This window comes from Nocardia sp. NPDC006044 (assembly GCF_042871115.1).
Taxonomy (GTDB): domain Bacteria; phylum Actinomycetota; class Actinomycetes; order Mycobacteriales; family Mycobacteriaceae; genus Nocardia.
Genome location: NZ_JBIAID010000004.1, coordinates 1 through 57671 on the forward strand (window position 1 = coordinate 1; position 57671 = coordinate 57671).

General features: G+C 68.5%; 48 protein-coding genes, 1 rRNA gene and 2 pseudogenes (1 of these 51 running past the window's edge). 42 read left to right on the forward strand and 9 right to left on the reverse strand.

All coding sequences use genetic code 11. From position 1 onward, the window contains the following. The 8 genes and pseudogenes from rrf to recN all read left to right on the forward strand — a co-directional run. A 5S ribosomal RNA gene (rrf, locus tag ACFYO1_RS31225) occupies positions 1–91 on the forward strand; the annotation flags it as partial. 1124 nt (positions 92–1215) lie between these two features. Further along, a pseudogene (locus tag ACFYO1_RS31230) lies at positions 1216–2289 on the forward strand (tetratricopeptide repeat protein); the annotation flags it as partial. 2043 nt (positions 2290–4332) lie between these two features. Beyond that, positions 4333–4647: a hypothetical protein gene (locus tag ACFYO1_RS31235; RefSeq protein WP_387238756.1), complete on the forward strand. Its 315-nt coding sequence runs from the start codon at positions 4333–4335 to the stop codon at positions 4645–4647. 261 nt (positions 4648–4908) lie between these two features. Next, positions 4909–5817 carry an HAD-IIA family hydrolase gene (locus tag ACFYO1_RS31240; protein ID WP_387238759.1) on the forward strand — a complete coding sequence of 303 codons (909 nt, stop codon included), beginning with the start codon at positions 4909–4911 and terminating at the stop codon, positions 5815–5817. A gap of 13 nt (positions 5818–5830) precedes the next feature. Further along, the gene (locus tag ACFYO1_RS31245; RefSeq protein ID WP_387238762.1) at positions 5831–6133 is read left to right on the forward strand and encodes a hypothetical protein; all 303 of its coding nucleotides are present in this window, start codon (positions 5831–5833) and stop codon (positions 6131–6133) included. A gap of 1 nt (position 6134) precedes the next feature. Beyond that, positions 6135–6956 (forward strand): TlyA family RNA methyltransferase, encoded by an 822-nt coding sequence (locus ACFYO1_RS31250; RefSeq protein ID WP_387238765.1) that lies wholly within the window; start codon positions 6135–6137, stop codon positions 6954–6956. Further along, the gene (locus ACFYO1_RS31255; protein ID WP_387238768.1) at positions 6953–7972 is read left to right on the forward strand and encodes an NAD kinase; all 1020 of its coding nucleotides are present in this window, start codon (positions 6953–6955) and stop codon (positions 7970–7972) included. Before ACFYO1_RS31250 ends, ACFYO1_RS31255 begins: the two co-directional genes overlap by 4 nt. After that, the gene (gene recN / locus ACFYO1_RS31260) at positions 7950–9725 is read left to right on the forward strand and encodes a DNA repair protein RecN (protein WP_387238770.1); all 1776 of its coding nucleotides are present in this window, start codon (positions 7950–7952) and stop codon (positions 9723–9725) included. Before ACFYO1_RS31255 ends, recN begins: the two co-directional genes overlap by 23 nt. A gap of 90 nt (positions 9726–9815) precedes the next feature. On the opposite strand, the gene ACFYO1_RS31265 is transcribed toward recN, so the two are convergent. Beyond that, entirely contained in the window at positions 9816–10235 is a 420-nt protein-coding gene (locus ACFYO1_RS31265; RefSeq protein ID WP_387238773.1) for an SRPBCC family protein, read from the reverse strand. Between the two features lie 118 nt (positions 10236–10353). Beyond that, positions 10354–11079, reverse strand: a pseudogene (locus ACFYO1_RS31270) (M23 family metallopeptidase); the annotation flags it as partial. A 745-nt stretch (positions 11080–11824) separates the two neighbouring features. Between ACFYO1_RS31270 and steA the strand changes: the two are divergent. The 13 genes from steA to ACFYO1_RS31335 all read left to right on the forward strand — a co-directional run bounded on the left by steA (position 11825) and on the right by ACFYO1_RS31335 (position 26885). Beyond that, positions 11825–13039: a putative cytokinetic ring protein SteA gene (gene steA / locus ACFYO1_RS31275; protein WP_387238777.1), complete on the forward strand. Its 1215-nt coding sequence runs from the start codon at positions 11825–11827 to the stop codon at positions 13037–13039. A 13-nt stretch (positions 13040–13052) separates the two neighbouring features. Further along, a complete protein-coding gene (locus ACFYO1_RS31280; RefSeq protein WP_387238780.1) occupies positions 13053–13997 on the forward strand; it encodes a copper transporter in 945 nt (314 codons plus the stop codon). A 77-nt stretch (positions 13998–14074) separates the two neighbouring features. After that, positions 14075–15796 carry a CTP synthase gene (locus ACFYO1_RS31285; protein ID WP_387238783.1) on the forward strand — a complete coding sequence of 574 codons (1722 nt, stop codon included), beginning with the start codon at positions 14075–14077 and terminating at the stop codon, positions 15794–15796. A 4-nt stretch (positions 15797–15800) separates the two neighbouring features. Beyond that, positions 15801–16463, forward strand: coding sequence for an NUDIX domain-containing protein (locus tag ACFYO1_RS31290; protein ID WP_387238785.1), 663 nt, complete (start codon positions 15801–15803; stop codon positions 16461–16463). Between the two features lie 12 nt (positions 16464–16475). Next, a complete protein-coding gene (gene xerD / locus ACFYO1_RS31295) occupies positions 16476–17429 on the forward strand; it encodes a site-specific tyrosine recombinase XerD (RefSeq protein WP_387238788.1) in 954 nt (317 codons plus the stop codon). 191 nt (positions 17430–17620) lie between these two features. Continuing rightward, the gene (locus ACFYO1_RS31300) at positions 17621–18085 is read left to right on the forward strand and encodes a cupin domain-containing protein (RefSeq protein ID WP_387238791.1); all 465 of its coding nucleotides are present in this window, start codon (positions 17621–17623) and stop codon (positions 18083–18085) included. Between the two features lie 225 nt (positions 18086–18310). Further along, positions 18311–19255, forward strand: a complete 945-nt coding sequence (locus ACFYO1_RS31305) for a ParA family protein (RefSeq protein WP_150408303.1) — start codon at positions 18311–18313, stop codon at positions 19253–19255. 338 nt (positions 19256–19593) lie between these two features. Then, positions 19594–20643, forward strand: coding sequence for a segregation and condensation protein A (locus ACFYO1_RS31310; RefSeq protein WP_387241619.1), 1050 nt, complete (start codon positions 19594–19596; stop codon positions 20641–20643). A 905-nt stretch (positions 20644–21548) separates the two neighbouring features. Further along, on the forward strand, positions 21549–22193 hold the full coding sequence (gene scpB / locus ACFYO1_RS31315; protein ID WP_387241622.1) for an SMC-Scp complex subunit ScpB: 645 nt from the start codon (positions 21549–21551) through the stop codon (positions 22191–22193). A 75-nt stretch (positions 22194–22268) separates the two neighbouring features. Further along, positions 22269–23801: a pseudouridine synthase gene (locus ACFYO1_RS31320; RefSeq protein WP_387238794.1), complete on the forward strand. Its 1533-nt coding sequence runs from the start codon at positions 22269–22271 to the stop codon at positions 23799–23801. After that, a complete protein-coding gene (gene cmk / locus ACFYO1_RS31325) occupies positions 23801–24544 on the forward strand; it encodes a (d)CMP kinase (RefSeq protein ID WP_387238797.1) in 744 nt (247 codons plus the stop codon). The genes ACFYO1_RS31320 and cmk overlap by 1 nt, the downstream gene beginning before the upstream one ends. 11 nt (positions 24545–24555) lie before the next feature. Next, complete coding sequence (gene der, locus ACFYO1_RS31330) at positions 24556–25965, forward strand: ribosome biogenesis GTPase Der (RefSeq protein WP_387241625.1); 1410 nt, start codon at positions 24556–24558, stop codon at positions 25963–25965. A gap of 161 nt (positions 25966–26126) precedes the next feature. Further along, entirely contained in the window at positions 26127–26885 is a 759-nt protein-coding gene (locus ACFYO1_RS31335; RefSeq protein WP_387238801.1) for an acyl-[acyl-carrier-protein] thioesterase, read from the forward strand. 99 nt (positions 26886–26984) lie between these two features. On the opposite strand, the gene ACFYO1_RS31340 is transcribed toward ACFYO1_RS31335, so the two are convergent. Continuing rightward, complete coding sequence (locus ACFYO1_RS31340; RefSeq protein WP_387238804.1) at positions 26985–28481, reverse strand: mannitol dehydrogenase family protein; 1497 nt, start codon at positions 28479–28481, stop codon at positions 26985–26987. 101 nt (positions 28482–28582) lie between these two features. Here ACFYO1_RS31340 and ACFYO1_RS31345 point away from each other — a divergent pair, with 101 nt between their 5' ends. From ACFYO1_RS31345 to ACFYO1_RS31370, 6 genes are all read left to right on the forward strand, one after another. Beyond that, entirely contained in the window at positions 28583–29584 is a 1002-nt protein-coding gene (locus tag ACFYO1_RS31345) for a sugar-binding transcriptional regulator (RefSeq protein WP_387238807.1), read from the forward strand. Further along, positions 29571–30932 carry an ABC transporter substrate-binding protein gene (locus ACFYO1_RS31350; protein WP_387238810.1) on the forward strand — a complete coding sequence of 454 codons (1362 nt, stop codon included), beginning with the start codon at positions 29571–29573 and terminating at the stop codon, positions 30930–30932. The genes ACFYO1_RS31345 and ACFYO1_RS31350 overlap by 14 nt, the downstream gene beginning before the upstream one ends. 2 nt (positions 30933–30934) lie before the next feature. Then, the gene (locus ACFYO1_RS31355) at positions 30935–31900 is read left to right on the forward strand and encodes a carbohydrate ABC transporter permease (protein WP_387238813.1); all 966 of its coding nucleotides are present in this window, start codon (positions 30935–30937) and stop codon (positions 31898–31900) included. After that, complete coding sequence (locus ACFYO1_RS31360; RefSeq protein WP_387238817.1) at positions 31897–32778, forward strand: carbohydrate ABC transporter permease; 882 nt, start codon at positions 31897–31899, stop codon at positions 32776–32778. The genes ACFYO1_RS31355 and ACFYO1_RS31360 overlap by 4 nt, the downstream gene beginning before the upstream one ends. Positions 32779–32787: 9 nt before the next feature. Continuing rightward, positions 32788–33897 carry an ABC transporter ATP-binding protein gene (locus ACFYO1_RS31365; protein WP_387238820.1) on the forward strand — a complete coding sequence of 370 codons (1110 nt, stop codon included), beginning with the start codon at positions 32788–32790 and terminating at the stop codon, positions 33895–33897. Positions 33898–34023: 126 nt separating this feature from the next. Then, complete coding sequence (locus ACFYO1_RS31370) at positions 34024–35103, forward strand: amidohydrolase family protein (protein ID WP_387238823.1); 1080 nt, start codon at positions 34024–34026, stop codon at positions 35101–35103. A 72-nt stretch (positions 35104–35175) separates the two neighbouring features. Here the strand turns inward: ACFYO1_RS31370 and ACFYO1_RS31375 are convergent, their stop codons facing one another. Continuing rightward, positions 35176–35925: an IclR family transcriptional regulator gene (locus ACFYO1_RS31375; protein ID WP_387238826.1), complete on the reverse strand. Its 750-nt coding sequence runs from the start codon at positions 35923–35925 to the stop codon at positions 35176–35178. Positions 35926–36225: 300 nt separating this feature from the next. On the opposite strand from ACFYO1_RS31375, the gene ACFYO1_RS31380 reads away from it, so the two are divergent. The 5 genes from ACFYO1_RS31380 to ACFYO1_RS31400 all read left to right on the forward strand — a co-directional run bounded on the left by ACFYO1_RS31380 (position 36226) and on the right by ACFYO1_RS31400 (position 49935). Then, on the forward strand, positions 36226–37047 hold the full coding sequence (locus ACFYO1_RS31380) for a hypothetical protein (RefSeq protein ID WP_387238828.1): 822 nt from the start codon (positions 36226–36228) through the stop codon (positions 37045–37047). 103 nt (positions 37048–37150) lie between these two features. Next, the gene (locus tag ACFYO1_RS31385) at positions 37151–46366 is read left to right on the forward strand and encodes a neuraminidase-like domain-containing protein (protein WP_387238830.1); all 9216 of its coding nucleotides are present in this window, start codon (positions 37151–37153) and stop codon (positions 46364–46366) included. 1 nt (position 46367) lies between these two features. Continuing rightward, positions 46368–47627: a Kelch repeat-containing protein gene (locus ACFYO1_RS31390; protein WP_387238833.1), complete on the forward strand. Its 1260-nt coding sequence runs from the start codon at positions 46368–46370 to the stop codon at positions 47625–47627. Then, a complete protein-coding gene (locus ACFYO1_RS31395; RefSeq protein WP_387238836.1) occupies positions 47624–48799 on the forward strand; it encodes a Kelch repeat-containing protein in 1176 nt (391 codons plus the stop codon). Before ACFYO1_RS31390 ends, ACFYO1_RS31395 begins: the two co-directional genes overlap by 4 nt. After that, positions 48796–49935: a Kelch repeat-containing protein gene (locus tag ACFYO1_RS31400; RefSeq protein WP_387238839.1), complete on the forward strand. Its 1140-nt coding sequence runs from the start codon at positions 48796–48798 to the stop codon at positions 49933–49935. The genes ACFYO1_RS31395 and ACFYO1_RS31400 overlap by 4 nt, the downstream gene beginning before the upstream one ends. Before the next feature lie 4 nt (positions 49936–49939). Here ACFYO1_RS31400 and ACFYO1_RS31405 read toward each other — a convergent pair whose 3' ends face one another. Both ACFYO1_RS31405 and ACFYO1_RS31410 read right to left on the reverse strand, forming a co-directional pair. Then, positions 49940–50137, reverse strand: coding sequence for a hypothetical protein (locus tag ACFYO1_RS31405; RefSeq protein WP_387238841.1), 198 nt, complete (start codon positions 50135–50137; stop codon positions 49940–49942). Between the two features lie 63 nt (positions 50138–50200). Beyond that, complete coding sequence (locus ACFYO1_RS31410) at positions 50201–50407, reverse strand: CsbD family protein (RefSeq protein ID WP_387238844.1); 207 nt, start codon at positions 50405–50407, stop codon at positions 50201–50203. A gap of 167 nt (positions 50408–50574) precedes the next feature. Between ACFYO1_RS31410 and ACFYO1_RS31415 the strand changes: the two genes are divergently transcribed. From ACFYO1_RS31415 to ACFYO1_RS31460, 10 genes are all read left to right on the forward strand, one after another. After that, the gene (locus ACFYO1_RS31415) at positions 50575–51141 is read left to right on the forward strand and encodes an RNA polymerase sigma factor (protein ID WP_387238847.1); all 567 of its coding nucleotides are present in this window, start codon (positions 50575–50577) and stop codon (positions 51139–51141) included. Beyond that, complete coding sequence (locus ACFYO1_RS31420; RefSeq protein WP_387238850.1) at positions 51132–51734, forward strand: Asp23/Gls24 family envelope stress response protein; 603 nt, start codon at positions 51132–51134, stop codon at positions 51732–51734. Before ACFYO1_RS31415 ends, ACFYO1_RS31420 begins: the two co-directional genes overlap by 10 nt. Beyond that, positions 51731–52108, forward strand: a complete 378-nt coding sequence (locus ACFYO1_RS31425; protein WP_387238853.1) for an Asp23/Gls24 family envelope stress response protein — start codon at positions 51731–51733, stop codon at positions 52106–52108. The genes ACFYO1_RS31420 and ACFYO1_RS31425 overlap by 4 nt, the downstream gene beginning before the upstream one ends. Then, positions 52105–52422, forward strand: coding sequence for a hypothetical protein (locus ACFYO1_RS31430; protein WP_387238856.1), 318 nt, complete (start codon positions 52105–52107; stop codon positions 52420–52422). Before ACFYO1_RS31425 ends, ACFYO1_RS31430 begins: the two co-directional genes overlap by 4 nt. A gap of 97 nt (positions 52423–52519) precedes the next feature. Beyond that, positions 52520–53038, forward strand: coding sequence for an Asp23/Gls24 family envelope stress response protein (locus ACFYO1_RS31435; RefSeq protein WP_387238859.1), 519 nt, complete (start codon positions 52520–52522; stop codon positions 53036–53038). Continuing rightward, positions 53038–53226, forward strand: a complete 189-nt coding sequence (locus tag ACFYO1_RS31440; RefSeq protein ID WP_387238862.1) for a hypothetical protein — start codon at positions 53038–53040, stop codon at positions 53224–53226. Before ACFYO1_RS31435 ends, ACFYO1_RS31440 begins: the two co-directional genes overlap by 1 nt. Then, positions 53223–53549: an Asp23/Gls24 family envelope stress response protein gene (locus ACFYO1_RS31445; protein WP_387238865.1), complete on the forward strand. Its 327-nt coding sequence runs from the start codon at positions 53223–53225 to the stop codon at positions 53547–53549. The genes ACFYO1_RS31440 and ACFYO1_RS31445 overlap by 4 nt, the downstream gene beginning before the upstream one ends. Further along, positions 53546–54082, forward strand: a complete 537-nt coding sequence (locus ACFYO1_RS31450; RefSeq protein ID WP_387238868.1) for a DUF6286 domain-containing protein — start codon at positions 53546–53548, stop codon at positions 54080–54082. Before ACFYO1_RS31445 ends, ACFYO1_RS31450 begins: the two co-directional genes overlap by 4 nt. Then, a complete protein-coding gene (locus ACFYO1_RS31455; protein ID WP_387238871.1) occupies positions 54082–54657 on the forward strand; it encodes an alkaline shock response membrane anchor protein AmaP in 576 nt (191 codons plus the stop codon). Before ACFYO1_RS31450 ends, ACFYO1_RS31455 begins: the two co-directional genes overlap by 1 nt. A gap of 177 nt (positions 54658–54834) precedes the next feature. Then, on the forward strand, positions 54835–55203 hold the full coding sequence (locus ACFYO1_RS31460; protein WP_387238874.1) for an STAS domain-containing protein: 369 nt from the start codon (positions 54835–54837) through the stop codon (positions 55201–55203). 22 nt (positions 55204–55225) lie between these two features. Here ACFYO1_RS31460 and ACFYO1_RS31465 read toward each other — a convergent pair whose 3' ends face one another. The 3 genes in view from ACFYO1_RS31465 to ACFYO1_RS31475 are tightly spaced (at most 56 nt apart) and all read right to left on the reverse strand, a layout consistent with a single transcriptional unit that may run on beyond the window. After that, complete coding sequence (locus tag ACFYO1_RS31465; RefSeq protein ID WP_387238877.1) at positions 55226–55669, reverse strand: response regulator; 444 nt, start codon at positions 55667–55669, stop codon at positions 55226–55228. A 56-nt stretch (positions 55670–55725) separates the two neighbouring features. Beyond that, a complete protein-coding gene (locus ACFYO1_RS31470; RefSeq protein WP_387238880.1) occupies positions 55726–57339 on the reverse strand; it encodes a CHASE3 domain-containing protein in 1614 nt (537 codons plus the stop codon). Then, a protein-coding gene (locus tag ACFYO1_RS31475; protein ID WP_387238883.1) for a PP2C family protein-serine/threonine phosphatase crosses the window boundary here: on the reverse strand, positions 57336–57671 show its 3' portion. The gene runs 957 nt beyond the window's last position; only the last 336 of its 1293 coding nucleotides appear in the window; the start codon falls outside the window, past its right edge — the gene reads right to left on this strand; it ends in the stop codon at positions 57336–57338. The genes ACFYO1_RS31470 and ACFYO1_RS31475 overlap by 4 nt, the downstream gene beginning before the upstream one ends.

Here is a 57671-nt window from a genome sequence, read left to right on the forward strand (position 1 = left end):
GCCCGGTCCCATTCCGAACCCGGAAGCTAAGCCTGCCAGCGCCGATGGTACTGCACTCGACAGGGTGTGGGAGAGTAGGACACCGCCGGAACATCCTTCACGATAGGGGACCCAGATTCTGGGTCCCCTATCGTCGTTTCAGCACCTTGCGTGCCGAAACGACGTCGCTCGCGACTGCTTGCCGGTCGCTCGAAACGATCAGCCGTGTCAGGCCCCCACCAGGACACGTGATTGAATTTGTGGGGCCCCGACCATTCTTGCGGACCTCAGAAAGGGATCACCGTGTCGGAACAGAACGACGACCGGAAGTCCTCCCCGCGCGGCGAGGGATCCGACCGCCCGGCCCAGGGCAGCGGTGGCACCGCAGGCGACTCCGCCAAGAACCGCCCCGACCGCGAAGGCGGCCAGCGCGGCGGCTTCAAACGAAGCAACAATTCCGGTGATCGCGGCGACTCCGCCGGCCGCAGCGGATTCAACCAGCGCGGCGATTCCGCCCAGCGCGGTAATTCGAGCGACCGACCCGGCTCCAGCGACCGCGGCGGATACCAGCGCCGTGAGGGCTCCGGTGATCGCGGAGGCTTCAACCGCGGTGGCGATTCGAGCTCGCGCGGCAACACCGGCGAGCGCTCCGGCCTCAACCGCCGTGGCGACGCCAGCGCGTCAGGCAACTCCAGCCGTGGCGGCGACTCGGACAGCCGCGGCGGTTTCAATCGCAGCGGTGGTTCCGGCGACCGCGGCGGTTTCAATCGTGGCAGCGACTCGGGCAACCGTGGCGGTTTCAATCGCAGCGGTAGTTCGGGTGAACGCGGTGGTTTCAACCGCAGTGGCGATCCGGGCAATCGCAGTGGGTTCAGCCGCAGCGGTGACTCCAGTGGCCGAGGCAGCTTTGACCGCGACAGCGGACCCGGTGATCGTGGCGGTTTCAGTCGCGGTGGTTCCGGCGACCGCAGTGGTTCCAATCGTGGCAGCGACTCCGGTGATCGTGGCGGCTTCAACCGCAGCGGCGGTTCGGGTGAACGCGGTGGTTTCAACCGCGGCGGCGATTCCGGTGATCGTGGTGGTTTCAACCGCGGCGGCGATTCCAACGATCGCGGCAGCTCTAATCAGGACGGCGATCGCGGTGGCTATAGCCGGGGTGGTTCCGGTGATCGTGGCGGCTTCAATCGCGGCAATGACGCTGGCGATCGCGGCGGTTTCAAGCGCGGTGGCGACTTCGGCGGGCGCAGCGATTCCGGCCAGCGTGGCGGTTCCAGTGACCGTGGTGGATACAACCGCAGCAATGACTTTGGTGACCGCGGTGGTTTCAACCGTGGCGGTACCTCTGGCGATCGTGGTGGTTTCAACCGTGGTGGCGACTCCGGTGGGCGCGGCGATTCCAGTGATCGTGGGGGCTTCAACCGTGGCGGTGGCTCCGGTGGCCGGAGCGATGCGGGTGATCGCGGCGGTTTCAAGCGTGGCGGCGATTCCGGCGGCCGTGGTGGGTTCGACCGCAACGATTCGCGGAGTAACGGCCCGGATGATCGGCGTCGCGGTGGCGAAGGTGCGCGCACCGGTGCCGGCGGCGATCGCTCGCAGGATCGGCGTCCGCCGCGTCCCGAAGAGCCCGATCTTCCCGATGACGTGCAGCCGGCCGACTTGGATCCCGCTGTCCGCCGCGACCTGCTGAGCCTGGACAAGTCGAACGCGGAGGCCGTGGCCCGTCACCTCGTGATGGCCGTCAAGCTGATCGAGGACGACCCACGCCTGGCCCTCGCGCACGCTCGCGCGGCCCGGCAACGCGCGGGCCGCATTGCCGTGGTCCGCGAAACCGCGGGTGTTACCGCCTATCACGCGGGTGAATGGGCCGAGGCCCTCTCCGAGCTGCGCACCGCCCGCCGCATGTCCGGCGGCTCCGGCCTGCTCGCTGTCATGGCCGACTGCGAACGCGGCCTCGGCCGCCCCGAACGCGCCATCGAACTGGGCCGCAGTGACGAGGCCCGCGCCCTCACCGGCGACGAAGCCACCGAACTGCGCATCGTCGTCGCCGGCGCCCGCATGGACCTCGGCGAATACGACCAGGCCGTGGTCACCTTGCAAACCTCCGAACTCGACCCCTCTCGCACCGGCTCGGCCGCCGCCCGCCTCTTCTACGCCTACGCCGACGCCCTCGTCGCCGCCGGCCGCACCGAAGAGGGCCTCACCTGGTTCCTCAACGCGGCCTCCGCCGACCTGGACGGCGAAACCGACGCAGAAGAACGCGCCGAAGAACTAACCGGCGGCCCCCACCCCGCCGACGACCTAGAGCTGTAGCCCAGCAGACAACACCGGTCAGCAAGCCCGCCACCGAGCCATGCCCTGCCGAACTGCAAGGATGAGCCCTGACCGGGTCGACCCATCCGGTCGCCCCGCCTCGGACGGACCGCGCTAGCGAATCCGAGCAGCCGAGCGGGACGTGGTGGCGACGGAATCGGCGTGCGAATGTCGCTATGTCCCACTGGATGAATTACATCGCGTTGAATGGACGCAGATGGGTCCTTGGTGAGTCGTCTCGTGCGGTCGTCCCGCTGCTCGCTGGACTGCGCTGGCGCATCCGATCGTTCGGACGGGACATGACGGCGGACGAGGAGGCGTTTCGAACGGGGCGTGGTGGCGGCGGAATTGGCAGGTGAATGTCGCTATGTCCTGCTGGATGACTTGCATCGCGTTGACCGGACGCAGGTGGGTCCTTGGTGAGTCGTCTCGTGCGGTCGTCGCGCTGTTCGCTGGACTGCGCCGGCGCATCCGATCGTTCGGACGGGACATGACGGCGGCCGAGGAGGCGTTTCGAACGGGACGCGGTGGCAGCGGAATTGCAGGTGAATGTCGCTACGTCCTGCTGGATTAACTGCGCAGCATGCAGTCCGGGACGTGGGCGGGTCCTTGGTGGGTCGCGCCGATACTTCCAGTCGACGACGCGGCTTCGAAGGATTCGCCGAAAAGTTCGCTGTCCCCGGCGATCTCACCGAGATGCCCTACCGCAGTCCGGCTGACGGCATCGCCAACCCGGTCGGCGAACGGGTCATCGCGATGTGCACCGGTGAACTACCTGGTCCTGATCCCGGTCATCGCCCCCGCCACTATGAATCCGAGCCACCGCCATGCCCCACTCGCCAACCTGTATCGCGTTGAACGGGACATGACGGCGCTCGAATCGGTGTGTCGTCGTCACCATGTCCCGTTCGATGAACTGTGTTGCGTTGAACGGGACATGATGGCGGCGGAATTGGCGTGTTGCTGTCGCTATGTCCCGGTGGAGGAACTGGATCGCGTCGAGCGGGACATGGATGGGCCAAGTAAGGGCTTATGTGATCGTCCGACTGTTCGATGCACTTCGCTGGGAAATTTAGTAGTCGAGCGGGTGAGGTTGCCCCGTATTCCCGGACGGGTTGGGTGTGTTGGCGGATCCACGCTGCCCGGTGCATATAGACGCACACCTTCCGACGTCCGAGCGTGGATGACGGCGGACTACGTCACCGAGTGCATACAGGCCGACATCATCGTCCACATCATCTGGGATCCGTGCGCGTGTCGTGACGGCAAGGCCCTCTGAGATCGATTCGGCGAGGGCGATAACGCGGTGTCTGGATACCAGACGATGTGCGCGCGTTGGCAACTCGTCGTGACCGGGTGGGGTTTCCTGCGGTCGTCCCGCTGGCCAGTTTCCGGTTGCGACTCACGCGCCTCAGTCCACGGTATGCAACCGCAGACGCATGCCTGCTGACGAACGCATGCGTGTTGCGGCGGCGAGTCTGTGTGCGGGAGGTCAGAAGGTTTGCGGCTGTTGGCTATTGGGGTGCGACGACAACAGCATGTCGAGTTGGGTGTCGTCCGCATGCTCGGGTGATGGCTAATCCAGGTCCGCAGATATCGGCGGCGGGGCGGTCGTTGCGGGTCAGTTGCATGGCGCGGATCTCGAGGGCTCGAATAAGCTGCCAACCAGCCTTGACGTGCCAAATTTCGGCGGTCATCCTGGTCGGCTCAGGTGTCGCATACCGATTGGGGTGTTTTGCGTGTCGGCGCCGTTCTCGCACGCCGCCCAGCGAGGCCGCCACCACGTACGCCCTCGACTACCAGTGGAAATCCGTCAAGACCCAAAAAACGTGCTGTCCAGTTCGTCGAATTGCGGGTTCACTCAGCGGGATTCGTTGTGCCCGTTGAACTCTTCGGCGGAACGCGCAACTAGCCTTGCAGGGACCACGTAGGGTTCTTGTGGCGCGAAATCGCCAGGGGTGTGCCGGCTTCGGCCGGTTGCCCGGGGTCGCGATGCGGGTCAGCGATACGTCACGGGACTGTCTGATTTCAAGGAGATGCAGGATGAGTAGTGTTCGGGCCACTGTATTCGTCGGCTTGGCCGCCGCGGCGCTGACCGCGATGGGCGCCGCTTCGGCGAGCGCGGAGCCGACCAACTACGGCCAGGAGGCCAAGAAGGCCTGCGAGCAGGCCGGCCTCGAGTACACCGAAAGCATCAATCTGCCGGGTGGTGTGAGCGCGAAGGCGACCTGCCACAGGGCCGGCGAGGACGTCGTGCAGTTCGTCCCGATGCCGAAGGACACGGACTGCTCGGTCCCCGGCATCATGTCGCCGAAGTACGGAAAGGCCGACGGCGAAGGCAACTGCGTCACCAACTGAGGCAAATCGAGCGGGGCATGACCGCGGTAGATCGTGAGATACCGCACCGTCATGTCCCGCTCGTCGTTTCGGGACCAGCGAAACGCCAGATGCCGTTCGCTGCGGGGCAAGTGAGCGATCGACGCCCTGCGTTTCTTGTCGCCCTCCTGGCGTAGGGTTCGGATGTCTCGGACCGGCCGAGGGCAACCTTCTCGGGTGCGGTTCCGGACGTCCGGCGGATACGTAATTCGGCTCCGGCCGATCGGTGACACGGAGAGTGGTGTGGAGCGGCTACGAGATCGCTACGAGGCCTTGCTGCTGGATCTGGACGGCACCCTGTACCGCGGGCACGCGGTGATCGAGGGTGCGCCGGCGGCGCTGGCCGACGACGGATCCGCGCAGCGGCTGATGTACGTCACGAACAACGCGAGCCGGGGACCGGAGACGGTCGCCGCACACCTCACCGAACTCGGCTTCCGCGCGAGCACCGATGAGGTGGTGACAAGCGCCCAGGCGGCTGCCCGCCTGCTCGCCGAACGACTCGCGCCGGGCGCCGACGTACTCATCATCGGCACCGACGACCTGGCCGCCGAGGTGACCGCGGTGGGCCTGCACCCGATCCGCCGCTTCGCCGACACCCCGCCCGCCGCAGTCGTCCAAGGACATTCACCACAAACCTGCTGGGCCGACCTCGCCGAGGCGGCCTACGCTTTGCGGGCCGACGCACTGTGGGTCGCCGCCAACACCGACAAGACCCTGCCGAACGAACGCGGCCTCGCCCCCGGCAACGGCTCGATGGTCGCCGCCTTGCGCGCCGCGTCCGAACGCGAACCGCTCGTCGCGGGCAAGCCCTACGCGCCCCTGCTCGAGGACGCCCTAGTGCGCGCCGGGACCCGCAGTGCCCTGGTGGTCGGCGACCGCCTGGACACCGATATCGAGGGCGCCAACACCGTCGGCCTCGAATCCCTGCTGGTCCTGACCGGCGTCAGCACCCTCGACGAGCTGAAGGACGCGTCGGCCGAGTCCATCCCCACCTACGTCGCCGACTCCCTCGACGCGCTCAACTACCCCCCGATTCCCGCCGAATCGGACACCGACCCGGGCGACCTCGCCGCGGACCTGGCCGACCGGTTGCGGCGCAACCCGGGACGAGCCGTGACGGTACGCGCGTCTGGTTCGGAAATCCGATAGCGTTGACGTCACGATGACTACTCCCATGCCCCGCCCCACCGGCCCCGGTCTGCCCGGCGCGAACGGACCCCGCCCGGGTCCCCCGCTGCCCGGTCAGCATCTGCCTGGCGGTCCAGGGCGTCCGGAGCCGGCCGACCCGGAGCGCATCCGCAGCGAGATCGACGGCCTGCTCACCGAACTCGCCACGCGCACCAGCTGGCCGGGCTCGCCGACCGAGGGCGCCGAGTCGGGCACCGACATCACCCGCCGCGCGCGCATCCTGGAACAGGCGCACGACGTGCTCGTGCAGGCACTGGCCACGGTGGACAAGATCTGAGGTGGCCAGACGCGCGCGCGTGGACGCCGAACTGGTTCGCCGCGGATTGGCGAGGTCGCGGGAACACGCGGTCGAGCTGATCGGCGCCGGTCGGGTCCTGATAGCTGGGACGGTGGCGGTGAAACCCGCGACCGCCGTCGAAGCCGGCACCCCGCTGCTGGTCCGTGAGCAGCCCGACGAGGTCTCCTGGGCCTCGCGCGGTGCGCACAAACTCCTCGGCGCGCTGGCGACCTTCGAGCCCGCCGGGCTCAGCGTCGCGGGCAAACGCTGCCTCGACGCGGGCGCCTCGACCGGTGGCTTCACCGACGTGCTGCTTTCCCGCGGGGCCGACGAGGTGGTCGCGGTGGACGTCGGCTACGGCCAGCTCATCTGGCGATTGCAGAACGACGACCGGGTGCGCGTCGTCGACCGCACCAACGTGCGCGGCATCACCACCGAAACCATCGGCGGCACCGTCGAATTGGTTGTCGGCGACCTGTCGTTCATCTCCCTCGGCCTGGTGCTGCCCGCGCTGGCCGCCTGCACTGCGCCGGGCGGCGACCTGCTGCCGATGGTGAAACCGCAGTTCGAGGTCGGCAAGGACCGTGTCGGTGCCGGTGGCGTGGTGCGTGATCCGGCGCTGCGCGCCGAGGCTGTCCGCGACGTCACCACCGCTGCCGCCGCGCTCGGCCTGCGCACCGAGGCGGTGGTGGCGAGCCCGTTGCCGGGCCCGTCGGGCAATGTCGAATACTTCGTGTGGCTGCGCAAGGACGGGCAGCTGGAAGACGACGGTGAGCGAGTCGCCGCTCTCGTCGAGCGTGCGGTCGAGGAGGGTCCACAGTGAACGCGCCGATCAGGTCGGATGGCCGGGAGATCCTGCTGGTGGCGCATCCGGGCCGGGCGGAGATCATCGAGACCGCCCATCGGGTGGCGAAGATCTTCGCGGACGCGGGCATCTGCCTGCGGGTGCTGGCCGACGAGGCCGTCGATACCCGGTTCGAGGCCGCGGCGGGCGGTTACCCGGTGCGGGTGGTCGAGCACGGTCCCGACGCCGCGATCGGCTGCGAGATGGTGCTGGTGCTGGGTGGTGACGGAACGTTCCTGCGCGCCGCCGAACTCGCCCGCCCGGCCGAGGTGCCGGTGCTGGGAATCAACCTGGGCCGCATCGGTTTTCTGACCGAGGCCGAGGCCGAGAACCTGGATGACGCGCTGGCCCACGTGGTCCGCGGCGACTACCGCATCGAACAGCGGATGACCATCGACTTCACCGTGCGCGTCGACGACGAGATCGTGCAGACCGGCTGGGCGCTGAACGAGGGCAGCATCGAAAACGCCTCGCGCACCGGCGTGCTGGAGCTGGTGCTGGAGGTGGATGGGCGGCCGGTGTCGTCGTTCGGCTGCGACGGCATCCTGATCTCCACTCCGACCGGTTCGACCGCGTACGCGTTTTCCGCGGGCGGGCCGGTGGTGTGGCCGGAACTCGAAGCGCTGCTGGTGGTTCCGAGCAACGCGCACGCGCTGTTCGCGCGGCCGCTGGTGACCAGCCCGGCGTCGCGGATCGCGGTGGAATGCGTGGCCACCGGACACGATGCGATAGTTTTCCTGGATGGCAGGCGCAGCATCGACCTACCGCGTGGCGGCCGCTTGGAGGCGGTCCGCGGAGCACAACCGGTGCGCTGGGTGCGGCTGGATTCCGCGCCGTTCGCGGACCGGATGGTGCGCAAGTTCCAATTGCCCGTGACAGGCTGGCGTGGCCGACGGCGGTCGGCGGAGCCGGCGGGGAGGGTGAACTCCGGGGGGACGGCAGCCGGCGGAGCCGGCGGGGAGGGTGGACTCAGTGCTGACAGAGATCAGGATTGATGGTCTCGGCGTTATTTCGACGGCCACGGCGCAATTCCACGAGGGTCTCACAGTTCTCACCGGTGAGACCGGCGCGGGCAAGACCATGGTGGTCACCAGCCTGCACCTGCTGAGTGGTGCGCGGGCCGACCCGGGCCGGGTCCGGCTCGGCGCCGCGCGCGCGGTGGTGGAGGGCCGGTTCACCGTCGACGACGTGAACGACGCGGCCCGCGCCGAAGTGGCGCAGGTGCTGGAATCGGCTGCGGCCGAACAGGATGACGACGGCAGCATCATCGCCATCCGTACCGTCGGTAGCGACGGCCGCTCCCGCGCGCATCTCGGCGGCCGCGGCGTACCCGCCTCGGTGCTGGCCGATTTCACCGCGTCGCTGCTCACTGTGCACGGCCAGAATGACCAGCTGCGGTTGCAGCGTCCCGAACAGCAACTGTCCGCGCTCGACCAGTTCGCCGCCGATACCGTCGGTCCGCTGTTGCGCAAATACACTGTGCAGCGCCGTTCTTGGCTGGACGCGCGTACCGAACTGCTCGAACGGACCGCGCGCAGCAGGGAATTGGCGCAGGAGGCGGACCGGCTCCAGCATTCGCTGGCCGAAATCGACGCCATCGCACCGGAGCCCGGCGAGGACGTGCGCATCGTCGACGAGGTGCGCAGGCTCAGCGATCTCGATTCGCTGCGCGAGGGCGCGACGACCGCCCACGACGCGCTCGCCGGTCCCGTCGACTCGCCCGAAGAGGGTTCCGGCGCACTGGAATTGCTCGGTGCCGCGCTCGCTCGCATCGATGCGGCCGACGATCCCGCGCTCACCGCGCTCGGTCCGCGGCTCGGTGAGGCGATCGCGGTGGTGGTCGACCTGACCACCGAGCTCAGCGGTTATCTTTCGGATCTGCCGTCGGATCCCGGTGCGCTCGACTCGCTGCTCACCCGCCAAGCCGAACTCAAGTCGCTGACCCGTAAGTACGCGCCCGATATCGACGGGGTGATCGCGTGGGCCGACGAGGCCCGCGCCAAGCTCGGTTCGCTCGATGTGTCCGAGGAGACCCTGGCGGCGCTGGCGGCCGAGGTCGATATCGCGGCCGAGCGGGTCCGGGAGGCGGCACGCAAGCTGAGTGCCGCGCGCAAGAAGGCGGCGGGCAAGCTCGGGTCCGCGGTGAGCGCCGAATTGGGCGGACTGGCCATGGGAAAAGCGAAGCTCGAGGTCGAGGTCCGGCCGATGCCCGCGGGCCCGCAGGACTCCGCGCCGCTGACCGTCGACGGCAAAGAAGTGCACGCCGGATCGTCCGGCATCGACGAGGTGGAGTTCCGGTTGTCCGCGCATTCCGGTGCGCAGTCGCTGCCGTTGAGCAAGAGCGCGTCCGGCGGTGAGCTGTCCCGGGTGATGCTCGCCCTCGAGGTCGTGCTGGCCAGTTCCGATCACGGCGCGACCATGGTGTTCGACGAGGTCGACGCCGGCGTCGGCGGCCGCGCGGCGGTCGAGATCGGCCGCAGGCTCGCCCGCCTCGCCCGCACCCACCAGGTCATCGTGGTCACCCACCTGCCCCAGGTCGCCGCCTTTGCCGACACCCACCTGGTGGTGGACAAGTCCGACGACGGCAAGGGCAAGGTCAACAGCGGCGTCCACGCCCTGACCAAAGACGAACGCGTCATCGAATTGGCCCGCATGCTGGCCGGTTTGGACGACACCGAAACCGGCCGAGCCCACGCGGAGGAACTCCTGGACCTCGCCCGCGCCGAAAAGTCCGGGGCAACCGTCTAACCCACACCCGCACGCCTTTTGACATCCGCACGCGGGTCAGTGCGGCGTGTTCGGGTGCGGGAGGTCAGAAGGGGTGCGGCTGTGGGTGAGTTAGCGGACGGCTTTTTGGGCTGCCTTGATGAACTGGGTGATCAGGTTTTTGAGGCCGAACTCCAGGACCTTGGCGGGGACGGGGAGGCTGGGGTCGGATTCCATGGTGTAGGAGACCAGGGTGCCGTTGGGGGCGTCGGTGAAGGTCACCACGCCGATGTGGCGTTTCACCGGGGCGCCCTTGACGACCTTGTATTCCATTCGCTCGCCGGGCACCAGCTTGGTGATCTCCTCGGTGATGCCGACCGGGCCGACGCCGAGGAGGTGCTGGGCGCCGACTCCTTCGCGCTCGGTCAGCCCGGGCTTGGTCAGCTTGACGTTGATCGGGAGGTACGGGCTGATGCTCTCGCGGTCGGCGAAGAGCCGGTACACCACCTCACGCGGTGCGGCGATGACGGCGTCGACGGTCGTGCTGGCCATGGGGTCTCCTCTTCGAGTTACCTGTGACGGGCAGCATATAGGTACTACCTCGGGGTGCCGTGTGTCGATGTAACCGGTGTCACAGACAGTCGGTCCGATGCATCGAAGGCGCGTGCCGTCAGTCGCGTTCTTGGCCGAGGCTGATGCCGCGGGTGGCGAGCCAGGGGAGCGGGTCGATGCGGTCGGTGCCGTTGAGCCAGACCTCGAAGTGGCAGTGCGGCCCGGTGGTTTCGCCGCGGTTGCCGACGGTGGCGATCTCGTCACCGGCCATCACACGCTGGCCGATGCTGACCAGCGAGGTGTTGATGTGGCCGTACACGGTGACCGTGCCGTCGTCCCCGAGCAGCCGCACCCACATGCCGAACCCGGCCGCCGGTCCCGAGCTGATCACCGTGCCGTCCTCGACCGCGACGATCGGGGTGCCGATGGGTGCGGCGATGTCCACGCCCGGATGCAGTGCGCCCCAGCGCATTCCGTACCCGGAGGTGAAGGTGCCGGTGGTGAACTTCATGAACAGCGGCCGCAGCTTCGCCTGTGCCTCCGCCGTCATCTCCTCGGCGACCTTGCTGCCGTTGCTGAGGATGTCGCTGAACTGACCGAGGTCGACCGGCCCCTCTTCGAGCAGCCCCGGCTCGGTGGCGGCCGGTTCCGTCGGCATTGCCTGCGCCTGGCCGAGCGCCATCGGCGCCACATTCTCCACGGGCGCCTTGTCGGTGGTGGTCATCAAGTTCTGCCCCGCCGCGACCAGCGCACCGGCGGCAACCGCGACGATCGCCGCGCGACCTTTCAGCGAGGCAGGCGGCGGCGGCATCCGGTGCTTGCCGCCACGGCGCTTGGATTGCGCTGGACGAGCGGCCGGCACCGGCCGCGGAACCGCCACGGTTCGCGGGTCAGAATGCGGCCACCGGTCATCTGGCTCGTCCCACTGATTCACCGCGGCCCGTTGGCCAGCTGCGGCCTCCTGGTCCACTGCGTCCCACTGACCCCTTGCGGCTACCTGGCCTGCTGCCGCCCACTGATCCGACGTGTCCCACTGATCTGCTGCGACCCCCTGGTCCGTCGCAGCCCACTGATCTTCGGCTGCCCACTGGTCCTCGGTCGACCAGGGCGCATCCAAAGTAGGCCACGAGTCGGCCTGACGCGATTGGTAGCTGTTACGTTGCTGTAGTTTGCCCGAATCGCGTGAATCTATCCCGAATCGTCGATCGGCACCGACCGGCCAGTGTCTGCTCATCGCACCGACCGCATTTGTCGGCATTGTCCGGAAGCTGCACATATCGGAGAAATGTCTGGTCTTCGGCGCAAAAGCCCGATCTCCCTGGCTATTTCGAGGCGCATCACGCAGTCGTCCTTCGTCACTTCACGTCGAGATGTCGTCGGGGCTGGTCGACGGTAACGAAACGATAGCGGTACTGCTCGTTAGACGCGCGAAGTAAACCCGGACATGTGATCGGCACCACATGGTGTCGCACTGCAACGAGTTCTTCCGCGTGTCGTTAGTCGTGTCACTGTTATCACAGTGACGTATGTGGTAGGTGGTACGGCGCGCCTCCACCAACGGTTGAGGGTTTGGGGGCAGCATCGGGGCCATGAAGATGCTGGCGTTGTTGTCGAGGAACACCGAAACGCTGCCCGGCCTCTCCGGGATAGCCCGGGTGGATCGCAACACCCGGCGTCTGCTGAAACGGGTCGGACCAGGCGATGTCGTCGTGCTCGACGAGATGGACCTGGACCGGCTCACCGCGGACCGGCTGGTCGAGGCGGGGGTGGTCGCGGTGATCAACACCTCGCCGTCGATCTCCGGCCGCTATCCCAACCTGGGCCCGGAAGTGCTGGTGGCGAACAACATTCTGCTGCTGGACACGGTGAGCTCGGACGCGTTCAGCAAGATCAAGGACGGCATCAAGGTCCGCATCGACGAGGGTGTCGTCTACGCCGACAAGGTGATCAAGAAGGAACCCGAGGTCCTGGTCAAGGGCATCGAACTGACCGATTCCGATATCGCCGAGCGGATGATCGAGGCGCGCAACGGCCTCGCCGATCATTTGGAGGCCTTCGCCGGCAACACCATCGAGTTCATCCGCACCGAGAGCGCGCTGCTGATCGACGGCATCGGCGTGCCGGAGCTGGAACTGTCGATGAAGCACCGGCACGTGATCGTCGTCGCCGACGGACCGGACCACGCCGAAGACCTGAAGCGGCTCAAGCCGTTCGTCAAGGAGTACGTGCCGATCATGGTCGGCGTCGGCCGCGGCGCGGACACCCTGATGAAGCAGGGCTACCGCCCCGACCTGATCGTCGGCGACCCGGACGAGATCACCTCCGCCACCTTGAAATGCGGCGCCGAGGTGATCCTGCCCGCCGACACCGACGGCCACGCGAAGGGCCTGGAACGCATCCAGGACCTCGGCATCGGCGCGACCACCTTCCCGTCCACCGGCTCGCCCGCCGACCTGGCGCTGCTGCTGGCGCACCACCACGGCGCGTCGCTGATCGTCACCGCGGGCGCGGCCGCCACCCTCGACGACTTCTTCGATCGCAGCCGCCGCGAGAGCAACCCCGCGACCTTCCTGACCCGGCTCAAGCTCGGCACCAAGCTGATGGACGCGAAGGCGGTGGCCACGCTGTACCGCAATCGGGTGTCCGGCATCGGCATCGCGCTGGTGGTGCTGGCCGCGCTGATCGCGGTGATCGTGGTGCTGCTCGCCTCCAACACCGGCACCGACGCCCTCGCCTGGGCCGCCGACACCTGGGACCGGTTCGCGCTGTGGGCGCAGAGCCTGGTCGGCGCAGGCGACAAATGACCAAGGGAGAACGATGATCTCGTTACGCCAGCACGCCGTCTCGATCGTGGCGATCTTCCTGGCCCTCGCCATCGGCGTGGTGCTCGGCTCGCAAACGCTGGCCGCGGATCTGCTGTCGGGATTGCGTGCGGACAAGTCGGATCTGCGTCAGCAGGTCGACACCGTCTCCGATCAGAACCGCAGGCTCACCGATCAGTTGAACTCGGCCGACCGGTTCATCGCGGGCAACGCGGGCCGCCTCCTCGGCGGCACCCTGGCCGATCGCACCGTCGCGGTGTTCACCACCCCGGACGCCGACCCCGCCGACATCGAGGGCGTGACCAAGTCGCTGGAGACCTCCGGCGCCACCATCACCGGCCGGATCGCGCTCACCGACGCGTTCGTCGACGCCACCGAGGGCGACCGGATGCGCACCACGGTCACCAACGTCATCCCGGCCGGCATCCAATTGCGCACCGGCGCAGTCGATCAGGGCAGCATGGCCGGCGACCTGCTCGGCACCGTCATGCTGCTCGATCCGGCCAACGGGCAAACCCGCGGCACCCCGCAGGAGCTGGGCCTCGTGCTGGAGACCCTGCGCGGCGGCGGCTTCCTCGCCTACGGCGACACCCCGGTGCGCCCGGCCCAGTCCGCGGTCGTGATCACCGGCAACGGCGCCAAGTCCGGCGAGAACAGCCAGGGCGCGAACATCGCCCGCTTCGCCGGTGCACTGCGCGGTCGCGGCGCGGGCGTCGTGCTCGCCGGCCGCTCCGGCGCGGCGGAGAACCCGGGACCGCTGGCCATCGTCCGCTCCGACGGCGCCCTCGCCACCTCGGTCAGCACCGTCGACAACCTGGACCGGGAAATCGGCAGGGTAACCACCGTCCTCGCGCTGAGCGAGCAGCTCAACGGCGGCACCGGCCGATACGGCACCGGCGAGAAAGCGACCTCCCTCACATTGGCATCCGCGTCGCGCTAGAAACCGTTTCGGCCAACTGGCAGCAAACGTGCGTGGCGTTAGAACTGGACGCCTGATCCGTGTTACCGTGAAGACCCGTGGGTCATACACGGAATCAGGCGCGAACGGCCACGAAGCACATCTTCGTCAGCGGTGGAGTCGCCTCCTCATTGGGTAAAGGTCTTACCGCCTCCAGCCTCGGTCAGCTGTTGACGGCGCGTGGACTGCGCGTCACGATGCAGAAACTCGACCCGTATCTGAACGTCGATCCCGGCACGATGAACCCCTTCCAGCATGGAGAGGTCTTCGTGACGGAGGACGGGGCCGAGACCGATCTGGATGTCGGTCACTACGAGCGGTTCCTGGACAGGGACCTGACCCGGGACGCGAATGTCACGACCGGGCAAATCTATTCGACAGTCATCGCCAAGGAACGTCGCGGCGAATACCTCGGCGACACCGTGCAGGTCATCCCGCACATCACCGACGAGATCAAGAACCGGGTCCTCGCCATGAGCGCGCCGGACGCCGACGATCAGACCCCCGACGTGGTCATCACCGAGATCGGCGGCACCGTCGGCGATATCGAGTCGCAGCCGTTCCTCGAGGCGGCCCGGCAGATCCGGCACGACGTGGGCCGGGAGAACGTCTTCTTCCTGCACGTCTCGCTGGTGCCCTACCTCGCCCCCTCCGGCGAACTCAAGACCAAACCGACCCAGCACTCGGTGGCGATGCTGCGCAGCATCGGCATCCAGCCCGACGCGCTGATCCTGCGCTGTGACCGGGACGTGCCGCAGGCGCTGAAGAGCAAGATCGCGCTGATGTGCGACGTCGACGTGGATGCCTGCATCTCCACCCCGGACGCGCCGTCGATCTACGACATCCCGCGCGTGCTGCATCGCGAGGCCCTCGACGCCTACGTGGTGCGCAAGCTCGGGCTGCCGTTCCGCGACGTGGACTGGACCGTGTGGGGCGACCTGCTCGACCGGGTGCACTCGCCGCGCGAGACGGTCGAGGTCGCGCTGGTCGGCAAGTATGTCGACCTGCCCGACGCCTACCTGTCGGTCACCGAGGCGCTGCGCGCGGGCGGATTCGCCTCCCGCGCAAAGGTGCTCATTCGCTGGGTGCCCTCGGACGAGTGTGAGACCCCGGCCGGCGCGCAGGCCGCGCTGCGAGACGTGGACGCGGTCCTGATCCCCGGCGGCTTCGGCATCCGCGGCATCGAGGGCAAGGTGGGTGCGATCCGCTATGCCCGCGCCCGCGGCATTCCGCTGCTCGGGCTGTGCCTCGGCTTGCAGTGCGTGGTCATCGAGGCGGCGCGTTCGGTCGGCCTGACCGAGGCCAACTCGGCCGAATTCGAGCCGGACACACCGCATCCGGTGATCTCCACGATGGCCGATCAGGAACAGGCCGTCGCGGGCGAGGCCGATCTGGGCGGCACCATGCGGCTCGGCGCGTACCCGGCCATCCTGGCGAAGGGTTCGGTCGTCGCGCAGGCCTACGGCAGCGAGCAGGTCTCCGAACGGCACCGGCACCGCTTCGAGGTGAACAACGCCTACCGTGACCGGATCGCCAAGAGCGGACTGAAGTTCAGCGGCACCTCGCCGGACGGGCACCTGGTCGAGTTCGTCGAACTGCCCGCCGACGTGCACCCGTTCTTCGTCGCCACGCAGGCGCATCCGGAGCTCAAGAGCCGCCCGACCCGCCCGCACCCGCTGTTCGCGGCGCTCGTCGCGGCGGCGCTGAAATACAAGCTCGCCGAGCGCCTTCCGGTGGACATCCCGGACGAGGAATTCGCGAGCGCGGCGGATCAGGCCTAAGGCGATGACGCAGGACGGTGGCAGCGCCGGAAAGGGCAGCCACGATTTCGAGACCGTGTCCAGCGAGACCGTCTACAGCGGTGCCATTCTGGCGCTGCGGCTCGACCAGGTGCGCATGCCCGGCGGCAAGGTCGCCGAGCGTGAGGTGATCGAGCATCACGGCGCGGTCGCCGTCGCGGCGATCGATGACGACGACAACGTGGTGCTGATCAACCAGTACCGGCATCCGATCGGCAGGCGGCTGCTCGAGCTGCCCGCCGGCCTGCTCGACCTGCCCGGCGAGGACCCGCTCGTCGCGGCGCGGCGCGAGCTGGCCGAGGAGACCGGGCTGGCCGCGCGGGAGTGGGCGGTGCTGGTGGATGTGGCGCTCTCGCCGGGCTTCACCGACGAGGCGCTGCGGGTCTACTGCGCGCGCGGGCTCTACGAAACCGACCAGCCGGAGCCGGAGAACGAGGAAGCCGACCTGGAGATCGTCCGGATGCCGGTCGATCAGGCGGTGCGCGCGGCGCTGGCCGGGGAGATCGTCAACGCGACCGCGGTGGCCGGTGTCCTCGCGCTGGCCGCGGCCCGCGCGGGTAATACCGAGCTACGTCCCGCGGACGCGCCGTGGCCCGGTCAGCCGACGGCGTTCCTGCGCCGCAAGGCCGCCGCGAAGTCGACGGACTGACGGGGACCGCCGGTGCTCGCGCGGGAATTGGACGCCTACCTCGACCATCTCGCGGTCGAGCGCGGCGCCGCGCGCAACACCCTCGGCGCGTACCGGCGTGACCTCGGGCGGTATCTCGACTTCCTGGTCGGGCGCGGCATCACCGCGCTCGACCAGGTCGCCGAGGCCGACGTGGCCGAGTTCACCATGGCGCTGCGGGCCGGCGGCGCCGAATTCCCGCCGCTGGCCGCCAGTTCGGTGGCTCGCGCGCTGATCGCGGTGCGCGGGCTGCACCGTTTCGCCGCGGCCGAGGGGATGACCACCACCGATGTCGCGCACGCGGTGAAACCGCCCGCACCCGGCCGCAGGCTGCCCAAGGCGCTGCCCTACGACCAGGTGCTGAAGTTGCTGGAGGCCGCGGGCGGCGGTTCGGTCAGCGATCCCGATGCCGCGCCCGGCGCCGACGGCGGTCCGCGCGGGCTGCGCGATCGCGCGCTGCTGGAACTGCTCTACTCCACGGGCGCACGGATTTCCGAGATGGTCGGCCTCGACGTCGACGACATCGACACCGACGAACGCGCCGTCGTGCTGCACGGCAAGGGCGGCAAGCAGCGCATGGTGCCGATCGGCAGACCGGCGCTGGCCTCGGTCGACGCGTATCTGGTGCGGGGGAGGCCGAAGCTCGCCGCGAGCGGAAAAGGAAACGCGGGCGCGCTGTTCCTCAATGCCCGCGGCGGTCGGTTGTCGCGCCAAAGTGCCTGGCAGGTCCTGCAAACCGCCGCCGAACGCGCGGGCATCGGCGCGACCGTCTCGCCGCACACGCTGCGGCACTCGTTCGCCACGCACCTGCTCGACGGCGGCGCGGATGTCCGCGTGGTCCAAGAACTCCTGGGCCACGCCTCGGTGACCACCACCCAGATCTACACCCTGGTCACCGTCAACACCCTGCGCGAGGTCTGGGCCACCGCCCACCCCCGAGCCCGCTGAACCCTCAACAACAACCAGAGACCAAGCGACAGATAGGTCCGGCTTCGCACACCTCCTCCATCCTGCGCATATCGCTCAGCACCCCACCCGATTTGCGAAGGAACAAGCAAGTCTGCGAAGAAATCTCGACAACGCAACCACAGCCAGGTGGCCACGCTGGGAGCCGATGTGTGCGACGCGAGGTGGGTTGAATGCCAAAGTCTTTCATCGTCCAGGAAGCCGAGGTCGAAGCGGTGGAGCTGCCGGGCGGCGGGTCCTTCCGGCTGCTCGAGGACAGTCAGAACTCCGCGGGGCTGTTCGGCGCGAACCGACTGGTCCTCGCCGCGGGCGCGAATGGCACTCGGCCGCATCACCACACGCGGTCGACGGAGATCTTCTACATCCTCGACGGCACCATGGAATTTCTGGTCGACGGCGAATTGAGCGCGGTGCGCAAGGGCGGTCTGGTCGTCGTCCCGCCCGGCACCGTGCACGCGTTCGGCGCGTCCGCCGACGGTCCGGCGGAGTTCCTGGCCGTGCTGACCCCGGGTATCGTGCGGTTCGAATATTTCCGGCAGCTCGGCCGGATCGCCCGCGGGGAGGCGGAATGGGACAGCATGGACGAGTTGCACGACCGCTTCGACGTGCATTTCGACGGTGACCCGGAGTGGCGCTGAGCAATACACGGTAGCGTCGTGCTGTTCGAGGCACGGCGTGGTGCTGCGAACACGCCGCGCGCGTCGCGGCACTTGCACCCTCGCACGCGGTAGCGTCTATCGGGAGTCGGACCGTACGAAAGCGAGGGTCGGGCCTGATCGGCCTCGCTACGCTCGGCGAGGCAACGGGCAGGAACGTATAAGGAGCAGCGGATCGTGACATCAGCCGAAGCGGCAGAGCCGCCGATGGGTGCTGGGGCGGAGCCGCGCACGGGACAGCGCACGGGTCCGTACTCGGAAGCCGCGGCCGAAACCCTGTGGGGCACCGGAGCCGAACCAGTCCCGGAGGACGCGGCGCTCGGACCGACCGGACGCCCCCTGCGCCTCGTGCCGGACCCGCCGCCGCTGGAACGCCACGGCGACGCCCTCATCGTCGCCATGTGCAACCAGAAGGGCGGCGTCGGCAAGACGACCTCCACCATCAACCTCGGTGCCTCGCTGGCCGAATACGGACGCAAGGTGCTGCTGGTCGACCTCGACCCGCAGGGCGCGCTGTCCGCCGGATTGGGTGTGGCGCACCACGATCTCGACCTCACCGTGCACGACCTGCTGGTCGGTTCGAAGGGTTCGATCGATGACGTGCTGATGCAGACGCGGGTCGAGAACATGGACCTGCTGCCCAGCAACATCGACCTGTCGGCCGCGGAAATCCAGCTGGTCAACGAGGTCGGTCGCGAGCATTCGCTCGGCCGCGCACTGCATTCCATCCGCGATCGATACGACTACATCATCATCGACTGTCAGCCGTCGCTCGGTCTGCTCACCGTCAACGCGCTGGCCTGCGCCGACGGCGTGATCATTCCGATGGAATGCGAATACTTCTCGCTGCGCGGGCTCGCGCTGCTGAACGACACCGTGGAGAAGGTGCGCGATCGGCTGAACCCGCGACTGAGCCTCTACGGCATCGTGGTCACCATGTTCGACGCGCGACTACTCCATTCGCGTCAGGTCATGGCCCGCGTCGTCGAGGTGTTCGGCGACCTGGTCTACGACGCCGCGATCTCGCGCACCGTCCGGTTCCCCGACGCCAGCGTGGCCGGCGAGCCGATCACCACCTGGGCGCCGAAATCCAGTGGCGCCGAAGCATATCGGGCGATGGCGCGGGAAGTCATCCACCGGTCGGGCCGGTGATCGGCGGCACCGACGCCGCGCCATCCGCTACCACCCACCCGACCGGCCAAGGGGTCGCGCACAGCGACGACCACCCGTCGGGCGACCTCTTGGAGCGGGCCTCGGCGCGCACCGGCGACCCGTCATCGCCGGACCTGAGTGCAACACCCGCCCCCGCCGTACCCGATGATGACGACATGCCCACCGACGCACCCACCGCCGACCCCGACCTGCTGTCGGAGTCGATCGCGGATGCATCCGGTGGCGATGACGCGGCTGGTAGCGATGACGCGGCCGACGCCGATAATGCGGCCGACATGAGCGATACGGCTGCCGCAGCCCAAGCGGCGGTCGCGGACATGGCCGGCGATGCGGTCGGCCGAAATGTTGCAGTCAGCGCGGATGATGCGGTGGTCGTGGACGGTGCGGCTCGCGCGGGCGATGCCGGCGCTGCGGGCGATGCGGCTGGTGGCGATGCTGTAGCGGGCTCAGATGATGTGGCGGTCGTGAACCGGGTGGCGGGGTCGGGGGATGCGGGTGGGTCGGGCGACTCCGAGGATGGTGCTGCGGACGGGAAGAAGTCTGGGTTTCATCTGCGGCTGAGCAACTTTCAGGGGCCGTTCGATCTGCTGCTGACGCTGATCAGTTCGCGCAAGCTGGACGTCACCGAGGTGGCGTTGCACCAGGTCACCGACGAATTCATTGCTTACACCAAGGCGTTGACCGCCGCGTTGTCCGATGACACCGCGGCGGTTACCTTGCGTGCGGACAAGATCCTCGATCAGACCACCGAATTCCTGGTTGTCGCAGCCACCCTGCTCGATCTCAAGGCGGCGCGGTTGCTGCCGTCGGGGGAGATGACCGACGCCGAGGATCTCGAGCTGCTGGAGGCGCGCGACCTGCTGTTCGCGCGGCTGCTGCAATACCGGGCGTTCAAACAGGTGGCCGAGCTGTTCGGCGAGCTGGAGGCCGTCGCGCTGCGGCGATACCCGCGTGCGGTCGGCCTGGAGGAGTGCTTCGCCGGCCTGCTGCCCGAGGTTACGCTGGGAGTAGACGCGCACGAGTTCGCCGCGATCGCCGCCGCGGCGTTCCGCCCGCGCCCGGTGCCCAGGGTCGGCCTCGACCATCTGCACTCGCACGCCATCTCGGTCGCCGAACAGGCCGCGCTCGTGCTCGAACGGCTGAAGGCGGCGGGCAAGGGTGCCTGGACCACCTTCAGCCAGCTGGTCGAGGACTGCGACGCCCCGATCGAGATCGTCGCCCGCTTCCTGGCCCTGCTCGAGCTCTACCGCGGCAAGACGATCGAGTTCGACCAGCCCGACCCGCTCGGCCAACTGTCCATCAGCTGGATCGGCGACGATGTCCCCGAAGCCGAGCAGGACCTGAACATCGAGGAGGACTACGGGTGAACGACTCCGCGGACACCGAGGTCGCGAACGCAACTGACCTCCCCGCCGACGCCCCCGAAACCGCCGCCCCCGCCGCGCCGAATTCGGGAAACCCCACCGCGCGCGAAACCAGCACCGCCGCGCCGGAGCCCGCCGACTCACCCGCAGCTGACGACACTCGGACCACCGACGTCACCACCTCACCCTCCCGAGCAACGGCAGCGGACCACCGAACGTCAGCGACCCCCGCCGGGCCTTCAGCCGCGGACACCGCAACCCCCGAGTCGAACGCCGTGCCCACAGTCACCGACGAGGAGGCATTTTCTGCCTCGGGCGGCGTGACGGCGGTTGTCGGCAATGAGACTTCCGCCCGCGCGGCTGAAGCGACTTCGGGCGCGAACAACGCAACCCTCAATACGACCTCAGTTGAGAAGACTGCGGCTCCGGAAACCAACGCTCCCAACTCGACCACCACCGACGAGGCGACGTCCGCGGATCTCGCCGACGCGACCACAGGTGCCGACGAGGAGGCATTCTCCGGCGCGGACGGCGTGACGGCGGTCGTCGGCAATGGGACCTCCGCACGCCGGCGGACCGCAATCAAGGTCGCTGACAGTGCGGGCTCCTCCGGCGGAGACACCGCGACGACGGTTCCAGGAGGCGGGACGTCCTCGGGCAAAGACGCCGCGATCACCGTCGCCGGCGATGGGGCGCCCTCGAGTGCGGACGCCGCGACGGCCGTCGTCGGGAATGCCACTTCCACCGGTGCGGACGGCGCGAATTCGGACGCGAACAACACAACGCCCGATGCCGACAACGCGACCTCACCCTCCGACAACGCGACCTCAGCGGCAAAGGCCGGGACTCCGGAAACCAACGCTCCCAACCCGACCACCTACGACGCGACACCAGTCGCCAACAACACAGTGGCGGACTTCACCCCGGAGCATCTGGACGACGCCGAATTCCGGTCTGCGTTGGAGGCGATGTTGCTCGTCGTGGACGCTCCGGCCCCGGTAGAGCAGCTGGCGGCGGCGTTGGACGACACCACCGAGCGGGTGGACGAGGTGTTGCGGGAGATGCGGGCCGAGCTGTCCGCGCGGGGGAGCGGGATCGATCTGCGTTTCGTCGGGGACGGCTGGCGCTTCTATACTCGCAGCGAGTACGCACCATATGTCGAGCGGGTGCTGCTCGATGGCGCCCGCACCAAATTGACGCGGGCGGCGTTGGAAACTCTGGCGGTGGTGGCATACCGTCAGCCGGTGACCCGGACCAGGGTCAGCGCGGTGCGCGGCGTGAACGTCGATGGGGTGATGCGCACGCTGCTGGCCAGGGGCCTGCTCGCCGAGGCAGGCGTCGACCCGGAAACCAACGGGACGACGTATTGCACGACCGAGCTGTTCCTGGAACGGATCGGACTCGCGTCGCTGACCGATTTGCCGCCGCTGGCGCCCTTGCTCCCGGGCGTCGACCTGATCGATGAGATCAACGAGAGCCTGGAAACGGACCCCCGTTACACCAGGTTGAAAAAACCCGCCGAGGCCGACTTGGACCTCGGCAGCGAGGATTGACAGGACAAAATGAATACTTCCGCTCGCCGAGATGGCACACCGGATCGCAGGAAACGAAGTGACGAGCAGCGTCCCGTGCGCGGGGCCGCTCGAAGGGGGACAGAACGCGGCGCCGCGCGGGGCGAGGGCGGCTACCGCGGCGCAGCGCCGTCGGGCGGCGCCCGCGGAAACGCGCAGGGCGGCAACGCTTATCGCGGCCGCAGCGAGGGCGGCAACTACCGCGACCGCGCCGAAGGCGGCAGCCCGCGCGGCGGATCCGATCGCGGCGCGCAGGGTAGCTCCTACCGTGAGCGTTCCGAGGGCGGCAACGCCTACCGCGGCCGCAGCGAAGGCGGCTCGTCCCAGAGCGGCTACCGCGGCTCGCGCGACAGCAACTCGCAGAGCGGTTACCGCGGCAACTCTTCGCAGGGTGGCAGCGCATACCGCGGCCGCGGCGAGGGCGGTTACCGCGGCGACGCGCAGGGCGGCACCGGCTACCGCGCTCGCAGCGAGGCCGGTTCCGGTGACAACGCTTATCGCGGCCGTTACGAAGGCAACAGCTCGCGCGGCGAAACCGGCTCGGCCGGCAACGCCTACCGCAATCGCAGCGAGGCCGGTTCCGGTGGCAACGCCTACCGCGGCCGTAACGAAGGCGGCTCCGGCCAGGGCAACGCCCAGTCCGGCAACTCCTACCGCGCCGCCGCGCAGCCCGGCACCAGGTCGACCGGCAGCATCCCGCAGCGCCGCGCCGCCCAGTCCGCGCCGACCGGCAAGAAGAAGAGCACCAAGCCGCAGAAGCAAACCCAGTCGAACCCGCTGCTGAACAACGCCAAGCCCGCCAAGCGTCAGCATGTCGAGCCGGTCGCCTCCGAGGGCCACGAGAAGATGCCGTGGGGCGAGGGCGAACGCTTGCAGAAGGTCCTCGCCAAGGCGGGTGTGGCCTCGCGTCGCGCCGCCGAGGAGATGATCGCGCAGGGCCGGGTCGAGGTCGACGGCGCCATCGTGGTCGAGCAGGGTCTGCGGATCGACCCGGAACGCGCCGTGGTGCGGGTCGACGGCACCCGGGTGATGGTGCGCTCGGAACTGGTGCATGTCGTGCTGAACAAGCCGAAGGGCTGGCAGTCCACCATGTCCGACGATCTCGGCCGCCCCTGCGTCGGTGACATCGTCGCCGAGCGCATCGCGGCCGGCCAGCGGCTCTTCCATGTCGGCCGCCTGGACGCCGACACCGAGGGCCTGCTGCTGCTCACCAACGACGGCGACCTCGCGCACCGCCTGATGCACCCGTCCTACGAGGTCTCCAAGACCTATCTGGCGACGGTGAACGGCGAGGTGCACAAGGGCATCGGCAAGCAGCTCAGGGACGGCATCGAGCTCGAGGACGGCCCGGCGAAGGTTGACAGCTTCCAGGTGCTGGAGATCAACGAGGGACGATCCCTGGTGAAACTGGTGTTGCACGAAGGGCGTAAGCACATCGTGCGCCGGTTGCTCGACGCGGTCGGCCATCCGGTGTCCCGGCTGGTGCGCACGAATATCGGTCCGGTCGCACTCGGCGACCAGCGCCCCGGCACGCTGCGTGTGCTCGGTCGCGGTGAAATCGGCAAACTCTACGAGGCGGTGTCGTTGTGATGGGTGTGGAGATTCCGGTCGAGGCGCCCCGGCAGCTGTCGGGGACCAGTCCGCTCGTCGTGGCCATGGACGGCCCGTCCGGCACCGGTAAATCCAGCGTCTCGCGCCGCCTCGCCACCCGGCTCGGTGCCCACTACCTGGACACCGGCGCGATGTACCGGGTCGCCACGCTGCGCGTGCTGCGGGCAGGCATCGAGCTGTCCGACGCCGCCGCCATCGGCGCGGCGGTCAAGGAGCTGCCGCTGTCCATCGGCACCGATCCGCGCCGCGAGGTGATCGAGCTCGACGGCGAGGACGTGTCCGCGGAGATCCGCGGCGACGCCGTCACCAAGGCGGTCTCCGCGGTCTCCGCGGTGTCCGAGGTGCGCGACCTGCTCGTCGCGCTGCAACGCGAAATCGCCACGGCCGCACAGCGGATCGTGGTCGAGGGGCGCGACATCGGCACCGTCGTGCTGACCGACGCGGACGCCAAGATCTACCTGACCGCCTCGGCCGAGGCCCGCGCGCACCGGCGCAACCAGCAGAACATCGCCGAAGGCCGCGGCGACGACTACGAGGCCGTGCTCGCCGACGTGCAGCGACGCGACAACCTCGATTCCACCCGCAAGGTGTCCCCACTGCGTCCGGCCGACGACGCCGTGCTGGTCGACACCAGCGACCTGAACATGGATGAGGTCATCGACGAGCTGTATCGCGTTGTCGCGCAGCAGATTTCGGCGACCAGGACGGGAGGTCCGCAGTGACTGAAGACGTGATGGCCGGCGACGGCATCTGGAGCGACGAAACCGATTGGGAGCTCACCGATCTCGACGGCGAGTTCGCCGATGAAGATGTTCTGGCCATGCCGACGGTGGCGGTCGTCGGCCGCCCGAATGTCGGCAAGTCGACCCTGGTGAACCGCATTCTGGGCCGGCGCGAGGCGGTCGTCGAGGACATCCCCGGCGTCACCCGCGACCGGATTTCCTACGAGGCCAACTGGTCCGGGCGCCGCTTCCTGGTGCAGGACACCGGCGGCTGGGAGCCCGACGCCAAGGGCCTGCAACAGTCGGTGGCCAGGCAGGCCGAGGTGGCCATGCAGACCGCCGACGCGATCCTGCTCGTGGTCGACGCCGTCGTCGGCGCCACCGCGACCGACGAGGCCGCGGTGAAGAAGCTGCGCCGCTCCGAGATCCCGGTGATCCTGGTGGCCAACAAGGTCGACGATCAGAAGATCGAATCCGAGGCGGCCGCGCTGTGGTCGCTGGGTCTCGGCGAGCCGCGGATGGTCAGCGCGGCGCACGGTCGCGGCACCGGCGACCTGCTCGACGACGTGCTCGCCGTGCTGCCGGAAACCCCGCGCGAGGGCACCGGCGGCGCGGGCCCGCGCCGCGTCGCGCTGGTCGGCAAGCCCAACGTCGGCAAGTCCAGCCTGTTGAACAAGCTGGCCGACGACGAGCGCTCGGTCGTGCACGACGTCGCGGGCACCACCGTCGATCCGGTCGACTCGCTGGTCGAGCTCGGCGGCAAGATCTGGAAGTTCGTCGACACCGCCGGCCTGCGCCGCAAGGTCTCGCACGCGAACGGCACCGAGTTCTACGCCTCGCTGCGCACCAAGGCGGCGTTGGAGGCCTCCGAGGTCGCGATCATGCTGATCGACGCGTCCGAGCCGATCACCGAACAGGACCTGCGGGTGATCAGCATGGTCGCCGACTCCGGTCGCGCGCTCGTGCTCGCCTTCAACAAGTGGGACCTGGTCGACGAGGACCGCCGCCTGCAACTCGACCGCGAGGTGGACCGCGACCTGGCCCGCGTCCCGTGGGCGCAGCGGGTGAACATTTCCGCGCACACCGGCCGCGCGGTGCAGAAGCTGGTGCCCGCCATGGAAACCGCGCTCGAGTCCTGGGACAAGCGCGTCTCCACCGGTCGCCTGAACACCTGGCTCAAGGAGGTCGTCGCGGCCACCCCGCCGCCGATGCGTGGCGGGCGCCTGCCGCGCATCCTGTTCGCCACCCAGGCGACCACCCGCCCGCCGACGTTCGTCCTGTTCACCACGGGCTTCCTCGAGGCGGGCTACCGCCGCTTCCTGGAGCGCAGGCTGCGCGAGGAGTTCAACTTCGACGGCTCCCCGGTCCGCATCTCGGTCCGCGTCCGGGAGAAGCGCGAACGCACCGGCAAGAAGCGCTGACCGAAGCCGGCCAGCTCCGCTCGCGAGCCACCGCTCAGGCTGCCTACCGGTGGAGATGCCCCCGCCGGGCGCCTGTGTCCGACCGCCGAAAGGTGTGAGATGCGCGACGCGCTGACCGTGCCGACGCGCGAGCGGGGGAGGTGACCTGGCATTATCCGTCCATGGTCATTCCCAGCGTGCTGCCGGAACGTCCGACCGCCGGAACCCCGTTCGAGACGGGGTGGCCGGTACGTCTCGCCGACACCGACGGCGACCAGCGCCTTCGGCTCGACGCCATCGCCCGCTACCTGCAAGACATCGGGTTCGAACATCTCGACGCCGTCGAGGACGGCGACAACCACCGGGGCTGGGTGGTGCGCCGGACGGTGATGGATGTGCTCAAGCCGATCCAGTTCGGCGAGCGGGTCATCCTGCGCCGCTGGTGCTCCGGCCTGTCCACCCGCTGGTGCAATATGCGGGTGCAGATCAGCGGCAGCGCGGGCGGTCTGGTCGAGACCGAGGCCTTCCTGATCCACTTCGGCACCGAATCCGGCCTGCCCGCCCGGATGAGCGACCGCTTCATGGAGCCGATGCTGGCCGCCACCACCGAACACCGGCTGCGCTGGAAGGCCGCGCTCACCGACCCGGCGCCCGCGGCCGGCGCGGACGGGGTGACCGTGCGCCCGTTCCCGCTGCGCATCACCGATATCGACATGCTGGACCACGTCAACAACTCGGTCTACCTCAGCGGCGTCGAGGAGGTCCTGGCCGATCACGACGACCTGAAGTCCGGCCCGCATCGCGCGATCATCGAGTACGTGAAGCCGCTGAAGTCCGGCGACGACGTCGACTTGGCCGCCTTCCGCACCGGCTCGGCCCTCGACATCTGGTTCACCGTCTCCGGCGAAACCCACGCCGTCACCCGCGTCGTCCCCCTCTGAGTTCCGTCGCTCGGGCCTTCGACCAGGGAGGCCCGAGCCATCCGGGAAATAGGGGCGAGCAATTGGGGCGGTAGCAACGTAGGGGACCCCCGGTTGCGGCTAGCCCGCCTGACCTCCCAGCTCTGCGACGGTGGCGTGCGCGCCCTTGGCGTACAACGAATCCAGGACAGCGAGGTAGGCGCTGACGAACCGTGGTTCGTCGATCAGATCGCCGAAAACCGAACGCGCGCTGAGGAACGCGGTGCGGTCGTCGCGCTGCCGACGGGCCAGCGGGACCAGCTGGTCCCGCAGCGGATCCACGATGTCGATCGCCTCGCCCTGCTCGTCGATCCCCTCGGCATATCGCGCCCAGCTCGCGACAATCGCGGCGGCGCAAGTGATCTCACCACCGGCCGCGAGCCGCTGCCGGATCACCGGCAGCACCCACTTCGGTATCCGATCGGAGGACTCCGCGCACAACCGCGCCAGCGTGTCGCCGATCGACGGATTGGAGAACCGTTCGATCAGTGTGCGCTTGTACGCGCCGAGGTCGACTCCGGGCACCGGCAGCAGGGTCGGCGTCGCCTCGATGTCCATGTACCGCAACAGGAATCGCTGGAATGCCGGATCCTGTGCCGCGTCGTGCACCAGCCGATATCCGCTGAGGTAGCCGAAATAGGCCAGCGCCTGGTGACTCGCGTTCAGCAGCCGCAGCTTCATCAACTCGTAGGGCGCGACATCATCGACCAGCTGGACGCCGACCGAGCCGTAGTCCGGCCGCCCGAGCGTGAACGAATCCTCCAGTACCCATTGGGTGAACGGCTCCGTCACCACCGGCCACCGATCCGCCACCCCGAACCGACGGGCCAGCTCGTCCGCGGCCCCGGGCGGAGTGACCGGCGTGATCCGGTCCACCATCGAGTTCGGGAACCGCACCTCCCGCGCCACCCACTCGCCGAGTTCGGGGTCGCGTAACCGCGCGAACGCGCTGAATGTCGCCCGCGCGACATGCCCGTTTCCCTCGATGTTGTCGCACGACATCACCGTGAACGGCGCGATCCCGCGCGCCCTGCGCCGGGCCAGCCCCTCGACGATCAGCCCGAAGATGGTGGCGGGCACCGCGTTCGGCGCGAGATCGGCCCGGATGTCCGCGGCGTCGGTGTCGAACTCGCCCGTGGTCGCGGAGAAGTGATACCCGCCCTCGGTGACGGTGAGCGAGACGATCCGGGTGGCCGGGTCGGCGAGCTTGGCCAGCACCACCTCGGGATCGTCCGGGGCGTAAAGGTATTCGACGATCGAGCCGATCACCCGGGTGGTCCAGCTGCCGTCCGGCGCCAGGACCGACAGCGTGTACAGCCCGTCCTGTGCCGCCAGCGCGTCCCGCATCCGGCGATCGGCCGGCAGCACGCCGACCCCGCAGATGCCCCACTCCCGGGCGCCGCCGGCCTCCAGTAGCCGGTCGACATACATCGCCTGATGTGCGCGATGAAACCCGCCGACGCCGAAATGCACTATGCCGGTGGTGATTCCCGCCCGGTCATAGGTCGGCACGGCGATCGCCGAGTCGAGGTCGCGCAGCGTCGCGGCCCGCAACGGCGTGCTTGTGTCCCAAGTCATAACTACCCCACCACTGTTGTGTGCGTCACATCTCGGATGGTACTCTCTGTGAGCAGTAGCTCACATGCTGAGCATATGTTCAGCCTCGATGAGGAGGCCGTGTGGCCACCGTCCCTTCCCGCCCGGGTACGCCCGACGACGTCCGGCTCGCGCTCCGCGCCGCGCAGCTCTATCACCTGGAAGGCGCGACTCAGGCCGAAATCGCGGCCAAACTCGGTGTTTCCCGGCCCACCGCGGGCAGGCTCATCGCCAGGGCTCGCGCACAAGGCTTGGTGCGCATCGAGATCAGCGTTCCCGACGAACTGCGCGACGCCGTGCACACCGACCTGGAGAGCGACCTCGAGCGCGCCTTCGGGCTCACCGAGGTCGTGGTGCTCCGCGACGTCCCCGACGGCTCGCCCTCGGGCCTGCTGCCGCTGGCCCGCGCCGCGGTCGGCGTCCTCGCCCGTCGGCTGCAACCCCAGTCCACGCTCGGATTCACCTGGGGCCCAGAGACAATCGCCGTCGCGCACGAGCTGCGCACCAAATCCGCGCGCTGCGCCACCGTCGTTCAGCTCGACGGATCGATGACTTCGGTCGACTATCAGACCGGCGTCGATTACACCCTCGGCCGCTGCGCCACCGTGCTCCAGGCCACCCCGGTCCGCCTGAACGCCCCGCTCTACGCCGACGCCGCGACCGTGACCGCGCTGGAACAGGATTCGCTGCTCGGCCATCCGATGGCGCTGGGCCGCAACGCCGACGTGATGATGTTCGGCGTCGGCACCGTGTCCACGGCGACCACCCTGTTCGAGGGCAGTTACCTCGACGGCGCCATCCTCGACGAGCTGCGCGGTCTCGGCGCGGTCGGCGAGATCGGCGGCCGCTTCTTCCGTGCCGACGGCGCCGACGTCCCCGGATCGCTTGCCGCACGCACGGTTTCGGTCGGCCTCGACGCCATCCGGGCCTGCCCGGCCACGCTGCTGATCGCCGGCGGCGCGGTCAAACACGAGGCGACCCTCGCGGTGCTGCGCGGCGGCCTGGCCAAGATTCTCGTCACCGACCTCGAATGCGCGCGGTGGCTGCTGGAACAGAAGGAGGGCGCGGCCGATGAGCAGGCATAGCCCATGGCGGAGAAACACACTGGCGCTGGCCGTGTCGACGGTCCTGGCGACGGCGGGCTGCGCGGGCGCGGGCTCGTTCACCGCCGGCGGCGGGGACACGGTCACCATCGCCATGGTGTCGAACTCGCAGATGCAGGACGCGATCGCGCTGTCCGGTGAGTTCGAACGCGAAAACCCCGGCACCAAGCTGAAATTCGTGTCGCTGTCGGAGAACGAGGCGCGGGCCAAGATCACCGCCTCGGTCGCCACCCACGGCGGCGAGTTCGACGTGGTGATGATCAGCAACTACGAGACCCCGCAGTGGGCCGCGAACGGCTGGCTGACCGATCTTTCCGGCTACGCCCGCAACACCCCCGGTTACGACGAGCAGGATTTCATTCCGTCGCTGCGGAAGTCGCTGTCCTATCAGGGCAATATGTACTCGGTGCCGTTCTACGGCGAGTCCTCGTTCCTGATGTACCGCAAGGACCTGTTCGAACAGGCCGGGCTCACCATGCCCGCGGAACCGACCTGGGACCAGGTCGCCGACGCCGCCGCCAAACTCGACGACCCGGACCACGGCCGCTCCGGCATCTGCCTGCGCGGCAAGCCCGGCTGGGGCGAGGCACTGGCCCCGCTCAACACCGTGATCAACACCTTCGGCGGCCGCTGGTTCGACGAGAACTGGCACGCTCAGCTCAACAGCCCCGAAGTCGTTCGGGCCGTGGAGTTCTACATCGACCTGGTCCGTACGCACGGCGAGCCGGGCGCGGCCACCAGCGGTTTCGGTGAATGCGCCACGCAGCTGTCCCAGGGCAACACCGCGATGTGGTACGACGCCACCTCGGCCGTCGGCGTGCTGGAAGACCCGGCCGCCAGCAAGGTGGTCGGCAAGATCGGCTACGCGCTCGCCCCGATCCAGCAGAAGCCGAACTCCGGCTGGCTCTACACCTGGTCCCTCGGCATCCCGAAGACCAGCGACAAGCCCGACGCCGCATGGAAATTCGTCTCCTGGATGACCAGCAAGGCCTACATCGAGCGGGTCGGCCAGAAGCTCGGCTGGTCCCATGTCCCACCGGGCAGCCGGCTGTCGACCTACCAGATACCGGAATACAAAGAGGCCGCGAAAGCATATGGGCCGCTGACCTTGTCGGCGATGGAGGGGGTCGATCCCGAACACCCGGGGGTGCGGCCGGTGCCCTACACCGGCATCCAGTTCATCACCATCCCGGAGTTCCAGGACCTCGGCACCCGGGTGAGTCAGCAGATCAGCGCCGCGATCGCCGGCCGGATCAGCGTCCGGGCCGCGCTGGACCAGGCCCAGCAGTACGCCGAGGTGGTCGGCCGGTCGTATCGAGAGGGCCAGTAACCATGTCCGAAACCACTACCGCCCCGCCGCCTTCGGCGGAAAAGCCGGTCACGCCACCGCCGCTCGTCTCCCGCCGCGATCACATCTCGCGCGCCGAAGGCTGGCGCCGGCGCGGCCCGCTGCTGCCCGCGCTGATCTTCATGCTCGTGGTCACCCAGGTGCCGTTCGTCTTCACGCTGTACTACTCGACGCAGTCGTGGAACCTGGTGCGCCCCGGTTCCCGGCACTTCAACGGCTTGCAGAACTACGCGGATGTGTTCCGGGACAGCCAGTTCCGTGAGGTCGCGCTGAACACGGTGATCATGATCGTCGGCACCGTGATCATCTCGGTGATCCTCGGCCTGCTGCTCGCGCTCCTGCTCGACCGCGCGTTCTTCGGCCGTGGCGTCGTGCGCACCCTGCTGATCACCCCGTTCCTGGTGACTCCCGTTGCGGCCGCGCTCATTTGGAAGACCACCATGCTCGACCCGGTCTTCGGCCTGGTCAACTTCGTGCTGAAACCGTTCGGCGTCGGCCAGATCGACTGGGTGAGCAAATATCCGCTACCGGCGGTCATGGCCGACCTGGTCTGGCAGTGGACCCCGTTCATGATGCTGCTGATCCTGGCCGGGTTGCAGTCCATGCCGCGCGACATCGTCGAGGCCGCGAAGGTCGACGGCGCGAACTCCTTCGCCGTCTTCCGCGAACTCACGCTGCCGCACCTGCGCCGATTCATCGAGCTCGGCGCGGTGCTCGGCGCCATCTACCTGGTCAACACCTTCGACGCGGTCTACATGATGACCTCCGGCGGCCCCGGCATCGCCAGCTCGAACCTGCCCTTCTACATCTATCAGCGCGCGTTCCTCGGCTTCGACATCGGCCAGGCCGCCGCGATGGGCGTCGTCACCGTGATCGCCACCACCGTGGTGGCCACCCTGGCGTTGCGCCTGCTGTTCAAGTCCTTCACCGGAAAAGAGGAAGCAGCATGACTGCGCACACCCTCGACCAGAAGCCCGCCGTCAGCGCCGAGCAGCCGGCCGCAAAGGTGCGCAGGCGGCGCAGCAAGGCGGGGTTGTTCTGGAGCGCCCTGGCCTGGGTGGTCGGCATCGGCTTCTTCTTCCCGGTGCTGTGGATGGTGCTCACCGCCTTCAAACAGGAGGGCGACGCCTACACCGACCCGCCGAAGCTGTTCTTCACCCCGACCCTCGACCAGTTCGCCGCGGTCCTGGACAGCGGCATCGGTACCACGCTGCTCAATTCCACCTTCGCCACCGCGATGTCGACGATCCTGGTGCTCGTCCTCGGTCTGCCCGCGGCGTTCGCGCTGTCGCTGCGCCCGGTCCGCCGGACCCAGGACGCGCTTTTCTTCTTCATCGGCACCAAGATGCTGCCGGTGGTCGCGGCGATCGTCCCGCTGTACGTGATCGTCGGCGATATCGGCCTGCTCGACAACATCTGGGCGCTGGTCGTCCTCTACACCGCGATGAATCTGCCGATCGCGGTCTGGATGATGCGCTCGTTCTTCCTCGAGGTGCCCAGCGAACTGCTGGAGGCGGCCAGCATGGACGGCGCGAGCACCTGGACGGCGGTGCGCGAGGTGATCCTGCCGCTGGTCTCGCCCGGCATCGCCGCGACCGCGCTGATCTGCGTCATCTTCTCCTGGAACGAATTCTTCTTCGCGGTGAACCTGACCGCCGTGCAGGCCCAGACCATTCCGGTGTTCCTGGTCGGCTTCATCACGGGGGAGGGCCTGTACTGGGCCAGGTTGTCCGCCGCCGCGGTGCTCACCGCGCTGCCCGTTGTCCTGGCCGGGTGGATCGCGCAGAACAAGCTGGTGCGCGGTCTTTCGTTCGGCGCCATCAAGTAAGGAAAAACCATGGCCACCATTCGTTACGACTCGGCTTCCTGCGTCTACCCCGGTGCGCAAACCCTGGCGGTCGACTCGCTCGACCTGGACATCGCCGACGGCGAGTTCATCGTGCTGGTCGGGCCTTCCGGCTCCGGCAAGTCCACCGCGCTGCGCATGCTCGCCGGCCTGGAGGAGATCGACGCGGGCTCGATCCGCATCGACGGCGCCGACATGGTCGGCGTCCCGTCCAAGGACCGCGACATCGCCATGGTCTTCCAGAACTACGCGCTCTACCCGAACAAGACCGTCGGGGAGAACATGGGTTTCGCGCTCAAGATGCTCAAAGTGCCGCTGGCGGAACGCAAACGCCGCGTCGCCGAGGCCGCCGAACTGCTCGGCCTCACCCCGTACCTGGATCGCAAACCGGCGAAACTGTCCGGCGGGCAGCGGCAACGGGTCGCGATGGGCCGCGCGATCGTGCGCGAGCCGCGGGTGTTCTGCATGGACGAGCCGCTGAGCAACCTCGACGCCAAGCTGCGCGTGCAGACCCGCACCCAGATCGCCGCGCTGCAACGGCGGCTCGGCACGACCACCGTCTACGTCACCCACGACCAGGTCGAGGCCATGACCATGGGCGACCGGGTCGCGGTGTTGCGCGATGGCAGGCTACAACAGTTCAGCACCCCCGCCGAGCTCTACGATCGCCCCGCCACCGCGTTCGTGGCCGGCTTCATCGGCTCACCGTCGATGAACCTGTGCACCGTGCCGCTGGTCTCCGGCGGCGTCGAGATCGCCGGCACCACACTGGAATTGCCGCGCGAGCAGATGACCCGGCTGGCCGCGGCGAACCTGGACGAGGTAACCGTCGGCATCCGCCCCGAGCAACTCGAACTGCGCAGGGACGGCACCGGTTTCGCGGTCACCGTGGAGCTGATCGAGGAGCTGGGCAGCGAATCCTACGTCTACGCACGGCCTTCCACGAAGGTCGCCGGGCTGGACGGCGAATCGTTCCTGTTCGTATCCCGCTCGGCGATCCGGGCACCGGCCGCACTGGCCGAATCGGTCAGCCTGACCGTGACCGACGCCGCCGCGGTGCACCTGTTCCACCCGGTAACCGGCGAACGGATCACCGAATAGGCGTGCCGATACGTGAACAATGCGTTATCACTTCGTGTGCGGACAAATGCACGGTGGGCTACTAACGTTCCCTAGCGGAGCGGCCGCATCCCCGCCGCTGTATGGACAACCGCACCGGAGGCATGCGTGACCGTCGACTCCCCAGCGATCGGTAGAACCGCCCTGCACAACGTTCGCGTCTTCGACGGCCACGGCCTGACCGAGCCGACGACGGTGGTGATCGACGGGGCGGTGATCGGCGCCGACGCCGAGGGTGCCGACCGGGTCGACGGTCAGGGCGCGATCCTGCTACCCGGTCTCATCGACGCCCACGTCCACCTAGCCGGGCCGGAATCGCTCGACCAGCTCGCCGCGCACGGCGTGACCACGGCGCTGGACATGACCACCTTCCCGCCGGAGAAGCTCGCGGCACTGCGTAACCGGCCCGGTACCACCGACATTCGCAGCGCGGGCACGCCGATCATCGGCGCGGACGGCATGCACGCCCGCCTTCCCGGCCTGGCCGAGCACGCGGTCATCCGCGGTCCCGAGCAGGCCGAGGCGATGGTCGCCGAGCGTGCCGCGGCCGGGTCGGACTACATCAAGCTCGTGCTGGAGGCGCCCGGAGAAGGTGGCCCGGACGAGGCCGCCGCCAAAGCCGTTGTGGCCGCGGCGCATGCCAAGGGGCTGCGGGTGGTCGCGCACGCGGCGTCGCTCGGCGCCTACACCCTGGCCCTCGACGTGGGCGTGGATGTCGTCACGCACATTCCGTCCGACGGCCAGCTGCCCGCCGAGGATGTGCGGCGGATGAAGTCCGAGGGCCGGGTCGCCGCGCCGACGCTGGTCATGATGCAGGGCCTCGCAACGGCTTTGGGCCGGCTCGGCTTCGCCGACAGCCTGGCCAGTGTGGCGACGCTGCACGCCGCGGGCGTGCCGATCCTGGCGAGCAGCGATGCCAATGCCGAGCCGGGCGTGCCGTATCAGCCGCCGCACGGCGACTCGCTGCACCGCGAATTGGAACTGCTTGTCACCGCGGGGCTGACCCCGGTGGAGGCGCTGAGCGCCGCGACCACCTTGCCCGCCCGCTACTTCGGCCTGTCCGACCGCGGCGCCGTCGCCCCCGGCCTGCGCGCCGACCTCGTCCTGATCGACGGCGACCCGCTGGCCGACATTCACGCCACCCGCGCCATCTCCCGAGTCTGGTGCGGCGGCATTCCGCACGCCTGAGCGGCGCGAGACAAGGCGAGCCGTCGGGGTGTCGCCCAACTGCCTAGACGACACCCTGACGGCTCTCCACCTTCAGAGCGACATGACCCCTTGCGATCTGAGCAACCTGGTCAGATTCGCGCTCACCAGCCCCGCCGCCCGCAGCACCGCCTCCGCGATCGCGGGCAGCCGGTTCAGCTCGCCCACGGTCCCGGCCAGCGCGGCCACCACCTCACCGGCGGGCCCGCGCACCGGCGCCGCGACGCAGGCCAGCCCGAACCGGCTCATGTCGGTGTCGTAGCCCAGTCCGCGTTCGCGCGCCACCGTGATCTGCCGGTTCCATTCGCGCGGCGAGAACCCCTCCGGCGGCGTGTGCGCCGGATGCCCGATGGCCAGCACCTGCTCCGCCGCGGTACCCGAGGGCAGCAACACCCCCGCGCGCAGCGGGAAGACCTCGTCGATCTCCCGCCCGATGCCCCCGATCAACATCGTGTGCCCCCGATCGGTCACCGACAGGCTGAAACCGCCCCGGTCCGTCGCCGCCGTCAACTGCCCGAGCGGCCGGGCCGAGGCGGCCCGCAGCAACCGGGCCGGCTGCCAGGTCTGGCCGAGCCGGAACACCCGCGGCCCGATCTGATACCGGCCGCCGCGGCGTTGTACTGCTCCTTCCACCACCAGTTGATTGAGTAACCGATAGGCGGTTGCCTTCGGTAATCCCGCCGTCGACGCCAGCTGGGTCAGGCCCAGCTCATCTCCGTGCGCGAGAGCCTCCAACAGGGCAAATGCCCCCTCGAGCACGCCGCGGCCCCCCATGGCCGGCTTCTCCATCGTCGTTTCGTTCACTCTCTGTCCTCCCGTGCAGATACTGCGACGAACCGAGCACGTGGTGCATATCGTCCACGGTCCAGCAAATGGAACGCCCGGTTCGCTCATCAGACCGACAACTTCCGCGGGCGGCCGACCAGCTACAGCATTGGTCCGTCGCGCCGAACCGGCACCGGGCGGTTCTTCTACACCGAAGAGTCTCCGGTTTCGGCCCTTCACCCACGTTTCATCGACGTCTCACGGCGTCGAGCCGGTGAAATCCGCGGCGCGAGCAACCACTCGGGGGAATTTCGGGCAGACGAAATCGAGGGAGATCACATGGTGGACAGCCTTTTCGCGGACGTGTCATATTTTCAATCGCCGGTGGACGATTCCTATCCGCACGGCATCCTCAGCTTCCGCTCCAACGACGGCACGTTCCGCGACCCCAACTTCCCGGCGAACTACGAATGGGCTTGCCGGGCAGTCGATTCGGGACGACTGGCGTGCTTCGTCGTGTACTTCTACTGGCGGCCGAACTGGCTGGAGACCGTCGAGACCCACCGTGCGATGGTCGGCCGAATGGGCGGCCCGCATCCGCGGATGATCGTCATGATCGACGTCGAATCCGGGGGCAATCCCGGCGGTGATCAATCCGGCGGAATCAACGCCGCCTACTGGAATCTCGCCGACTGGCTCGGCGACCGCCGCCGGGTGATCGGCTACGCCAACCAGGCCGATTTCTTCGCCATGTGGCCCGACCGCCCCGACGGCCTGCGCGTGGTCGGCGCCGGGTACGGCCGCAACCCGAACCTGCCCGGCCAGCTCGCGCACCAATACACCGACGGCCAGGGCTACGGCGGCGGCCTGCCCGAGGGCTGCCCGCCGTTCGGCGACTGCGACATGAATGCCGCCTACGACATGTCGCCCCAGGATTTCGCCGCGGCGTGCGGCGTCGGAATAGAGGAGGAATTCATGTCCGCACTGAGCGACCTCGAGCAACGCGAGCTGCTCGACAAGACCCGGGCGATCTGGATCCAGCTGCTCGGCCCCGAGGGCAGCGGCTGGCCCCAGCTCGGCCAGAACGACAAGGGCCAGAACCGCACCCCCGTCGACGCCCTCGCGGTCGTCGAGGACGCGCTCGAACGCCCACGGAAATAGCCGCGCACCCGGCCGCGGCGCCACCCCGGCACCGCGGCCGTAGCGCCCGTCGCCGCCGAGACCATCCGACGATTCACCAGATCTGATATCGCAAAGGACATCAATGACTGCCAACGAGGTTGTCACCCAGCAAAGCTCGGTCGTCGGAACGGTCGAGGACCCCGATGGCAATCCGATCGCGGGGGCCGTGGTCACCGTGGCGGAGCGCCGCCTGCGCTCGGAAACGCCGCTCGGCGAGGGGATTACCGCGCCCGACGGCCGGTACCGCGTCGACCTCGACGCGGACTCGCGGCGCGCGGTGTTGGTCGTCCGGGCCGCCCTCGACGGCAGGCCCGCCATCGAGACCACGCATCAGCCCAACGGGTCTGCCACGGCGACCGTCGATCTGCGCGTGCCCGGCGAGCCGCGGACCGAATACCGCACCGTGATCGACCGTGTCACACCGCTTTTGGACGGTGTAGCTCTCGACAGCCTCGGCGCGGCGGACGTCACCCATCTGGCGCAGGTCACCGGTCAGGATCGGGCGACGATCGCGGCGCTGGTGGCCGCCGAGCGGCAGGCCGCAGGCACCGGCCGATCCGTGGAGTTGTTCTATGGTGCGCTGCGCCGAGCGGATCCGTTCGAGCTGGGTCCACTCGGTCGTCAGCGGCCGGTCGACATCGAAGCCGCGGTGACGGCGGCCGCTGCCGCAGGGATCATCGAATCCGCCGACGGCGCTGCGGATTTCGCGCAAGCGGTGCGGGATCGGCAGGTCTCGGACGCGGTGAATCCGGAGGCCGAGATCCCGGACGCGGTGGGCGCGCTGATCGCCACGGCCGTCGCCGATCCCGCGGTTCGCGAGCGCAGCTACGTCGCCTACCTCGATCGGTCCGCCGACCTGCCGGAATTCTGGAGCGAACTCGCCGAGGACGCGGTCGCGGGCCCGGAAGCCGAACGTCTTCGGCTCGCCTTTCGTTTGCACGGTTTGACCGCGGGCAACCTGGCGCTGGTCGCGGAGTTGCTCGCCCGATTCGACGCGGGCGAGTTTCACGATCCCCGGGAGCTGGTACGGCTCAACGGCTCCTGGTCCGAATTGATCGAAAAGTCCGGTGGCGTACCGGAATCGGCGAGGACCGCCCCGGCTGCCGATCAGGTGCCCGACTATGCGCGCGAATTGCGCCGCCGGTTCATCGAGGCCTACCCGACCGCGCATGTGGCGCACGAGATGTCGGTCCGCCCGGCGCACGCACAGACGCCTGCGGCCCAATTCCTGGCCGCCAACTCCGATTTCGATATCGTCGGCACCCCGGTCAATGCCGACACGGTGCCGGACGAACCCGCGCGCGCGGAGCTCGGTGAGATCCAGCGCACCTTCAAGATCACCCGTGACTTCGACGCCATGCAGGCGTTGCGCGACAACGGCTTCGACTCGGCGCAGTCGGTCGCGGTGATCGGCCGCGATCTGTTCGTGCGCACAGTGTCGGACTCCCTCGATGCCGAAACCGCGCACGCCGTGCACGAGCGCGCGACCCAGGTCAATGCCGCCGCCGCGAACCTGGTCGCGGACTTTCGCACCGTCGGTCACTTCGACGTGCCCTGGCTGCCGAGCCTGGCCGACCCGGCCGCGACCGAACTGCCGCAGCCGATTCCGGACTGGGAGGAACTGTTCGGTTCCGCCGACTACGGCACTTTCGCCGCGTCACGCTCCGTCTACGGCCAACCCGCCTACCTCGCCGACCTGCTGTATTACCTACGCCGACTGGGGGCGGGCACACCGGCGAACGAAGGCCCCGTCGCCAAGGCGCTCTACGCGCGCCGCCCGGATCTGTGGGACGTCGAATTGTCCGACGACAACACCGATCTCAGCGTTCCGTACGTCGACCTCGTCAACGAACTGCTGGAATCGATCGTCGCGCCGGCCACCGCGATTCCGGACAAGTTGCGGCAGAGCAGCGGTGACCAGGCGACGCTGCGCATCCAGCCGCAGCACGTGAATCCCGGCGCGTACGACGTCCTGCGCGTCGCCGTCTATCCGTGGGACCTGCCGTTCGACCTGTTCCGCGAGCAGACCGACGCCTATCTCGCACACGCCGGCGCCTCGCGTATCGCGCTGCTGGAAACGGTGGGCGCGGCGGCGGATTCACCGACACTGCTGACCGACGAGCGGCTCGGACTCAGCACGGTCGCCGCGCGCATCATCGCGGGCGAACCGCTCACACCCGACCGGACGCTCGCGGAGTTCTACGGCAAGCCCGCCGACACGGACCTCGTCGGCGTGCTGCGCAATGTCCGAACCCTGTTGGACGCGGGCTCACTGCGCTACTCGGAGCTGACTCGGCTGCTCGACACCCGCTTCGTGAACCCGGGCGGCCTCATCTCGATCAAGGCCGATCTCCGCTCTCCCTACGACACAACGCGAATGACCGTCGTCGGGCTGGATCTGCCCGCGCTCGACCGCCTGCACCGGTTCGTGCGCCTGCAACGCGTGCTCGGTTGGTCGGCGCACCTCCTGGACCGGGTGATCATCGGCTGCAACAGCCGGGGCGAACTCGACCGCCAGACCTTGCGCACCATCGCCGCCGTCCGCAAACTCGCCGTGCGCCTGAATCTTTCGATCGAACAGGTACTGACGTTCTACAACACCGTCGAAACCTTCGGCTACCGCGCCGACACCGAGGCGCCGCTGTACGACCGGTTGTTCCTGGACCCGTCCGTGGTCAGCACCCAGCCGGGCGCGCGAAATCCGTTCGCGCTGCGCGCCGATCGCACCGAACTCTCGGTCCTCGGCAGTCTGACCGACCCGGTGATCACCGCGGCCCTGCTCGCGGTGCTGCAGGTGAGCGATGCCGATCTCGCCGTGCTGACCACCGGGTCGCGCGCGGTGACACCCAACCGGATCCTCGATCTGGCCAACCTGTCGGCGCTGGTCCGCACCGTCACCCTGGCCCGAGCGCTCACGCTGCCTATCCCGGACCTGCTGCGGCTCATCGAGTTGTCCGGCGACGGTGGCCCCTTTCCCGCCCTGGCGAGCGTGTTCACTCGCGCGGTGGTGGAGAACGAGGTCGCCGCGGGCGCGCCGCTGCTGCAGCGGATGCCCGCGGTCTTGCCCGCGTACGCGGACGGGATGGAGGGCGAGGTCGCGGGTGGCGCGCGGTTGCTGCCGCCCGGACGGCTCGACACCGCGCCGTTGCCGCCGGTCTATGCCCAAACCGTGGTCACCGAACGGTTTCTGGATGCCGTCGATGCGCTGAAGGACGCGGAGCTGACGGTCGAGGAGGTGGACGCGGTACTCACCGCGACGCTGTCGCCCCAGGGCACGGTCGTTCCCGGCGATGCCGCGCTGGCGGCCACGCTGACCGCGCTGCGGGCCGCGCTGCAGACGGTCTACCAGCAGACCGGGCAGACCCTCGACGAGCGCGGCGAGCTGACCCGCAAGCATCTGACCCTGCTCGGCTGGGACCCGGCGCTGGCACAACAGGCGGTCTCGACCTTGCTCGGCACCGTCACCTACGCGGCGAAACTGACCGAGCTGCCCGAGGACAAGGTGTTCCCGCCCAAGCTCCCGATCCGCTACAGCGCCGCCGACCAGCAGCTGCTCTTCACCGGCGCGATGACCGACAGCCAGCAGACCCTGTTGAAGAAGGTGTACAACGGCGCCGAATATCAGGCGGCCATCGACGAGTTGTGCGCTGCGCCGCGGCGTTTCGTCGCGACCCGGATGAAGGCGCGCCGCATCCCGGTGTTCGCGGCGAGCCAGCCGACGATGCCCGCCGACTATCAGCTGCCGAAGGCGTTGATCGGCAAGGTGTTCTACGACATCAACGATCACATGCTGAAATGCCGCGGCTACCTGAGTGAAGCCGAGGCCGAGGCGTTGACCGGCGCACCCTCCGGCGCGGCCCTCGACGGCGCGGTGAAAACCCTGCTGCGCGTGCAGGAAGCCGATATCGTCGGCCCGAACAAGTTCCTCGACGCCGCGGTTGCGGACACCTTCTTCAAGGACGACAAGACGGTTCCCGGCGATCGATTCCGGGTCGTGCTCGGCCTGCTCAATCCGCTGCTGCGCACCACGCTGAGCGAGATCACCGTCAAACAGCGGCTCGGCCAGGCCGCCGAACTCGACCCGGCCACCGCCGACGTGTTGTTCGGCACGCTGCTGCGCTCGGTCGCGGGTTCCGTTGTGCTGAACGACTTCCTGGCACCAGAGTTCGTGAGCAGCGACCCCGCCGTCCCGGTCACCCGGGGCGCGTTCGGGCTGCAGTTCAGCACGCTCAGCCGGATCTATCGGGTGGCGCTGGTGGTTTCACGATTGCGGCTCGGCGCGGACGAGCTGCCGTTCGTCTTCGGTTACGCCGGCCGAGCCGGCTGGGCCGACCTGAACGAGCTGCCGCCGGAACGGATCGTCGGCCCGGCGCCGTTGTTCGCCAAGTTCATTCGACTGCTGGACCTCGCGCGGCTGCGCGTCGCGCTTCCCGGTGGGATCGCCACCCTGGACCACGTCTTCGCCGAGGCCGGCCGCCCGGACGCGACACCCGCGGACGTGACTGCGCAGCTGGCTACCCGGACCGGCTGGAACGCAGCGGATCTCGCCACCCTGACGGCTCTGCTCGGTCTGTCCACCGCGGCGCGCTTCCTCGACGTCGGGGCCATGCGCAGAGTGCTCGAAGGCGTGCGGCTGCTGTCGCGCCTCGGCGTGCTCGCCGACCGCCTCGACCTGTGGATCCACACCGCGGTCACGCCGGCGGCGGCCGACGCCGCCTGGCAGGCGGCGAAAGCCGAACACGCACTGGCAGATTGGGCAGCGGTCGCGGCGCCGATGCAGGACGCGATCCGGGAACGGCAACGCGCCGCGCTGGTGTCCTACCTCGTCGCCAACCCGCTCTACGCCTCCGACCGGATCACCCTGCCGGTCTGGACCGACGCCAACGGCCTGCACGACTACCTGCTGATCGACGTCGAGATGGGCGCGACCCAGCAGACCACCCGGATGGCGCAGGCCATCTACAGCATCCAGTTGTTCGTCCAGCGTTGCCTGCTGAATCTCGAGCCGCAGGTGCACACCGCCGACACCAGCCTGTGGGAACAGTGGGAGTGGATGAAGCAGTTCCGGCTCTGGGAGGCCAACCAGAAGGTCTTCCTGTACCCGGAGAACTACTTCGAGCCGGACCTGCGCCGGGACAAAACGCCGTTCTTCACCGAGCTGGAAAACGAGCTGACGCAAAAGGAACTGACCGACGACAGCGCAGCGGCCGCAGCGCACCACTATCTCGAACGCCTGGACGAGGTGGCCCGGATACATCCGTGCGGCATCTACGTCGACAAGAATCGCGGCCTCACCTATGTGTTCGCGCGCACCGATTCGACACCGCGCACGTACTACTACCGGACTTGGGTCAACCGGGCCTACTGGACCGCATGGGAGAAGATCGATCTCGATATCGGCAGCGACTCGCTGATTCCGACGGTGTGGAACGACCAGCTCTACATCTTCTGGCCGACGTTCACCCCCGCCGCCGATTCCAGGTCGGTGCGGAAACTGCCCGACGATACCGACGGCAACGTCATGCGGCCCGCGGACAAATACTGGAACATCCACCTGAACTGGAGCAAGCTCACCGAGAGTGGCTGGCAGGCGAAACGCGTTGCCGAGGAGACCATCTCGACCAAGTACCCGCACGTCGGTGACATCGTGACCGACTTCGATCAGTCCAACACCGCCGCCTACTATTTCGAGGCGTTCCCCGGACGCAGCAGCCTGACCGTGTCGGCGACCTACAACAAACTGGTGTCCTACACCGACTCCAATTCGATCAAGTACAAGGCTGTTTTCTCCGGATACTTCACGCTGAACGCCAAGCAGGGGATGGTCCGGATACTTCCGCTCGGCGGCTATGGGTATCAGGTCGACGACAACGGCAATCCGGTCGATCCCGACGAGGAGATGGAGGCCAAGGCCCGCCTGATCAAGAGCCCCTATCAATCGGAACCGACCAACAACGAGTTCACCGGCCACAGCTCGCTGCTCTATCTGCCGAACATACGACACCACGCGAGCGGGCACGAGGTCGGTGGATTCTTTCCGCTACTGCACCACCTCGGCGGCTACTTCTATCAGGTCTACTACCAGTCGAAGCCGGGAACGGACTGGCGCGATTTCTTCGCCTTCATCTCCGATGGCCTGCGCAGTTACGTGGCCGAGTTCCTGGACGCCGACGCGAGTGTGCTTGCGGCGACCCGGTTCTCGAACTTCTACCACCCGTATGTCGAGACGCTGCTGTCCAGCCTGAAATTCCGTGGCCTCGACGCGATGCTGTCCCGCGAGATCCAGCTGATCGACGCCCGCGCGGCGGGGACGTTCGAATTCGAGACGGAATACGAGCCGGACTCCGCCTCGGTGGTCAAGCCCTATCCGGGCGAAGACATGGATTTCACTGCGGCAGGCGGCTATTCGCAATACAACTGGGAGTTGTTCTTCGACGTCCCGCTGCTGCTGGCCGAACGGCTGATGACCAATCAGCGCTTCGCCGAGTCGCAACGCTGGTTCCATCGCATCTTCGATCCAACCGATCGCTCGGCCCTGTCCTCGCCGCAGCGTTTTTGGCACACCAAGCCGTTCTATCTCACCTCGAAGGACGAGAGTCAATCCGGCAGCTACTACCAGCAGCGCATCGAGGAGGTGCTGCGCAGGCTCGCCACCGGCGATACATCCGAGCAGGCCAAAGTGGATGCCTGGCTGGCGAATCCGTTCCAGCCCGACGTCGTCGCGCGGCTGCGCACTACCGCCTATCAGAAGGCCGTGGTGATGAAGTACCTCGACAACCTGATCGCCTGGGGTGACCAGCTGTTCCGCCAGGACACCGGCGAATCGATCAATCAGGCGCTCCAGCTCTACATTCTGGCCGCCGAACTGCTCGGCCGCCGGCCGGAGGAGGTGTTCGACCCGACGCCCGGCGCCGCGCGCAGCTTCCGCGACCTGGCCGGGCCGTCGCCGGCGCCGAGCCCGGTCGTGCTGGCCGAGCATCTGGTCGGCGCTGACCCGCAGACCTCGGCGACACCGCAGATCACCGTCGGCGTCGGCCCGGCGTGGTTCGACTACTTCCGTATCCCGCGCAACGAAAAGCTGCTCGGCTATTGGGATCTCGTCGCGGACCGGCTGGGCAAGATCCGCAGCGGCCGCGATATCGACGGCCGGGCCAGGCAACTGGCGGCGTTCGGCGCCGTCATCGATCCGAGCCTGCTGGTCCGGGCCTACGCCTCCGGGCTCGAGCTGTCCGCGGTGCTCGACGACATCAGTGCGCCGCTGCCGCACTACCGGTTCGCGCTGATGCTGGCCAAGGCGAAGGAACTCGCGGCGGAGGTCACCGCGTTCGGCAACGCGCTGCTGAGCGCGTTGGAGAAGCGGGACGGCGAGGCGCTGTCGCGTCTGCGGTCGCGGCACGAGAAGGCCATGCTCAAAGCGGTGAGCCGAGTGAAGAAGGAACAGATCACCGAGGCCGAGGACGCGGTGCAGGCGGCAGACCAGGCGCTCGCGCTGGCACAGGGCAAGCTCGACTACTACTCGAGCCGGGACTTCATGAACGGCTTCGAGATCACCCATACGGTGCTCGCCGGCGGCGCACTGGTGGCGCAGTCGGTGGCCGCCGGCATCCACATGGCGGGCAGCGCGACCTCGCACCTGCCGGATTTCAAGGTCGGCTTCCCGACCACCGTCGGCGCCACCTATGGCGGCAGCAACGTGTCGAATTCGCTGCAGAACCTGGCGAATTCGCTCGGCGAGGTGGCCACCGTGCTCAACGGCGCGGGCGCGCTGGCCGCGACGATCGGCGGCTACAGCCGCCGCCAGGACGACTGGGATTTCCAAGCGGGCCAGGCCAGGATCGAGATCGAGCAGGCCAAGCAGCAGCTCTTCGCGGCCTATTCGCGGCTGAATATCGCGACCTCCGAGCGGGACAACAACGACCTGGAGATCGCCAATGCCACCGAGGCGGACAAGTTCCTGCACGACAAGTTCACCAATCAGGAACTCTACGACTGGATGGTCGGGCGGCTGGCCACCAGCTTCTTCCAGGCCTACCAGCTCGCCTACGACGTGGCCAAGCGCGCCGAACGCGCTTACCGGCACGAATTGGGCGTCGAGGACACGGGTTTCGTCAATTTCGGCTACTGGGACAGCCTGCACAAGGGGCTGCTCTCGGGTGAGCAGCTCAGCGCCGATCTCAACCGGATGGACGCGGCCTATCTCGACGCGAACGCGCGCGAGTTCGAGCTGACCAAGCGGATCTCGCTGGCGCAGTTGGATGCCAAGGCACTGCTGCGACTGAAGGAGACCGGGGTCTGCTACGTGTCGCTGCCGGAGGCGCTGTTCGATCTCGATACGCCGGGGCACTACTTCCGGCGGATCAAGAGCCTGAGCATCACGGTGCCGTGTGTCGCCGGACCGTATTCGGCGGTGAACCTCACCGCGACCCTGACCAACAGCAGCGTCCGGGTCGACTCGCGGCTGCCGGACGGCGCCTACCTGCGAAAGACGCCACTGGACACCAGGTTCCGCGACCACTCCGGTCCGATCGAATCGATCGTGACCAGCACCGGGCAGGACGACTCGGGTCTGTTCGAGACCAACCTGCGCGACGATCGGTTCCTGCCGTTCGAGGGTCTCGGCGCGATCAGCCAGTGGAAGTTGTCGCTGCCCGGCGATTTCCGGCAGTTCGACTACGAGACGATCACCGACGTCGTGCTGCACCTGCGCTACACCGCGCGCGACGGCGGCAACACCCTCGGCGACGCCGCGGTCGGGGAGATGAAGAAGGCGCTGGACCAGTGGATCCGCGGCGGGGGCGGCAGCGGGCCGGTGCGGGTGTTCAGCGCCCGGCGCGAATTCGCCGACCAGTGGCAGAAGTTCCTCGCCACGCCGGCCGACGGCACCGGCACCCTCACCTTCGCGTTGTCGAAATCACGCTTCCCCCAGTTGTTCCGGGACCACCGCTACGCCGTCTCGAAACCCGAACTCGTCCTGGTGCTCTCCCAGGATCTCGATCCGGACGGCACGAAACGCTACGTCGACTGGTACGGCGAGTCCGCGCTGCACACCACGGTGGACGGCACCCCGCAGCCGCCCGCCGAGTTGAAGGCCGATCCGACGCTGGGCGGTCAGCCGCGCGCCGCCTTCCCGAACATCAAAGACGTCGAGGTGACCGACGCGGGCCGGGACTGGGTCGTCACCGTGGCCCTCGCCGGGCTCAGCCCGAAATTGCTCGACCCCGATCGACGGCTCAATCCGGATGCGGTGCTCGACCTGCTCCTGGTGTGCCCGTTCGCCCTGAAGAAAGGACAGAACTGACATGAGAATTCATCCGGATCCCTTGCGGCTGCGGCCGATACCCGCCGACCCACAACTCGATCGGGTCGCTGCGGCGGTGCCTGGCGCCTGGCGAACGCTGCCCGGCACCCTGCCGCAGGCCGCCGGCTGGGCGGAACCGAACGACACGGCCATCCGGCTCAACGACGGACGGGTGTTGCTGGTCGGCGGCGAGGACGGCCGCCGCACCGCGTTGTCCGCCTCGCTGGTCTACGACCTGCCCAGCGGAATCAGCACACCGATCGCCGGCCCGATGCAGACCCCGCGCAGGCTGCACACCGTCACCAAGCTCCAGGACGGCAAGGTCCTGGTCACCGGCGGGGTGACCGGGGCGGCCACGACGCCGGCCCGCGGCATCAATTCGGTGGAGTTGTTCGATCCGGCCGTGGGCGGCGGCGCGTGGCGACCGGTCGCGGCCATGAACGAACCGCGGTTCTCGCATTCGGCCACGCTGCTCGCCGATGGCTCGGTGCTGGTGGCGGGCGGCTGCTCCGCGCGCTCGGCGGACACCAATCGCGCACTGCGCTCGGCCGAAATCTACAACCCAGCAACGAATACCTGGACGACGGTCAAGCCGATGACCGATATCCGGTTCGGGCACACCGCGATTGCGCTGACCGGCGGCAAGGTGCTGGTGATCGGCGGGGTCATCACCATCGGCCGCGGGCAGTACGCGGCGCTGGGCTACTGCGAGATCTTCACTCCAGGAGTGACTCCGGACAAGGGGACGTGGGCGCCGACCGCCAGTTTGCGCACGCCACGGAAGGGACACCAGGCGACCGCGTTGAAAGACGGCTCGGTACTGGTGACCGGCGGCGACGTGGTCACCCACTCGTACAGTTCGATCATCGATCCGTACAGCCTCAAATCCTGTGAGCGGTTCCGGCTCGACGCGAACGGCGTCGGCACCTGGACGGCCGACACGGACATGCCGTGGGGCGTGAGCCAGCATCGGGCGGTGGCCCTGCCTGCTTCGGGCAAGGTGCTGGTGATCGGCGGCACCGACAGCGGCGTCTTCGACGCGGGCTATTCCGACACGATCCTCTACACGCCCGGTGTGGCCGGGGCCGCGGGCACCTGGACGATCGCCGCGAACATGGCAGTCGGACGCTGGGCGATGGCGGCGGTCCTGCTGCCCGACGACCAGGTGTTCGTCGCGGGCGGGATCAGCCGGTCCGGCGCGGCGGCACCGGTTTTCGGCGAGAGCGCGCTGACCGCGACCGCGGAGGTGTACACGCCGTGACCGCGCTCAGTACAACGGAGTTCGCGACCCCGATGGCGGCCGGATCCTGGAGGTCCGGGAAAGACCTTGCCCTGGCGGTGAATTGGCAAGGCATGGGCGACAATCCGGTGCAGCTGCAGGACGGTCGTGTCCTGATCGCGGGCGGACAGGACGCGAACTTCGGATCCGTCTCCGCCTGCGCCGTATTCGATCCCGGCTCAGAGACCTGGACGGCCACCGGCCCGTTGACCGACGGGCGCAGCGGGCACACGCTGACCAGGCTGCCCGACGGCACGGTGCTGGCCGCCGGTGGCCTGCCGACGCCGCAGACCTCGCCCGCGGGTCTGGCGACGGCCGAACGGTTCGAGCCGATGTCCGGAAAATGGGTGCCGGCCGGCTCGATGAGTGTGGGCCGCGCCGCGCACTCGGCCACCTTGCTCGCCGACGGGCGCGTCCTGGTGGCCGGCGGATACGCGGACCGGTCCGGTACTTCCGGCACCACCGCGACCGCGGAGATCTACGACCCCGACGCCAAGACGTGGACCGCGATCGAGCCGATGAACGACGCTCGATCGGTGCACCAGGCGGTGCTGCTGCACGACGGCCGCGTGCTGGTCATCGGCGGCACCGCGGACGTCGGCTCCGGCACCTACACCGACCTCGCCTTCTGCGAGATCTTCGATCCGGCGACGGGGGAGTGGACGCCCACCGGCAGCACGACCCGGCCGCGATTCGACGGCACCGCCACGGTGCTGCTCGACGGCACCGTGCTGGTCACCGGCGGCGGCTGGCCCGGCTGGGTGGCGGGCTGGGTGTTCAACTCCGGCAGCGATTGGACCACCGAACGCTACAACCCGCGCACCGGAACCTGGACCCGCGACGCCGACTTGTCCTGTGCCCGTTTGTATCACCGCGCCGTCCGGTTGCGGGACGGCCGGGTGCTCGCCATCGGCGGCGCCAACGCGACGAACGTGTCCACCGGCCTGCGCAGCACCGCGATCTACGACCCGGAGACCAAATCGTGGCAGCCTGCGGCCGGACTAGCCACGGGCCGTTGGGCATTCGGCGCGCTGGCCCTGGCCGACGGCCGGGTGCTGGTCACCGGCGGGGTCGACCACCTCGACGGGTCGTCGAGCAATTGGCGGCTCACCGCGAGCACCGAGATCTACACGCCTTCGGAGGGACAACAGTGACCGCACTCGACAGTCCGCCGGTCCGGACGGCCGTGTGGAGCTATGCCTCGGACCTGCCCGAGGGCAGCCGAGCCTTCGAAAACGACTATGCCCTAGTCGCTTTGGACGGCGGCGCCGCGTTGCTGGCGGGCGGTGCCGACGCGACGTTCGCCGCGGTCGCCGCGACCGCGCTGTTCGACCCGGTCACCACGAGCTGGTCGGCGTCGACGCCGATGACCCTCGGCCGCCGGCTGCACTCGGTGACTCGATTGGCGGACGGAACGGTACTGGTGGCGGGCGGCATCTCCGGCCCGTACCGGCAGCCGTTCGACATCCTCGCCGCGGCCGAGCGTTTCGATCCGAAGACCAAGAAGTGGACGCCGACCCGGACGAGTATGACCGTGCCGCGCAGCATGCACAGTGCCACACTGCTTCCGGACGGCAGAGTGCTGGTGGCGGGTGGCGTGAAACCACGGGTGGGCACCAACGATGTCGGGTCGGTCAATTCGGCCGAGCTGTACGACCCGCGGACCGACACCTGGGCGCCGACCGAGCCGATGGCCGACGAACGAACCTCGCACCAGGCGGTGCTGCTCGCGGACGGCCGGGTGCTGGTGGTCGGCGGGGGCGCGGTGCTCGGGCACGAGGACGTCGCGCCGACCGCATTCTGCGAGATCTTCGATCCGGCAACCGGAAAGTGGAGCGCGACCGGCTCTTTGGCGATACCTCGGCTGTCCCACCGGGCGGTGCTGCTACCCGACGGCAGCGTACTGGCGCTCGGCGGCGCCGCCCACGGCTGGGTGCCGGGTCCGGTGTACGACACGCATTCGCTGAACACCACCGAGCGGTGGTATCCGGTGACCGATCGCTGGGCGCCCGCGGCGCGAATGCCGTTCGGCCGGGACCGGTTTCACGCGATCACGATGAAGTCCGGAAAGGTGCTCGTGTTCGGCGGCGGAGACGAGCAGTATCTGTTCGCCAAGTTCCTCGCCACGTCGCTGTACGACCCGTACGCCGACACCTGGAGCGCGGTGGGACCGATGTCCTACGGCCGCATGGATTTCGCCGCCACCCTGCTGACCGACGGCCGAGTGCTCGCCGCGGGCGGTAGCGGTGGGGACGATCTGCCGGCCTCGACGGAGATCTACACCCCGTAGTCCGTCAAGCCTTGCTCGGCAGAATGGCCAGCACCAGCGCCAGCCCGGCCACGATGCTCACTCCGGCCGCCACGGTCGCGACCACGGACTGCGTCATCGCGGCGACGCCGATGGTCAACGCCAGGCAGACGGCCACGGCGAGCAGGGCGGACCCCGGCTCGAGGCCGGCGATCCTGGTCGGTCGATGATTGATCACTGTCATAACACCCCTGTTCGAACGGGTCGGTGTGCGGCCGTACACGCGGCCGCACACCGCACGCGTGGGCTACTTGCCCAACGCGTTCTTCGCTTTGTCCACCGCGTCGCCGATAGCGTCCTTCACGTTCTCCACCGCGCCCTTGACGGCCGCCTCGACCTGGTCTGCCTTGCCCTCGGCGCGCAGATCGTCGTCACCGGTGGCGTTGCCCGCGGCCTCCTTGGCCTTGCCGCCGAACTCGTCGACCTTGTTGCCGATCTTGTCGCTCAGAGACATCGAAACCTCCGCTGTGTCGCGGCACATCCGGGATGGATGCACACGTCCTATTGACACGGCGGCTCGGCAAAGCGCACGCAGCAACCAATGAGACAACGATCACGTCATACTGGCCGTGACGGTTTCCAATCCCCGGTGTCTGACTGAAGAGCGGTGGAGGAGGTGCTGTGACCACGACAGAGACGGTTACCGAGACCGCGCCCGACGATGCAACCCTGGTGAGCAGGGCGCGTGACGGCGATATGCGGTCCTATGAGCAGTTAGTGCTGCGCTATCAGGACCGGATGTTCCGGCTCGCGGTCAAGATGCTCGCCGACCGCTCCGACGCCGAAGATGTCGTCCAGGAGGTCTTTCTCGGTGCGTGGCGTCGCCTCCCGCAGCTCAACGAGGACGCCGCGTTCGTCGGCTGGCTCTACCGCATGACGACCAATCGCTGCTTGAACGTTATCCGGGCCCGCAGGCCTACGGTCGAGGTCGACCCGGAGACCACCGAATCACCCCGCTCGGACACCCAGCCCGAGCATGCGGTGCAGGTGAGCACGCAATTGGAAGCGCTGAACGCGGCGCTACAGCTGCTCACGCCCGAACAACGCGCCTGTTGGCTGTTGCGCGAGGTGCACGGGCTGACCTACGAGGAGATCGGCGACATCGTCGAAGTGAATACGACGGCGGTGCGCGGCCGGATTGCCCGCGCGCGAGCCCACTTGTCCGAGGTGATGAAACCATGGCGGTGAACGGCACGACAGAACAGGATTACCGGCTGCCCTGCGGCCGGGAGATCGAACAGGTCTGGGATCGGCTCGACGCGGTCGAGGCCGGTCTCGGCGACGAACACGAGAAGACCTGCCCGCACTGCCGGGCCGCCCGCGACAGCCTGCTCGCGCTGCGCGCGGCGACCAAGGAACTGATCGACGAACCGGATCCGGCGCCACCCGATCTGACCGGGCGCATCATGTCCGCGGTGCGCGCCGAGGCCCGGCGCGGCCGGACCCTGATTCTCCCGACCCCCGCGCCGGGCACGGTCGAGGTGAGCGAACAAGCCGTCGCGACGGTGCTGCGCTATGCCGCCGACTCGGTGCCCGGCGTACGCGCCAGGCAGTGCCGGGTGCGCCGGGTCGGGATGGGCATGGACGGGGAGACCGTGGTCGCGGTCGAGCTGTCGGTCGCCATCCGATTCGGCCACACCACCGTCGGCGACGCGCTGCCGGTGGTACGCGAACGGGTCACCGCCGCGCTCGCCGCCCAGGTTGGGTTGGTGCTGGAGACGCTGGATCTGGTGGTCGCGGACATCTACCAGGACGACGAAACGGGGGGCCCGCGGCGATGACGACCGATGCTGTTTCCGAGGTGCGGATCGAGGCCCCGGTCGTCGCCGCGGTGGCCGCGCGGGCGGCGCTGGCGACGCCGGGCGTGGTCCGGCTGGAACCCGGTGTGCGCGGGCTGGTCTCGTCGCTGGTGCGGGTCGGCAAGCAACGCCTGACCAACACCGATCCCGCCGCGTCGGAGGGTGTGCGGGTGCGGCGCAGCGCCGGGGGCGCGCTGAGTGTGCAAGTGGACGTGGTGATTTCGGCCGAACGCCCCGCTGCGGTGATCGGTCACGCGGTGCAACAGGAGGTTTCGCGGGTGGTGTTGGAACAGACCGGGCAGACGGTCGACGAGGTGTCGGTGACCATTCTCGATATCGAGCCGGAGCGCCAGTGACTTCTCCCAGCGACGTTATCGCCGTGATCCTGGGCGCGCTGGACACGATCGACGGTATTCGCCCCGCGACGCCCCTGGGCGCGGAGAGCCCGGCCTGGTGGCCCTGGGATGCAAGAGGATTCGCGGTCGATGTCGGACCGGGCCGGATCGAGGTACGGGTCGTGGTGGCCGAGCTGCCGTTGGCGCCGCTGCTGGAAAAGGCAACGGCCGCACTGCGTGCCGCCCTGGCCGGCACCGACTGGTCCGATGCCCGTTTGCGCTTGGTCGTGGCCGAACTCGATGCCGGAGCCTTCGGCGGCGAGGGGGTTACCTAGGTCACACCGACATGCCCGTGACGTTCGGGCCGGATCCTGTGTCGATCCAGATGAACAGCCGATGTCCGCTGTACCGCAAGGGAAATCAGGAGGAGCTATGAGCACCACGACGACTACCACTGACAAGAACACGGACACCAAGGCACCCGCCGACACGAAGGCGCCCGCCGACACCAAGGCGGCGGCGAGCCGGGGCGGCGACTCCGCCGCGAAGAACAGCAAGCTGGCCAGCGACCAGGGCACCACCTCCATCGCCGACATCGTCGTGCAGAAGGTGGCCGGGCTCGCGGCTCGCGAGGTGCGCGGCGTGCACGACCTGGGTGGCGGCGCGGCTCGCGCGTTCGGCGCCATCCGCGATCGCATCCCGGGCGCGTCCGCCAGTATCGGCCAAGGGGTTTCGGTCGAGGTCGGGGAGACCCAGGCCGCGGTCGATCTGGAGTTGGTCGTCGAATACGGCGTCGCCATCGCGGAATTGGCGCGCGCGGTGCGCCGCAACGTGATCAACGCGATCGAGCAGATGACCGGGCTGGACGTGGTCGAGGTCAATATCAACGTCAACGACGTCTACATCCCCGGCGACGACGACGAGCCGGTGCAGAGCAGCCGGGTGCAGTAATGAACGCCACCGCGATTTGCCTCGCCGTCGGCCTCGCGCTCGGCTTCGCCGGTGCGTTCGGCGGATTCGGCGCATTCACCATCGTGCTGCTGTTCGCCGTGCTCGGCCTGGTGGTCGGCCGCTGGCTCGACGGTGAGCTGGACCTGGCCGGGCTGCTCCAGTCGGCACAGCGCAAGGGCAGGCGATGACCGCCGTCGTCGCCGACGAGTATCCGGGCGTCACCACGGTGGCGCCGCGCGCGGTCCAGCGGATCGTCGCGCAGGCGGCGCGCGAGGTGGCCGGCGTCGGCGCCGATGTCCGGGTCGAGGCCAGGGTTTTCGCCAATCGGACCGCGCTGGACGTGCGAGTGCCGATTCTGTATCCGTCGCCGGTGGGCCGGGTGACCGAGGCGTGCCGCGCCCACCTGGCCCGCCGCACCAGCGAGCTGACCGGGCTCGCGGTGAGCGGAATCGACATCGAGGTCACCGAGCTGAGCACCGAAACCGCCGGCGGCGGAAGGAGAGTCCGATGATCCGCAGGCCGCGCCGGGCGGGTCCGGCGATCGTCGTCGCGGTGCTGCTGCTCGCGGTCTGCGTCGCGGTGGCGGTGTCACTGGTCCAGCGCTTGGTCGGCGCGCACGAATTCGTCTCCTACGACAGCGTCGCGGCCGACCTGCACGGCATGACCTGGCACGACACGCCGGTGCTTGCCGTGGGCATCGGGGCGATCGTGTTCGGCGCCGGGCTGCTCGCGCTGGCGCTGTGGCCCGGCCGGCCGGCCGTGTTGCCGCTCGGCGCCGAGGACGGCATGTCGGCCGGCGTGACCCGCGGCGGACTGCGCACCGCGTTGCGCAGCGCCGCGGGTTCGGTGGACGGCGTCGGCTCCGCGCGCGTCCGCTTGCGCCGCAAGGCGGTCAAGGTCTCCGCGCACACCGCACGGACCGGCACGGACGGCCTGCCCGAGGAGATCTGCGAAACGCTCACCCGCCGGGTGCAGGAGATCGGCCCGCAGCGGGTCCGTCATGTGCGGGCCAAGCTGCGCGGACCGAAGACAGGAGAGGCGTGATGAGTAGCACCACCCGTCCGGCCGCGTTGAACCGGACCGTGCTCGGGCTGACCGGCGGGCTGCTGCTCGCGGCGGGCGCGCTCGCCGTCGCAGCGCACTATGGGCGGCTGCGCTGGGTGCGGTCCGACGACGCCGTCGTCCCCGGCACCGGCGCACCGCCGACCTGGGTGCTGTGGGCCGCGGTCGCCGCGGCGGTGCTGATCGGGCTACTGTGCCTGCGCTGGCTGCTGGCCCAGGTGTTCCGGATGCCCAAGTCGGTCACCTGGCGCACCGGCGGCACCGAGTGGGCCGGGACCACCGTGCTGGACTCGGCTGTCGCCGCCGCGCCCGTGGCCTCCGACATCGAGAGCTACGAGGGGGTGCGCAGTGCCTCGGCCTGGTTGTCCGGCGGCCGCAGCGCACCCGAGCTGCACCTGGTGGTCACCGCGGAACCGACCGCCGACGTCGCCGAACTACGCCGCCGGATTCTGGGCCACGCCGTGACCCGGCTGCGCGAGGCGCTGGAGGTGGAGGTCATTCCGGTGAGCCTGGAGCTCGACTTCGCCGAGGACCGGCGCCCGGCCCGGGTGCGCTGATTTTTATCCGCACGCGGCAGGCCGAGGCGGGCGCGGCGATCGGGGACGGCCTACGGTAGTTTGGCCAGTTGGATCATCTCCGCGCGTGCTCGAGCGGGCGGAGGGTCGACGCGTCGGAGGTAGCGAAGTGGCGATGCCAGGCAACCGGTTTGGTGTAGCGGGCTCGGAGAGTGCTCGATGAGCGCGGACGGAAAGGCGAAGAGCCTGGACACGGACGTGCGCTCGGTGGATTCCGCGCGAATCCTCTCGCTCAACGGGGAAATCGACATGGCGTCCGCGCCGCAATTCCAGGCCGCGGTGGACGACGCGCTGCGGGATCAGCCGAGCACGCTGGTCATCGACCTGTCCCGGGTGGAGTTCTTCGGCTCCGCCGGACTCAGTGTCCTGCTCGTGGCCGCGGAGTCGCTGCCGACGGGCCAGGTGCGCGTGGTGGCCTCGCCGCCGGTGCGTCGCCCGATCGAGGTGACCGGGCTGGACAAGCTGCTCAGCGTGCACAACACCGTGGACGAAGCGCTGGCTGTCGAAGAACCGCGCCGCCCGGCCTGAGGCCGGGGCAGCGCGCCTGCGGTCAGTTCTGCCGGGGGAGCCGGACGACCTGGACGAAGAAATCGTCGATGTGCTTTATCGCCGAGACGAATTGATCCAGGTCGACCGGCTTCGTCACGTAGGCGTTCGCGTGCAGCTTGTAGCTGCGCAGGATGTCTTCCTCCGCCGCCGAGGTGGTGAGCACCACCACCGGAATGTGCGCCAGCTCCGGATCCGCCTTGATCCGCTCCAGCACCTGACGTCCGTCGTATCTGGGCAGATTGAGATCGAGCAGGATCAGATCCGGCCGCGGGGCACCCGCGTGCTCACCCTGCTTGTACAGGAAATCCAGCGCCTCCTGGCCGTCGTGCGCGACGTGCAGGGTGTTGCCGATCTTGTTGTCCTCGAAGGCCTCCCGAGTCATCAACTCGTCGCCGGGGTCGTCCTCCACCAGGAGGATGTCGATGGGCTGGCCGGGAATGCTCAAGAGGAATCTCCTGTGTTCATCGGGTCAAGGGTATTGCGGGGCAAATTCTTCGGGAATCAGCCGGGCAAGCTGGGTTCGGCTTGCGTGGCGATTTCTTTCGATGTGTTCGTGTCATCCGCCGGCACCGGGGAGTTCAGCGTGAACCAGAACCGGGTGCCGCCGGTGTATTCGGGGTCGAGCCAGATCTTGCCGCCGTGGTGCTCGACGATCTTCTTGCACAGGGCCAGCCCGATCCCGGTGCCGGTGTATTCCTCGCGATTGTGCAACCGCTGGAAGATCACGAACACCTTCTCCCCGAACTCCGGCGGGATGCCGATCCCGTTGTCGGTCACCGAGAACAACCAGCCGCCCCTGTCGTCATCTGCGACACAGGCCAGCTCGACCACCGGCTTCCGATCGGGCGCGCGGAATTTGATCGCGTTGCCGATCAGGTTCTGCCACAGCATGGTCAGCAGCGTCGGGTCGCCGTTGATCCTGGGCAACTCGTCGGGGCGTTCCAGGCGTAGCTCGGCGTCCTCGGCGGCCACCGAGAGGTTGGTCATCGCCTTGTCCAGCGTCTGGTCCAGGCCGATCGGCACGTTGCCGTCGATGACCCGGCCGACCCGGGAGAAGGTGAGCAGATCGTTGATCAGCACCTGCATCCGCTTGGCGCCGTCGACCGCGTAGTCGATGTATTGGATCGCGCGCTCGTCCAGCTGGTCGGCGTAGCGCTTCTCCAGCAGCTGGCAGAACGCGGCGACCTTGCGCAGCGGTTCCTGGAGATCGTGCGAGGCCACGTAGGCGAACTGCTCGAGTTCGGCGTTGGAGCGGCGCAGCTCCGCGGTCTGCGCGTCCAGCGCCGCCTCCTGCACGCGGGAGGTCTCCAGCTCGGCGACGACTTGGCGGCGCATGGCCTCCACCGCCTCCGCCACGGTGGTCAGGTCGGCCGGGCCGTGCGCGGTGATGTGGTGTTCGTAGTCGCCATCGGCCACCCGCCGGGACGCGGTCTCCAGATAGTTCAGCGGGCGGGCGACCAGCTTGCGCACCAGCGCGGTCAGCGCGAACGCGGCGATCAGGAACGCGGCGACCATCGCGCCCAGCACGGTATCCCGCACGGTGCGGGTGCGTTGCAGCTCCGCCTGATCGCTGTCGACCTCGGTGGCGAGGTCGGCGTTCTGCGTGGTGAACAGGGCACGGAGCTTGTCGAAGGCGGCCTTGCCGCGGGCCGCGTCCGCCTCCCCGATGGCCCGCGGGCCACGCGCGGCCACCGAGGTGACCAGCGGTTCGGCATACCCGCTACGCCAATCGGCGGCCGCCCGTTCCACCGCGTCGAGGTCGGCCAGCAGCTGCGGACGGTCGGCCAGCAGCCGGCGGATCTTGTCCGCGGATTGCGCTTCGTCCTGAACGCCTTCGGAATACGGTGCGAGGAATTGGGCGTCGGCGCCGATGGCGTAGCCGCGGATGCCCGTCTCCTGGTTGATCAGCGCGCCTTGCAGGCGGTAGGTCTCGGCGGTCGCGGGCTGCAACTGCTCGACCATCCGGTCGGCGACCCGGTTGGTTTTGGTGAGTTGATGCGCGCCGATCACCGTGCCGATGACCACCAGGATCACCATCAGGGCCAGCACGAGCATGAACCAGCCCTGGACGGTGAACCGACCGGCCACGGACTGCTTGCTCGGGGGAGTCGTCATCGATTGTCCTGCTTCAGGTCTCGGTGATTCCACTGCAAGTACATGACCGCCACGTCGTCTTCGAGCCCGCCGTGCGACTCGGCCAGCGCCTCCGCGCGCCGGACCAGCTCGTCGACGAACACGGCGGGATCCGCCGCGCTGACCGTGCGGGCCAGTTCGAGCAGGCCCTCCTCGCCGAGGCGGTCCTGGCCCGCGTCGGTATGTCCCTCGAAGAGCCCATCGGTGAACAACATCAGACCGGTGCCCAGGGGCAGCGCGATCTCGTGGGTCGACCATTCGGCGCGACCGGGCAGGAAGCCGAGCGCGGGACCGCCCGGCACCTCGACCCAATC

What these genes read in the sequence shown, in the direction of transcription:
- ACFYO1_RS31235 (WP_387238756.1), top strand. Translation starts at nt 4,333, where the DNA reads ATGAGTAGTGTTCGGGCCACTGTATTCGTCGGCTTGGCCGCCGCGGCG.
- ACFYO1_RS31245 (WP_387238762.1), top strand. Translation starts at nt 5,831, where the DNA reads ATGACTACTCCCATGCCCCGCCCCACCGGCCCCGGTCTGCCCGGCGCG.
- ACFYO1_RS31265 (WP_387238773.1), bottom strand. Translation starts at nt 10,235, where the DNA reads ATGGCCAGCACGACCGTCGACGCCGTCATCGCCGCACCGCGTGAGGTG.
- steA (WP_387238777.1), top strand. Translation starts at nt 11,825, where the DNA reads ATGAAGATGCTGGCGTTGTTGTCGAGGAACACCGAAACGCTGCCCGGC.
- ACFYO1_RS31280 (WP_387238780.1), top strand. Translation starts at nt 13,053, where the DNA reads ATGATCTCGTTACGCCAGCACGCCGTCTCGATCGTGGCGATCTTCCTG.
- ACFYO1_RS31290 (WP_387238785.1), top strand. Translation starts at nt 15,801, where the DNA reads ATGACGCAGGACGGTGGCAGCGCCGGAAAGGGCAGCCACGATTTCGAG.
- ACFYO1_RS31300 (WP_387238791.1), top strand. Translation starts at nt 17,621, where the DNA reads ATGCCAAAGTCTTTCATCGTCCAGGAAGCCGAGGTCGAAGCGGTGGAG.
- ACFYO1_RS31305 (WP_150408303.1), top strand. Translation starts at nt 18,311, where the DNA reads ATGGGTGCTGGGGCGGAGCCGCGCACGGGACAGCGCACGGGTCCGTAC.
- ACFYO1_RS31310 (WP_387241619.1), top strand. Translation starts at nt 19,594, where the DNA reads ATGGCCGGCGATGCGGTCGGCCGAAATGTTGCAGTCAGCGCGGATGAT.
- cmk (WP_387238797.1), top strand. Translation starts at nt 23,801, where the DNA reads ATGGGTGTGGAGATTCCGGTCGAGGCGCCCCGGCAGCTGTCGGGGACC.
- der (WP_387241625.1), top strand. Translation starts at nt 24,556, where the DNA reads ATGGCCGGCGACGGCATCTGGAGCGACGAAACCGATTGGGAGCTCACC.
- ACFYO1_RS31335 (WP_387238801.1), top strand. Translation starts at nt 26,127, where the DNA reads ATGGTCATTCCCAGCGTGCTGCCGGAACGTCCGACCGCCGGAACCCCG.
- ACFYO1_RS31340 (WP_387238804.1), bottom strand. Translation starts at nt 28,481, where the DNA reads ATGACTTGGGACACAAGCACGCCGTTGCGGGCCGCGACGCTGCGCGAC.
- ACFYO1_RS31350 (WP_387238810.1), top strand. Translation starts at nt 29,571, where the DNA reads ATGAGCAGGCATAGCCCATGGCGGAGAAACACACTGGCGCTGGCCGTG.
- ACFYO1_RS31355 (WP_387238813.1), top strand. Translation starts at nt 30,935, where the DNA reads ATGTCCGAAACCACTACCGCCCCGCCGCCTTCGGCGGAAAAGCCGGTC.
- ACFYO1_RS31360 (WP_387238817.1), top strand. Translation starts at nt 31,897, where the DNA reads ATGACTGCGCACACCCTCGACCAGAAGCCCGCCGTCAGCGCCGAGCAG.
- ACFYO1_RS31365 (WP_387238820.1), top strand. Translation starts at nt 32,788, where the DNA reads ATGGCCACCATTCGTTACGACTCGGCTTCCTGCGTCTACCCCGGTGCG.
- ACFYO1_RS31380 (WP_387238828.1), top strand. Translation starts at nt 36,226, where the DNA reads ATGGTGGACAGCCTTTTCGCGGACGTGTCATATTTTCAATCGCCGGTG.
- ACFYO1_RS31385 (WP_387238830.1), top strand. Translation starts at nt 37,151, where the DNA reads ATGACTGCCAACGAGGTTGTCACCCAGCAAAGCTCGGTCGTCGGAACG.
- ACFYO1_RS31390 (WP_387238833.1), top strand. Translation starts at nt 46,368, where the DNA reads ATGAGAATTCATCCGGATCCCTTGCGGCTGCGGCCGATACCCGCCGAC.
- ACFYO1_RS31405 (WP_387238841.1), bottom strand. Translation starts at nt 50,137, where the DNA reads ATGACAGTGATCAATCATCGACCGACCAGGATCGCCGGCCTCGAGCCG.
- ACFYO1_RS31410 (WP_387238844.1), bottom strand. Translation starts at nt 50,407, where the DNA reads ATGTCTCTGAGCGACAAGATCGGCAACAAGGTCGACGAGTTCGGCGGC.
- ACFYO1_RS31420 (WP_387238850.1), top strand. Translation starts at nt 51,132, where the DNA reads ATGGCGGTGAACGGCACGACAGAACAGGATTACCGGCTGCCCTGCGGC.
- ACFYO1_RS31425 (WP_387238853.1), top strand. Translation starts at nt 51,731, where the DNA reads ATGACGACCGATGCTGTTTCCGAGGTGCGGATCGAGGCCCCGGTCGTC.
- ACFYO1_RS31435 (WP_387238859.1), top strand. Translation starts at nt 52,520, where the DNA reads ATGAGCACCACGACGACTACCACTGACAAGAACACGGACACCAAGGCA.
- ACFYO1_RS31440 (WP_387238862.1), top strand. Translation starts at nt 53,038, where the DNA reads ATGAACGCCACCGCGATTTGCCTCGCCGTCGGCCTCGCGCTCGGCTTC.
- ACFYO1_RS31445 (WP_387238865.1), top strand. Translation starts at nt 53,223, where the DNA reads ATGACCGCCGTCGTCGCCGACGAGTATCCGGGCGTCACCACGGTGGCG.
- ACFYO1_RS31450 (WP_387238868.1), top strand. Translation starts at nt 53,546, where the DNA reads ATGATCCGCAGGCCGCGCCGGGCGGGTCCGGCGATCGTCGTCGCGGTG.
- ACFYO1_RS31455 (WP_387238871.1), top strand. Translation starts at nt 54,082, where the DNA reads ATGAGTAGCACCACCCGTCCGGCCGCGTTGAACCGGACCGTGCTCGGG.
- ACFYO1_RS31460 (WP_387238874.1), top strand. Translation starts at nt 54,835, where the DNA reads ATGAGCGCGGACGGAAAGGCGAAGAGCCTGGACACGGACGTGCGCTCG.
- ACFYO1_RS31470 (WP_387238880.1), bottom strand. Translation starts at nt 57,339, where the DNA reads ATGACGACTCCCCCGAGCAAGCAGTCCGTGGCCGGTCGGTTCACCGTC.